62 protein-coding genes (2 of these 62 cut by a window edge) are annotated in these 56122 nt (G+C 67.2%); 14 read left to right on the top strand and 48 right to left on the bottom strand.

The genetic code is table 11. The features are described 5' to 3' along the window. Nucleotides 1-169: the 3' portion of a type VII secretion protein EccE gene (gene eccE / locus ROP_RS30880; protein WP_015889929.1), read on the top strand. 1481 nt of this gene lie to the left of the window's left edge; the window shows 169 of its 1650 coding nt (coding positions 1482-1650); its start codon lies off the left edge, out of view; its stop codon occupies nt 167-169. Here eccE and ROP_RS30875 read toward each other — a convergent pair. From ROP_RS30875 to infA, 9 genes are all read right to left on the bottom strand, one after another. Further along, nucleotides 166-732 (bottom strand): NADPH-dependent FMN reductase, encoded by a 567-nt coding sequence (locus ROP_RS30875; RefSeq protein ID WP_015889928.1) that lies wholly within the window; start codon nt 730-732, stop codon nt 166-168. The two genes, eccE and ROP_RS30875, sit on opposite strands and share 4 nt — an antisense overlap. Before the next feature lie 49 nt (nt 733-781). Continuing rightward, a complete protein-coding gene (truA, locus tag ROP_RS30870; protein ID WP_193384875.1) occupies nt 782-1675 on the bottom strand; it encodes a tRNA pseudouridine(38-40) synthase TruA in 894 nt (297 codons plus the stop codon). Between the two features lie 5 nt (nt 1676-1680). Beyond that, nucleotides 1681-2244 (bottom strand): 50S ribosomal protein L17, encoded by a 564-nt coding sequence (gene rplQ, locus ROP_RS30865; RefSeq protein ID WP_015889926.1) that lies wholly within the window; start codon nt 2242-2244, stop codon nt 1681-1683. Between the two features lie 27 nt (nt 2245-2271). Then, nucleotides 2272-3333: a DNA-directed RNA polymerase subunit alpha gene (locus ROP_RS30860; protein ID WP_005239684.1), complete on the bottom strand. Its 1062-nt coding sequence runs from the start codon at nt 3331-3333 to the stop codon at nt 2272-2274. Nucleotides 3334-3449: 116 nt separating this feature from the next. Next, nucleotides 3450-4055, bottom strand: coding sequence for a 30S ribosomal protein S4 (gene rpsD / locus ROP_RS30855; protein WP_005253863.1), 606 nt, complete (start codon nt 4053-4055; stop codon nt 3450-3452). Nucleotides 4056-4077: 22 nt separating this feature from the next. After that, entirely contained in the window at nt 4078-4491 is a 414-nt protein-coding gene (rpsK, locus tag ROP_RS30850; protein ID WP_005239680.1) for a 30S ribosomal protein S11, read from the bottom strand. After that, the gene (gene rpsM / locus ROP_RS30845; protein WP_005239677.1) at nt 4491-4865 is read right to left on the bottom strand and encodes a 30S ribosomal protein S13; all 375 of its coding nucleotides are present in this window, start codon (nt 4863-4865) and stop codon (nt 4491-4493) included. The genes rpsK and rpsM overlap by 1 nt, the downstream gene beginning before the upstream one ends. A 221-nt stretch (nt 4866-5086) precedes the next feature. Then, nucleotides 5087-5200, bottom strand: a complete 114-nt coding sequence (rpmJ, locus tag ROP_RS30840) for a 50S ribosomal protein L36 (RefSeq protein WP_003938068.1) — start codon at nt 5198-5200, stop codon at nt 5087-5089. An 87-nt stretch (nt 5201-5287) separates the two neighbouring features. Continuing rightward, nucleotides 5288-5509 carry a translation initiation factor IF-1 gene (gene infA, locus ROP_RS30835; RefSeq protein ID WP_003418601.1) on the bottom strand — a complete coding sequence of 74 codons (222 nt, stop codon included), beginning with the start codon at nt 5507-5509 and terminating at the stop codon, nt 5288-5290. 265 nt (nt 5510-5774) lie between these two features. On the opposite strand from infA, the gene dtd reads away from it, so the two are divergent. Beyond that, nucleotides 5775-6212: a D-aminoacyl-tRNA deacylase gene (dtd, locus tag ROP_RS30830; RefSeq protein ID WP_015889925.1), complete on the top strand. Its 438-nt coding sequence runs from the start codon at nt 5775-5777 to the stop codon at nt 6210-6212. A gap of 17 nt (nt 6213-6229) precedes the next feature. Here the strand turns inward: dtd and map are convergent, their stop codons facing one another. From map to rpsJ, 24 genes are all read right to left on the bottom strand, one after another. Beyond that, nucleotides 6230-7027, bottom strand: a complete 798-nt coding sequence (gene map, locus ROP_RS30825; RefSeq protein WP_015889924.1) for a type I methionyl aminopeptidase — start codon at nt 7025-7027, stop codon at nt 6230-6232. Further along, nucleotides 7027-7572, bottom strand: a complete 546-nt coding sequence (locus tag ROP_RS30820) for an adenylate kinase (RefSeq protein WP_015889923.1) — start codon at nt 7570-7572, stop codon at nt 7027-7029. The genes map and ROP_RS30820 overlap by 1 nt, the downstream gene beginning before the upstream one ends. Beyond that, nucleotides 7569-8882, bottom strand: a complete 1314-nt coding sequence (gene secY, locus ROP_RS30815) for a preprotein translocase subunit SecY (RefSeq protein WP_005239668.1) — start codon at nt 8880-8882, stop codon at nt 7569-7571. The genes ROP_RS30820 and secY overlap by 4 nt, the downstream gene beginning before the upstream one ends. A gap of 190 nt (nt 8883-9072) precedes the next feature. Beyond that, nucleotides 9073-9513: a 50S ribosomal protein L15 gene (rplO, locus tag ROP_RS30810; RefSeq protein ID WP_015889922.1), complete on the bottom strand. Its 441-nt coding sequence runs from the start codon at nt 9511-9513 to the stop codon at nt 9073-9075. 2 nt (nt 9514-9515) lie between these two features. After that, nucleotides 9516-9695, bottom strand: coding sequence for a 50S ribosomal protein L30 (gene rpmD, locus ROP_RS30805; protein ID WP_005253859.1), 180 nt, complete (start codon nt 9693-9695; stop codon nt 9516-9518). Continuing rightward, nucleotides 9695-10351 carry a 30S ribosomal protein S5 gene (gene rpsE / locus ROP_RS30800; RefSeq protein ID WP_005253858.1) on the bottom strand — a complete coding sequence of 219 codons (657 nt, stop codon included), beginning with the start codon at nt 10349-10351 and terminating at the stop codon, nt 9695-9697. Before rpsE ends, rpmD begins: the two co-directional genes overlap by 1 nt. Before the next feature lie 37 nt (nt 10352-10388). After that, on the bottom strand, nt 10389-10796 hold the full coding sequence (gene rplR, locus ROP_RS30795; RefSeq protein WP_015889921.1) for a 50S ribosomal protein L18: 408 nt from the start codon (nt 10794-10796) through the stop codon (nt 10389-10391). 1 nt (nt 10797) lies between these two features. Then, nucleotides 10798-11337 carry a 50S ribosomal protein L6 gene (gene rplF, locus ROP_RS30790; protein ID WP_015889920.1) on the bottom strand — a complete coding sequence of 180 codons (540 nt, stop codon included), beginning with the start codon at nt 11335-11337 and terminating at the stop codon, nt 10798-10800. Between the two features lie 14 nt (nt 11338-11351). Further along, the gene (gene rpsH / locus ROP_RS30785) at nt 11352-11750 is read right to left on the bottom strand and encodes a 30S ribosomal protein S8 (RefSeq protein WP_005239657.1); all 399 of its coding nucleotides are present in this window, start codon (nt 11748-11750) and stop codon (nt 11352-11354) included. A gap of 154 nt (nt 11751-11904) precedes the next feature. Beyond that, nucleotides 11905-12090 (bottom strand): type Z 30S ribosomal protein S14, encoded by a 186-nt coding sequence (locus tag ROP_RS30780; protein WP_005239644.1) that lies wholly within the window; start codon nt 12088-12090, stop codon nt 11905-11907. A 4-nt stretch (nt 12091-12094) separates the two neighbouring features. Beyond that, nucleotides 12095-12661, bottom strand: coding sequence for a 50S ribosomal protein L5 (rplE, locus tag ROP_RS30775; protein ID WP_005239642.1), 567 nt, complete (start codon nt 12659-12661; stop codon nt 12095-12097). Between the two features lies 1 nt (nt 12662). Beyond that, nucleotides 12663-12980 carry a 50S ribosomal protein L24 gene (gene rplX, locus ROP_RS30770; protein ID WP_005239640.1) on the bottom strand — a complete coding sequence of 106 codons (318 nt, stop codon included), beginning with the start codon at nt 12978-12980 and terminating at the stop codon, nt 12663-12665. Next, on the bottom strand, nt 12980-13348 hold the full coding sequence (rplN, locus tag ROP_RS30765) for a 50S ribosomal protein L14 (RefSeq protein ID WP_005239639.1): 369 nt from the start codon (nt 13346-13348) through the stop codon (nt 12980-12982). The genes rplX and rplN overlap by 1 nt, the downstream gene beginning before the upstream one ends. Nucleotides 13349-13517: 169 nt before the next feature. Continuing rightward, the gene (rpsQ, locus tag ROP_RS30760) at nt 13518-13799 is read right to left on the bottom strand and encodes a 30S ribosomal protein S17 (RefSeq protein ID WP_005239638.1); all 282 of its coding nucleotides are present in this window, start codon (nt 13797-13799) and stop codon (nt 13518-13520) included. Next, the gene (gene rpmC, locus ROP_RS30755) at nt 13796-14032 is read right to left on the bottom strand and encodes a 50S ribosomal protein L29 (protein WP_005239637.1); all 237 of its coding nucleotides are present in this window, start codon (nt 14030-14032) and stop codon (nt 13796-13798) included. Before rpmC ends, rpsQ begins: the two co-directional genes overlap by 4 nt. Beyond that, on the bottom strand, nt 14032-14448 hold the full coding sequence (gene rplP, locus ROP_RS30750) for a 50S ribosomal protein L16 (protein ID WP_005239636.1): 417 nt from the start codon (nt 14446-14448) through the stop codon (nt 14032-14034). The genes rpmC and rplP overlap by 1 nt, the downstream gene beginning before the upstream one ends. A 3-nt stretch (nt 14449-14451) precedes the next feature. Further along, nucleotides 14452-15258 carry a 30S ribosomal protein S3 gene (gene rpsC / locus ROP_RS30745; protein ID WP_005239635.1) on the bottom strand — a complete coding sequence of 269 codons (807 nt, stop codon included), beginning with the start codon at nt 15256-15258 and terminating at the stop codon, nt 14452-14454. Next, a complete protein-coding gene (gene rplV, locus ROP_RS30740; protein ID WP_005239634.1) occupies nt 15258-15662 on the bottom strand; it encodes a 50S ribosomal protein L22 in 405 nt (134 codons plus the stop codon). Before rplV ends, rpsC begins: the two co-directional genes overlap by 1 nt. Next, on the bottom strand, nt 15659-15940 hold the full coding sequence (gene rpsS, locus ROP_RS30735; protein ID WP_003940820.1) for a 30S ribosomal protein S19: 282 nt from the start codon (nt 15938-15940) through the stop codon (nt 15659-15661). The genes rplV and rpsS overlap by 4 nt, the downstream gene beginning before the upstream one ends. A 13-nt stretch (nt 15941-15953) precedes the next feature. After that, nucleotides 15954-16790 (bottom strand): 50S ribosomal protein L2, encoded by an 837-nt coding sequence (rplB, locus tag ROP_RS30730; RefSeq protein WP_015889918.1) that lies wholly within the window; start codon nt 16788-16790, stop codon nt 15954-15956. A gap of 39 nt (nt 16791-16829) precedes the next feature. Further along, on the bottom strand, nt 16830-17135 hold the full coding sequence (gene rplW, locus ROP_RS30725; RefSeq protein WP_005239632.1) for a 50S ribosomal protein L23: 306 nt from the start codon (nt 17133-17135) through the stop codon (nt 16830-16832). Further along, nucleotides 17132-17821: a 50S ribosomal protein L4 gene (gene rplD, locus ROP_RS30720; RefSeq protein WP_015889917.1), complete on the bottom strand. Its 690-nt coding sequence runs from the start codon at nt 17819-17821 to the stop codon at nt 17132-17134. Before rplD ends, rplW begins: the two co-directional genes overlap by 4 nt. Further along, nucleotides 17818-18474, bottom strand: coding sequence for a 50S ribosomal protein L3 (gene rplC, locus ROP_RS30715; RefSeq protein ID WP_009479366.1), 657 nt, complete (start codon nt 18472-18474; stop codon nt 17818-17820). The genes rplD and rplC overlap by 4 nt, the downstream gene beginning before the upstream one ends. 20 nt (nt 18475-18494) lie before the next feature. Beyond that, nucleotides 18495-18800: a 30S ribosomal protein S10 gene (gene rpsJ, locus ROP_RS30710; RefSeq protein WP_003938093.1), complete on the bottom strand. Its 306-nt coding sequence runs from the start codon at nt 18798-18800 to the stop codon at nt 18495-18497. A 465-nt stretch (nt 18801-19265) separates the two neighbouring features. Here rpsJ and ROP_RS30705 point away from each other — a divergent pair, with 465 nt between their 5' ends. From ROP_RS30705 to ROP_RS30690, 4 genes are all read left to right on the top strand, one after another. Further along, nucleotides 19266-19742 carry a hotdog fold domain-containing protein gene (locus ROP_RS30705; RefSeq protein WP_015889916.1) on the top strand — a complete coding sequence of 159 codons (477 nt, stop codon included), beginning with the start codon at nt 19266-19268 and terminating at the stop codon, nt 19740-19742. A gap of 286 nt (nt 19743-20028) precedes the next feature. Next, a complete protein-coding gene (locus ROP_RS30700; protein ID WP_015889915.1) occupies nt 20029-20997 on the top strand; it encodes an ATP-binding cassette domain-containing protein in 969 nt (322 codons plus the stop codon). Beyond that, nucleotides 20994-21809 (top strand): ABC transporter permease, encoded by an 816-nt coding sequence (locus ROP_RS30695; RefSeq protein WP_015889914.1) that lies wholly within the window; start codon nt 20994-20996, stop codon nt 21807-21809. The genes ROP_RS30700 and ROP_RS30695 overlap by 4 nt, the downstream gene beginning before the upstream one ends. Further along, nucleotides 21806-22654, top strand: a complete 849-nt coding sequence (locus tag ROP_RS30690; RefSeq protein ID WP_015889913.1) for an ABC transporter permease — start codon at nt 21806-21808, stop codon at nt 22652-22654. Before ROP_RS30695 ends, ROP_RS30690 begins: the two co-directional genes overlap by 4 nt. A 9-nt stretch (nt 22655-22663) precedes the next feature. Here the strand turns inward: ROP_RS30690 and ROP_RS30685 are convergent, their stop codons facing one another. The 10 genes from ROP_RS30685 to ROP_RS30640 form a co-directional block, all read right to left on the bottom strand. After that, entirely contained in the window at nt 22664-23851 is a 1188-nt protein-coding gene (locus ROP_RS30685; RefSeq protein WP_015889912.1) for an MlaD family protein, read from the bottom strand. Beyond that, nucleotides 23848-24897 carry an MCE family protein gene (locus ROP_RS30680; RefSeq protein WP_015889911.1) on the bottom strand — a complete coding sequence of 350 codons (1050 nt, stop codon included), beginning with the start codon at nt 24895-24897 and terminating at the stop codon, nt 23848-23850. The genes ROP_RS30685 and ROP_RS30680 overlap by 4 nt, the downstream gene beginning before the upstream one ends. Beyond that, complete coding sequence (locus ROP_RS30675; RefSeq protein ID WP_015889910.1) at nt 24894-25985, bottom strand: MCE family protein; 1092 nt, start codon at nt 25983-25985, stop codon at nt 24894-24896. Before ROP_RS30675 ends, ROP_RS30680 begins: the two co-directional genes overlap by 4 nt. Further along, nucleotides 25982-27022 carry an MCE family protein gene (locus ROP_RS30670; RefSeq protein WP_015889909.1) on the bottom strand — a complete coding sequence of 347 codons (1041 nt, stop codon included), beginning with the start codon at nt 27020-27022 and terminating at the stop codon, nt 25982-25984. Before ROP_RS30670 ends, ROP_RS30675 begins: the two co-directional genes overlap by 4 nt. Beyond that, entirely contained in the window at nt 27019-28038 is a 1020-nt protein-coding gene (locus tag ROP_RS30665) for an MCE family protein (RefSeq protein WP_015889908.1), read from the bottom strand. Before ROP_RS30665 ends, ROP_RS30670 begins: the two co-directional genes overlap by 4 nt. Further along, nucleotides 28035-29087, bottom strand: coding sequence for an MCE family protein (locus ROP_RS30660; RefSeq protein WP_015889907.1), 1053 nt, complete (start codon nt 29085-29087; stop codon nt 28035-28037). Before ROP_RS30660 ends, ROP_RS30665 begins: the two co-directional genes overlap by 4 nt. Further along, entirely contained in the window at nt 29087-29947 is an 861-nt protein-coding gene (locus ROP_RS30655) for an MlaE family ABC transporter permease (RefSeq protein ID WP_015889906.1), read from the bottom strand. The genes ROP_RS30660 and ROP_RS30655 overlap by 1 nt, the downstream gene beginning before the upstream one ends. Further along, nucleotides 29947-30756, bottom strand: coding sequence for an MlaE family ABC transporter permease (locus ROP_RS30650; RefSeq protein WP_015889905.1), 810 nt, complete (start codon nt 30754-30756; stop codon nt 29947-29949). Before ROP_RS30650 ends, ROP_RS30655 begins: the two co-directional genes overlap by 1 nt. Before the next feature lie 6 nt (nt 30757-30762). Then, nucleotides 30763-32355, bottom strand: coding sequence for a fatty-acid--CoA ligase FadD5 (fadD5, locus tag ROP_RS30645; RefSeq protein WP_015889904.1), 1593 nt, complete (start codon nt 32353-32355; stop codon nt 30763-30765). A 113-nt stretch (nt 32356-32468) separates the two neighbouring features. Beyond that, nucleotides 32469-33287 carry an enoyl-CoA hydratase gene (locus ROP_RS30640; protein ID WP_015889903.1) on the bottom strand — a complete coding sequence of 273 codons (819 nt, stop codon included), beginning with the start codon at nt 33285-33287 and terminating at the stop codon, nt 32469-32471. 278 nt (nt 33288-33565) lie between these two features. Between ROP_RS30640 and ROP_RS30635 the strand changes: the two genes are divergently transcribed. Continuing rightward, nucleotides 33566-34804 (top strand): TetR/AcrR family transcriptional regulator, encoded by a 1239-nt coding sequence (locus ROP_RS30635; protein ID WP_043825632.1) that lies wholly within the window; start codon nt 33566-33568, stop codon nt 34802-34804. A gap of 68 nt (nt 34805-34872) precedes the next feature. On the opposite strand, the gene ROP_RS30630 is transcribed toward ROP_RS30635, so the two are convergent. After that, the gene (locus ROP_RS30630) at nt 34873-35805 is read right to left on the bottom strand and encodes an oxygenase MpaB family protein (protein WP_015889901.1); all 933 of its coding nucleotides are present in this window, start codon (nt 35803-35805) and stop codon (nt 34873-34875) included. Between the two features lie 17 nt (nt 35806-35822). After that, nucleotides 35823-37355 carry an aldehyde dehydrogenase family protein gene (locus ROP_RS30625; protein WP_015889900.1) on the bottom strand — a complete coding sequence of 511 codons (1533 nt, stop codon included), beginning with the start codon at nt 37353-37355 and terminating at the stop codon, nt 35823-35825. Nucleotides 37356-37514: 159 nt separating this feature from the next. On the opposite strand from ROP_RS30625, the gene ROP_RS30620 reads away from it, so the two are divergent. Both ROP_RS30620 and ROP_RS30615 read left to right on the top strand, forming a co-directional pair. Then, a complete protein-coding gene (locus ROP_RS30620) occupies nt 37515-38657 on the top strand; it encodes an acyl-CoA dehydrogenase family protein (RefSeq protein WP_015889899.1) in 1143 nt (380 codons plus the stop codon). Nucleotides 38658-38704: 47 nt separating this feature from the next. After that, the gene (locus tag ROP_RS30615) at nt 38705-39400 is read left to right on the top strand and encodes a GntR family transcriptional regulator (protein WP_015889898.1); all 696 of its coding nucleotides are present in this window, start codon (nt 38705-38707) and stop codon (nt 39398-39400) included. Nucleotides 39401-39428: 28 nt separating this feature from the next. Here the strand turns inward: ROP_RS30615 and ROP_RS30610 are convergent, their stop codons facing one another. Then, nucleotides 39429-40364: an esterase/lipase family protein gene (locus ROP_RS30610; protein ID WP_015889897.1), complete on the bottom strand. Its 936-nt coding sequence runs from the start codon at nt 40362-40364 to the stop codon at nt 39429-39431. Between the two features lie 230 nt (nt 40365-40594). Here ROP_RS30610 and ROP_RS30605 point away from each other — a divergent pair, with 230 nt between their 5' ends. From ROP_RS30605 to ROP_RS30590, 4 genes are read left to right on the top strand one after another with little or no spacing between them, the layout of a single operon-like run. Further along, nucleotides 40595-41044, top strand: coding sequence for a chorismate mutase family protein (locus ROP_RS30605; RefSeq protein ID WP_015889896.1), 450 nt, complete (start codon nt 40595-40597; stop codon nt 41042-41044). Further along, complete coding sequence (gene pabB / locus ROP_RS30600; RefSeq protein ID WP_015889895.1) at nt 41044-43116, top strand: aminodeoxychorismate synthase component I; 2073 nt, start codon at nt 41044-41046, stop codon at nt 43114-43116. Before ROP_RS30605 ends, pabB begins: the two co-directional genes overlap by 1 nt. Continuing rightward, on the top strand, nt 43113-44033 hold the full coding sequence (locus ROP_RS30595; protein WP_015889894.1) for a prephenate dehydrogenase/arogenate dehydrogenase family protein: 921 nt from the start codon (nt 43113-43115) through the stop codon (nt 44031-44033). Before pabB ends, ROP_RS30595 begins: the two co-directional genes overlap by 4 nt. Then, the gene (locus ROP_RS30590) at nt 44030-44989 is read left to right on the top strand and encodes an AurF N-oxygenase family protein (protein WP_015889893.1); all 960 of its coding nucleotides are present in this window, start codon (nt 44030-44032) and stop codon (nt 44987-44989) included. Before ROP_RS30595 ends, ROP_RS30590 begins: the two co-directional genes overlap by 4 nt. A gap of 21 nt (nt 44990-45010) precedes the next feature. Here ROP_RS30590 and ROP_RS30585 read toward each other — a convergent pair whose 3' ends face one another. Then, nucleotides 45011-45496, bottom strand: a complete 486-nt coding sequence (locus tag ROP_RS30585) for a carboxymuconolactone decarboxylase family protein (RefSeq protein WP_015889892.1) — start codon at nt 45494-45496, stop codon at nt 45011-45013. 151 nt (nt 45497-45647) lie between these two features. Between ROP_RS30585 and ROP_RS30580 the strand changes: the two genes are divergently transcribed. Beyond that, on the top strand, nt 45648-46583 hold the full coding sequence (locus tag ROP_RS30580; RefSeq protein WP_015889891.1) for an RNA polymerase sigma-70 factor: 936 nt from the start codon (nt 45648-45650) through the stop codon (nt 46581-46583). 52 nt (nt 46584-46635) lie between these two features. Here the strand turns inward: ROP_RS30580 and ROP_RS30575 are convergent, their stop codons facing one another. After that, nucleotides 46636-56122, bottom strand: partial view of a non-ribosomal peptide synthase/polyketide synthase gene (locus tag ROP_RS30575; protein ID WP_015889890.1) — the final stretch only. 24257 nt of this gene lie beyond the right edge of the window; 9487 of the gene's 33744 nt are visible here — the last part of the coding sequence; its start codon lies off the right edge, out of view — the gene reads right to left on this strand; the stop codon is at nt 46636-46638.

The raw sequence follows: 56122 nt of genomic DNA, 5'->3' as shown, positions 1-56122 counted from the left end.
CGCCGAACCGGACCTGTCCATTGTCCAGCCGAATGCGCTGGGCGACCGGATTCTCCTGTCGACGGGCGGGACGAGCATCGAACTGATGCTCGTCACGATCTCGTCCGAGACGGCGTTCATCGGCCGCCCGCGTGCGGTGGAGGAGTATCCGCCCGTCTTCCAGTACTAGCCGGGATACGGCGACGTCTCGCGCTGCACCCGGACCGCGTCGGCCCACCACACCAGCTGGGCCAGCATGCGATCCGCCGAGTCGATGGCGGCGCCGTCGGTGGTCTGCCCGTGGTCGTCGAATCTCTTGCGCACGCGGTGGAAGCTCACGCTCTGCCGGACCGACACCATGTGCAGTTCGGCCACCACCTGACGTAGCTGTTCGGTGGCCCGGAGCCCGCCGGCCAGCCCGCCATAGGACACGAAACCGATGGGCTTCGAACGCCACTCGTGTTTGAGACTGTCGAACGCGGTCTTCAGCGCCGCAGGGTAACCGTGGTTGTACTCGGAAGTGACGGCCACGAATCCGTCGGCTCGGCCCACCCGCTCGCGGAATTCGTCCGTCACCGGGGATTCGCCGAGATCCTGCGGCAGCGGTGTGTCGGCGAGGTCGATGACCCCCACGTCCAGTCCCGGGTAGGCGCGCGCGCGTTCGGCGAACCAGCCGGCAACGACGGGAGCAATCCGGCCGACCCTGACCGACCCGATGATGATCTCGAGCCGGACGGGCTCGCCTGCGGTCATGAGCACGCTCCTTCATTCCGGGGTAATCCTGGAGGTCGACGATCAGACTTCAGTCTCCGCAGCAGCCGCCGGGTACGGTCCGAACATCCCGGGTGATCCGATTGCGTGCCGCCAGATCCGCGGCTTCGGGGTAGTCGACGCGCACGAGGCACAGTCCGTGTGCGGGGGCCACGAGAATCGAACTCGACCGCGACGTCTCCCGGAGCAGCCCCTCGATCCAGTCGAGATCGCGGCGGCCCTCCCCCACGGCGAGAACCGCACCGACGAGACTGCGCACCATCGACCAGCAGAACGCGTCGGCGCTGACGAACGCCGTGAACACGTCGCCGTCGCGTTCCCAATCGAAACGCTGCAGATCGCGGACCGTGGTGGCGCCTTCCCGGCGTTTGCAGAACGCCGCGAAGTCGTGCAACCCCAGCAGGGTCGCGGACGCCGAGCGCATGAGCTCGAGGTCGAGGATCTTCGGATACGACACCGTGTCCCGGGCTCGGAGCGGGTCGGCACCGTAGACCGCCGACGTCAGGCGGTACTCGTAGTGCCTCCGCATGGCGGAGAACCGTGCATCGAAGTGTTCGGGCGCGAAGGAGATCTGCTTGATCCGCACATCCTTCGGCAAAAATCGGGCGAGTCTGCGGACCAGCCGGGACGGCTCGTCCGGGAGGGCCTCGACCGGAACGTCGACATGCGCGACCTGACCGGTGGCGTGGACGCCGGCGTCGGTCCGCCCCGCCACCGTGAGCTGCAACGGCGAGCGCAGGACGGCGCCGAGCTTCTCCTCGATCTCCCCGCACACGGTGCGCAGGCCGTTCTGGCGGGCCCACCCGGAGAAGTCCGTTCCGTCGTACGCGACGTCCAGGCGCAAGCGACAGGTCTCATACGAAACGGGCCCGCCGTCCCTCTCGGGGACGACGGGCTCGTTCGATTCAGCGTGTGCCGAAACCAAGTGGACTAGTCCTTCTTGGCCTCTTCGGCCTCGGGAGCGTCGGCCGCGGTCTCGTCCTCGATGGCCTCGACGACGGCGTCAGCGTTCTCGACCTCGGCGTCGGTTGCCTCGGCCTCGACGGCCTCGACGACGTTCTCCTCGGCGGGAGCAGCAGCCGGCGCATCCTGCGATGCCTTCACGCGACGGGCGCGGTCGGCCTCGGAGGTGACGGTCTTCTCCTTGACGAGCTCGATGATCGCCATCGGCGCGTTGTCGCCCTTACGGGGGACCGTCTTGATGATGCGGGTGTAGCCGCCGTCACGATCGGCGTAGAACGGGCCGATCTCCGCGAACAGGGTGTGCACGACATCCTTGTTGCGAATGACCTTCAGAACCTCGCGACGGTGCGCCAGGGTTCCTGCCTTGGCGTGCGTGACGAGCTTCTCGGCGTAGGGGCGCAGGGCCTTGGCCTTGGACTCCGTGGTGGTGATGCGGCCGTGCTCGAAGAGCGCGGTAGCCAGATTGGCGAAGATCGCCTTCTGGTGCGAAGCCGACCCGCCGAAGCGGGCACCCTTCTTGGGCTTGGGCATGATGATCTCCTAGTAAAGGACCGTGAGCTACAGCTGTTCGGTCTCGGCGTAGTCCTCGGTGCCCTCGGCATCACCGAAGGAACCGGCGTCCGTGTCGCTCCACGTTCCGGTGGCGGCGTCGTAGCCGGCAACGGTGGTGGGATCGAAGGATGCGGGGCTGTCCTTGAGGGCCAGGCCGAGCGAATGCAGCTTGACCTTCACCTCGTCGATGGACTTCTGTCCGAAGTTGCGGATGTCGAGCAGATCGGACTCGGTACGGCCGACAAGCTCACCGACGGTGTGAACACCCTCGCGCTTGAGGCAGTTGTAGGAACGGACCGTCAGGTCCAGGTCCTCGATGGGCAGTCCGAACGAAGCAATGTGATCGGCCTCGGCGGGCGAGGGTCCGATCTCGATGCCTTCTGCTTCGACGTTCAGCTCACGGGCCAGGCCGAAGAGCTCAACCAGGGTCTTGCCCGCAGAAGCGAGCGCGTCCCGAGCGGTGATGGAGTTCTTGGTTTCCACATCGAGCACGAGCCGATCGAAGTCGGTGCGCTGCTCGACACGGGTGGCCTCCACCTTGTAGGTGACCTTGAGCACCGGCGAGTAGATCGAGTCGACCGGGATACGGCCGATCTCGGCGCCGGACGCCTTGTTCTGGACGGCGGGGACATAGCCGCGACCGCGCTCGACGACGAGCTCGATCTCCAGCTTTCCCTTGTCGTTCAGGGTGGCGATGTGCAGATCCGGGTTGTTCACGGTGACGCCGGCCGGGGGCACGATGTCGCCTGCGGTCACAGCGCCGGGGCCCTGCTTGCGGACGTACATGGTGACCGGCTCGTCCTCTTCGGAGCTCACGACGAGGCCCTTGAGGTTCAGGATGATGTCGGTGACATCTTCCTTCACACCGGGAACTGTGGTGAACTCGTGCAGAACGCCATCGATGCGGATGCTGGTGACAGCAGCGCCGGGAATCGACGAGAGCAGCGTGCGGCGGAGCGAATTGCCGAGGGTGTACCCGAAGCCTGGCTCGAGGGGCTCGATGACGAACTTCGAGCGGTTGTCAGCGATGACCTCTTCGGTCAGCGTGGGTCGCTGAGAAATGAGCATTGGATTTCCTCCTGTACGGGCGTCCGCTATTTGACGCCCACGATGGGAAAGGCACTTCGTGCCCGTGCGCCTTTCCGGTAGTCGGAACTACCGGAAAGGCGCACGAGTCGACAGGCCTACTTCGAGTAGTACTCGACGATGAGCTGTTCCTGCAGCGGAACGTCGATCTGCGCACGCTCGGGAAGCTGGTGAACCAGAACCCGGAGACGTCCACCGACAACCTGCAGCCAACCCGGGATCGGGCGATCGCCCTGGGTCTCGCGCGCAACCTGGAAGGGAAGCGTGGACAGCGACTTCTCCTTGACATCGATGATGTCGTACTGGGAGACGCGGTAGCTGGGGATGTCGACCTTCTTGTTGTTCACGAGAAGGTGACCGTGCGTGACCAGCTGACGGGCCTGGCGGCGGGTGCGAGCCAGTCCGGCGCGGTACACGACGTTGTCGAGACGCGACTCCAGGATGCGGAGCAGGTTCTCACCGGTCTTACCGGGGCGGTTGTTCGCCTCCTTGTAGTACAGGCGGAACTGCTTCTCCATGACGCCGTAGGTGAAGCGAGCCTTCTGCTTCTCCTGCAGCTGGAGCAGGTATTCGCTCTCCTTGATCCGCGCGCGGCCGTGCTGGCCCGGCGGGTAGGGACGACGCTCGAACGCCTGGTCGCCTCCAACGAGGTCGACGCGCAGACGACGCGACTTGCGGGTGATGGGTCCGGTATAACGTGCCATTTTCTTCTACCTATCCTTCCCGCTAGACCCGACGCCGCTTGGGCGGACGGCAGCCGTTGTGCGGCTGGGGGGTGACATCGGAGATGGTGCCGACCTCGAGGCCTGCGGCCTGAAGCGAGCGGATCGCGGTCTCACGGCCGGAGCCGGGGCCCTTGACGAAGACGTCGACCTTCTTGACACCGTGCTCCTGCGCCTTGCGGGCTGCGTTCTCTGCGGCCAGCTGGGCGGCGAACGGGGTCGACTTACGCGAACCCTTGAAGCCGACGTGTCCCGAGGACGCCCAGGAAATCACGTTTCCGGCGGGGTCCGTGATGGACACGATGGTGTTGTTGAACGTGCTCTTGATGTGAGCGGCGCCGTGCGGGACGTTCTTCTTGTCCCTGCGACGCGCCTTCTGGGTCTTCTTCGGACCGGTGCTACGTGACTTGGGGGGCATTACTTCGCCTTCTTCTTGCCTGCAATGGTGCGCTTCGGACCCTTACGGGTGCGGGCGTTGGTCTTGGTGCGCTGACCACGCACGGGCAGACCACGACGGTGGCGCAGGCCCTGGTAGCAGCCGATCTCGATCTTGCGTCGGATGTCGGCCTGAACCTCGCGGCGAAGGTCACCCTCGACCTTCAGCGACTCCTCGATGTACTCGCGGAGCTTGGCCAGATCCTCGTCCGAGAGATCCTTGCTCCGCAGATCCGGGCTGACGCCGGTGGCGTCCAGGATCTCCTTGGAGCGGGTACGGCCGATGCCGTAGATGTAAGTAAGTGCGATCTCCATCCGCTTTTCACGGGGAAGATCGACACCTGCGAGACGTGCCATGTCGGCATTTCCTATCGGTGTGCGGAGGTCTGCTCCCAGTCCATCCCCTGTGCCTCTTCAAACGTCGGCGGTCTCGCGACCGACAATGCTTCAACTAACTCAGTGGGGCCCCGGCCTCCGTGCCGGGGGTGAACCAGTACCTGCTCGAAAGCCGGAAGTACTGGCTGGTGCTGGGAGGTCATCTTTGCTTGTTGCCAAGCAGATCCTCGAAAAGCGGAGATCTAGCCCTGACGCTGCTTGTGGCGCAGGTTCTCGCAGATCACCATGACCCGGCCGTTACGACGGATCACCTTGCACTTTTCGCAGATCTTCTTGACGCTCGGCTGAACCTTCACGTCTTCTGATCTCCTGTTTTGTGGCAGCCCACTACGCAGAGCCGCAGCGGACGTACTTCTCCCCGACCTGGTCGGGCGGGGAAGCTTTTACTTGTACCGGTAAACGATGCGTCCGCGCGACAAGTCGTAGGGCGAGAGCTCTACGACAACGCGATCTTCCGGGAGGATGCGAATGTAGTGCTGACGCATCTTTCCGCTGATGTGGGCGAGAACCTTGTGGCCGTTCTCGAGCTCAATGCGGAACATCGCATTGGGCAGCGGCTCGACTACTCGTCCCTCGACCTCGATGGCCCCGTCTTTCTTAGCCATATCCTCCGCGATCCATGTGGTTTGGCGTGCTTATTGCATCTGTTTCCGTTACCGTGGCGCCCAATGGGATCTTCACCGGCCGAAACATGAACAATCCGGATCGAATCCGGCACTGGGCACGCAGACAACCGGCACGCATAGCGCACCGTTGATCCATGTTACGGGAAATTGCTCACCAGGCCAAATGCGGTCCCCGGGCGGACCCACTCGTCCACGAGAATTCCGCGTCCCGACCCACCCGGTCACGACTCGAAGGACGGTGTACGTGCGCGCCCTGGTTCAGCGAGTGACGTCCGCGTCGGTCCGGGTGGACGGCGACGAGGTGGGACGGATCACTCCCCCGGCCGGCGGCCACGGCCTGCTCGTCCTGGTCGGCGTCACCCACACGGACGACGAGGCGAAGGCGGCTCTGCTCGCGAGGAAGGTGTGGACCATGCGCATCCTGGAGAACGAGCAGTCCGCCGCCGACCTCGACGCACCGGTGCTCGTCGCCAGTCAGTTCACGCTGATGGCGGACACCCGCCGGGGCAGGCGCCCGTCCTGGTCCGCCGCGGCGCCGAGGCCCGTGGCGGAACCACTGGTGGACGAGTTCACCGGCGCCCTGCGCGAGCTGGGCGCAACCGTCGAGACGGGTGTGTTCGGCGAGCACATGGAGATCAGCCTCGTCAACGACGGCCCGGTGACGCTGCTGATCGACGTGTAGAACCCCGCAGGCGGTCGCTACTCCGGACGCAGGGTGAGGATGCGCGGTCCGTCGTCGGTGACGGCGACCGTGTGCTCCCAATGGGCGGCACGGGTGCCGTCCGCGGTCACGACGGTCCAATCATCTTCGAGGACAACGGTATCCGTGGTGCCGAGGGTCAGCATCGGTTCGATCGCGAGAACGGATCCGACCACCAGCTGGGGCCCCTTGCCCGGGGCTCCCTCGTTGGCGAGGAACGGCTCCATGTGCATTTCCCGGCCGATGCCGTGACCGCCGTAGCCGTCGACGATGCCGTACTTGCGGTCGTGCGCGACCTCGGCGGCGCGGGTGCCGAGTTCGATCGCATGCGAGATGTCGGTGAGCCGGTTGCCGGGCAGCATCGCCGCGATCCCCGCCTCCATCGACAGCCGGGTGGCCTCACTGAGCTGCTCGTCCGCTTCGATGATGTCGCCGACGCCGAAGGTCCACGCAGAGTCGCCGTGCCAACCGTCCAGAATGGCGCCGCAGTCGATGGAGACGAGGTCTCCCTCGGCGAGAATGTCTTCTGCCGAGGGAATCCCGTGCACCACGCGATCGTTCACGGACGAACAGATCGACCCGCTGAACCCGTGGTAGCCCTTGAACGACGGCACGGCGCCGGCGCCGCGGATGACCGACTCGGCCACCTCGTCGAGTTCGAGCGTGCTCACACCCGGCTTCGCCGCTTCGCGGACCGCCACCAGAGCAGCACCGACGATGGCACCGGCGGCCGCCATCGCGTCCAGCTCGCCCGCGGTCCGGAACGGAACGACCTTGCGCTTACGCCCGAAGCCCATTACTTGCCCAGCGCTGCCAGTGCGCGAGCGTTGACCTCGTCGACCTCACCGAGGGCGTCGACGGTCACCAGCTGCTCCTTGTAGTGATCGAGCAGCGGCGCGGTCTCCTCGCGGTACACCCGGAGCCGGTTGCGGATGACGTCTTCCTTGTCGTCGGCGCGGCCACGGGCCAGCATCCGCTCGACGACGACGTCTTCGTCGACGATGAACGACAGCACTGCGTCGAGCTTGGTGTTCAGCTCGGCCAGGATCGCCTCGAGCGCCTGGGCCTGGTCGACGGTCCGGGGGAAGCCGTCCAGCAGGAAGCCGTTGGCCGCGTCCGGCTCGCCGACGCGGGCCTTCACCATGTTGTTGGTGATCTCGCTGGGAACCAGGTCCCCGGCGTCCAGGTACTTCTTCGCCTCGAGGCCGAGAGGGGTGGCCTGGCCGATGTTCGCGCGGAACAGGTCGCCCGTCGAGATGTGCGGGACGCCGAGCTTCTCGGACAGAATCGCGGCCTGGGTGCCCTTGCCTGCACCGGGAGGACCAAGGAGGACAAGTCTCACTTGAGGAACCCTTCGTAGTTACGTTGCATCAATTGACTTTCGATCTGCTTGACCGTGTCCAGGGCGACGCTGACGAGAATCAGCACGGCCGCACCACCGAAGATGCTGCTGGAGGTCTGGCTTCCGGACAGGAAGAAGTGGGGCAGCACCGCGATCAGACCCAGGTAGATCGAGCCGGGAACGGTGATGCGGTTGAGCACGTAATTCAGGTAGTCCGCGGTGGGGCGACCCGGGCGGATACCGGGGATGAAGCCGCCGAACTTCTTCATCTCGTCGGCGCGCTCTTCCGGATTGAACGTGATCGCGACGTAGAAGAACACGAAGAACACGATCAGCGCGAAGTAGATCACGATGTACACCGGGTTGTTCGGATTCACCAGGTACTCGTTGATGATCCGCTGCCACCAGCTGGGATCGGCCGAGGACGTGGCACCGGTGAGCTGCGCGATGAGGTTCGGCAGGTACAGCAGCGAGGACGCGAAGATGACCGGGATGATGCCGGCCTGGTTGACCTTGAGCGGCAGGTACGTCGACGAACCGCCGTACATCTTGCGGCCGACCATGCGCTTGGCGTACTGCACCGGGATGCGCCGCTGCCCCTGCTCGACGAAGACGACGCCGGCGATGATGGCGAGCGCCGCGACACAGATGATCGCGAAGATCAGTCCCCCGCGGCTGTCCAGGATGGCCTTGCCCTCGGAGGGCAGGCGGGACGCGATACCCGAGAAGATCAGCAGCGACATGCCGTTGCCGACTCCGCGCTCGGTGATGACCTCGCCGAACCACATGACGAGGGCAGCGCCCGCGGTCATGACCAGCACGATGATCACGAGGCCGAAGATGCTCTTGTCGGCGATGATCTCTTCCTGGCATCCCTGCAGCAGCTGGCCGCGCGACGCGAGCGCCACGATGCCGGTGGCCTGCAGGATCGCGAGTGCGATCGACAGATAGCGCGTGTACTGCGTCATCTTCGCCTGGCCGGACTGGCCTTCCTTCCGGAGTTCCTCGAACTTCGGAATGACGACCGTCAACAGCTGGACGATGATGCTGGCCGTGATGTACGGCATGATGCCGATCGCGAAGATCGACAGCTGCAGCAGTGCACCGCCGGAGAACAGGTTGATCAGCGAGTAGATGCCCGCGGAGTCGCCGCCCGACAGCTGATCGACGCAGGCTCGCACGTTGCCGTAGTCGACGCCCGGCGACGGGATCACCGCGCCGATGCGATACAGCGCAACGAGACCGAGCGCGATGAGGATCTTCCGCCTCAGGTCCGGGGTCCTGAGGGCCGAGACGAAGGCGGAAAGCAAAGATCCTCCTGGCACGACGGTGGGGAGACGAAGTCGTGAGCGACTTGTCCGTGAATGAACTCTAGAACTCTAACAGTGGCAACTGAACGCACAGCTGGGAGACCTGCGGCACTGCCGCCCGTACAGCCGCAAATGGCCGCAGTACAGCGCGAGGCTGTACTGCGGCCATCTACTGGCTAGCGGTGATAGCTCACAGCTCGGTGGCGGTACCACCGGCAGCAGCGATCTTCTCCTTGGCGGAGCCGGTGAACTTGTCGACCGTCACCTGGACGGCGACAGTCAGGTCGCCGTCGCCGAGAACCTTGACGAGCTGGTTCTTGCGAACGGCACCCTTGGCAACGAGGTCCTCGACCGTGACCTGTCCACCCTCGGGGAACAGACGGGCGATGTCGCCGACGTTGACGACCTGGTACTCGGTGCGGAACGGGTTGGTGAAACCCTTGAGCTTGGGCAGACGCATGTGCAGCGGCATCTGTCCACCCTCGAAGGCGGCGGGCACGTTCTTGCGGGCCTTGGTGCCCTTCGTGCCGCGGCCTGCGGTCTTACCCTTGGAACCTTCACCACGACCGACGCGAGTCTTCTCGGTCTTGGCTCCCGGCGCGGGGCGCAGGTGATGCAGTTTGATGGTCATGGTTAGACCTCCTCAACTGTGACGAGGTGGCGCACCACGTTGATCAGACCGCGGTTCTGGGCATTGTCCTCGCGGACAACCGTCTGACGGATGCCCTTCAAGCCGAGGGTGCGCAGCGAGTTCCGCTGGTTCTGCTTGGTACCGATGGTGCTCTTGATCTGAGTGACCTTGAGTTCGGCCATTACTTCACGCTCCCAGCCTGTGCGCGCGCACGCAGCATGCCGGCGGGGGCAACGTCCTCGAGGGCGAGACCGCGGCGAGCGGCAACTTCCTCGGGGCGCTGCAGGCCCTTGAGCGCAGCAACGGTCGCATGCACAACATTGATGGCGTTGTCGCTACCGAGCGACTTCGACAGAATGTCGTGGATGCCGGCGCATTCCAGCACGGCACGCACCGCGCCACCGGCGATGACACCGGTACCGGGGCTTGCCGGACGCAGCATGACGACGCCCGCTGCGGCCTCACCCTGAACCGGGTGCGTGATGGTGCTGCCGATCATCGGCACGCGGAAGAAGCTCTTGCGAGCCTCCTCGACGCCCTTCTGGATGGCCGCAGGAACTTCCTTGGCCTTGCCGTAGCCGACGCCGACCAGTCCGTTGCCGTCGCCCACGATCACCAGAGCGGTGAAGCTGAAGCGACGACCACCCTTGACGACCTTCGACACGCGGTTGATCGTGACGACGCGCTCGATGTGGTTCGACTTCTCGGCCGACTGTCCGCCGCGACGATCGTCGCGACCGCCACCACGACGGTCGCCGCCGCCGCGGTTGTCCCCCGTGTTGGGGCCATTCTGTCCGGCGGGTCCGCTTCCGCCGTCACGCCTCTGACGTCCCGGCATCAGGCTGTCCTTCCGTTCATGTACTCGGTCTTGGTCATCAGAACTTCAACCCGCCTTCGCGAGCCGCGTCCGCAAGGGCCGCGATGCGACCGTGGTAGCCGTGTCCACCGTGGTCGAACACGACGGTCTCGACACCGGCTGCCTTCGCGCGCTCGGCGATCAGCTGACCGACCTTCGCACTGAGGGCCTTCTTGTCGCCGTCCGCTGCACGCACGTCCGCCTCGGTGGTCGACGCCGCTGCCAGAGTGTGGCCGGCAAGGTCGTCCACGAGCTGGACGTGGATGTGGCGCGAGGACCGGTTGACGACCAGGCGGGGACGCTCGGGCGTGCCGGAGACCTTCTTGCGGAGACGGAAGTGACGACGCACCTTCGACAGGCGACGCTTCGTGGACGCATCCTTGCCGAGCGGAATCCGCTTGGCTTTCTGGTTTGCAGTCTGGCTCATATCACTTACCCGTCTTTCCGACCTTGCGGCGGATCTGCTCACCCTCGTAACGCACGCCCTTGCCCTTGTACGGGTCCGGACGGCGGAGACGACGGATGTTGGCCGAGATCTGCCCGACCTTCTGCTTGTCGATGCCCGACACCGAGAACTTGGTGGGCGACTCGACCGCGAAGGTGATGCCTTCCGGAGCCTCGATCGGGACCGGGTGGCTGTAGCCGAGTGCGAACTCGAGGTCCTTGCCCTTGAGAGCGACGCGGTAACCGACGCCGTGAATCTCCATCTTGGTGGTGTAACCGTCGGTGACACCGGTGATGAGGTTCTGAACCAGGGTGCGGGACAGACCGTGCAGCGCGCGGCTGCGACGCTCGTCGTCCGGACGGGTCACGCTGAGCGTGCCGTCGTCGTTCTTCGCAATGACGATCGGCTCGGAGATCGTCAGGGCCAGCGTGCCCTTGGGACCCTTGACCGTGACGTCCTGGCCGTCGATCGAGACGTCGACGCCGCCGGGGACGGTGACGGGAATCTTTCCAATACGCGACATTGTGGTGGCCTCCCTTACCAGACGTAGGCGAGGACTTCCCCGCCCACTCCTTGATTGGCCGCCTGGCGATCGGTGAGCAGGCCGGTGGACGTGGAAATGATCGCCACGCCGAGGCCGCCCAGAACCTTGGGCAGGTTGGTGGACTTCGCGTACACACGCAGACCGGGCTTGGAGACGCGACGCACGCCGGCAAGGCTGCGCTCACGGCTCGGGCCGTACTTCAGGTCGACGATGAGGGTCTTGCCCACCTCGGCGTCTTCGGTGCGGTAGTCGGCGATGTAACCCTCGCGCTTGAGGATCTCGGCGATGTTCGCCTTGATCTTCGAGTGGGGCAACTTCACCTCATCGTGGTACGCCGTGTTGGCGTTGCGCAGACGCGTCAAGAAGTCTGCGATGGGGTCGGTCATGGTCATGAGGTTGACCTCTACCTTTCTCACAACGGTTCCCTCTGCCGTTTCCGGCGCAGGCCTATCGCGAAGTAGGTCTTACGTTTCCCGGTCCGAGGTTACGAACCGGAAGTCTGTGGGGGGGTGACGCCGTCGCCGGGGAGGCGACGGCGTCACCGGCTCACCAGGAGCTCTTGTGAACGCCGGGGAGCTCGCCCGCGTGCGCCATCTCACGGACGCAGATTCGGCACAGGCCGAACTTGCGGAACACCGAGTGCGGACGGCCGCAGCGCTGGCAGCGGGTGTAGGCGCGCACCGCGAACTTGGGCTTCTTGTTGGCCTTGTTGACCAATGCCTTCTTAGCCATTAGCTCAGTTCTCCTTGAACGGGAAGCCGAGGTGCTTCAGCAGGGCACGGCCTTCTTCGTTGTTGGTCGCGGTGGTCACCACGGTGATGTCCATGCCGCGCGGGCGGTCGATCTTGTCCACGTCGATCTCGTGGAACATCGACTGCTCGTTCAGGCCGAACGTGTAGTTGCCGTTGCCGTCGAACTGGTTGCCCGACAGGCCTCGGAAGTCCCTGATGCGGGGAAGCGCGACGGACACGAGACGGTCCAGGAACTCCCACATGCGGTCGCCACGCAGCGTGACGCGGGCACCGATCGGCATTCCCTCGCGGAGCTTGAACTGCGCGATGGACTTGCGGGCCTTGCGGATCTCGGGCTTCTGACCGGTGATCAGAGCGAGATCGTTGACGGCACCGTTGATCAGCTTGGCGTCGCGCGCGGCGTCACCGACACCCATGTTGACGACGACCTTGACGACGCCGGGGATCTGCATCACGTTGGCGTAGTCGAACTCGGTGTTCAGCGCAGCCTTGATCTCCTCGCGGTAGCGAGTCTTCAGGCGCGGCTGGATCTTGTTCTCAGTGGAGGTCATGTCAGATGTCCTTCCCGTTCTTCCGGGAAATCCGAACGCGCTTGCCGGACTCTTCGTCGGTCCGGTAGCCCACGCGAGTGGGGTTGCCGTCCGAGTCGACGACCGCGACGTTGGAAACGTGGATCGGGGCTTCCTGCGTGACGATGCCGCCGGAGGAAGCTCCGCGCTCGTTCGCGGAAACCGCGGTGTGCTTCTTGATGCGGTTCACGCCTTCGACGAGGACCTTGTTGGTCGCGGGGTAGGCCTGGATGACCTTGCCTTTCGCGCCCTTGTCCTTGCCGGCGATGACCAGCACGGTGTCACCCTTGTGCACCTTCATCACAGCACCTCCGGGGCGAGCGAGACGATCTTCATGAACTTCTTCTCACGCAGCTCACGGCCGACGGGGCCGAAGATGCGGGTGCCACGGGGATCGTTGTCCGGCTTGATGAGGACGGCGGCGTTCTCGTCGAACTTGATGTACGAACCGTCCGGACGGCGACGTTCCTTGGTGGTGCGGACGATGACGGCCTTGACGACCTCGCCCTTCTTGATGTTTCCACCCGGGATGGCGTCCTTGACGGTGGCGACGATGATGTCGCCGATCCCGGCGTAACGGCGAGACGAACCACCGAGAACGCGGATGCAGAGAATCTCCTTGGCACCCGTGTTGTCGGCGACGCGCAGCCGCGACTCCTGCTGAATCACTTACTTCTCCTTGACCTGGACTGTTGCACGGCAGATTTCCGACCCGACGTGCGCGGTCTGCACCCGTGCCCTGCGAGAGGGGCCGCCCCGGTGGGCGGCACAACGGTGGGGTTGCCGTGCGTCGGCCGCAAGGCAACCCCACCATCGTACCGGATACATTATTCGGTTCTTACTTGGCCTTCTCGAGGACCTCGACGAGACGCCAGTGCTTGGTCGCGGACAGCGGACGGGTCTCCATCAGCTGCACGCGGTCACCGATGCCTGCGACGCCGTTCTCGTCGTGCGCCTTCACCTTGCTGGTGCGCCGGATGATCTTGCCGTAGAGCGGGTGCTTGACCCGGTCCTCGAGCTCGACCACGATCGTCTTCTCCATCTTGTCGGAGACGACGTATCCGGTGCGGACCTTGCGGCTGCCGCGCTCTTCAGTACTCACTGCTTTTTCCTCACTCATGCCGCGTCACCTGCGTCCGGACCGACGGCCAGCCCGAGCTCACGCTCACGCAGAACGGTGTAGATACGCGCGATCTCGTGACGAACGGTACGAAGTCGACGGTTGTTGTCCATCTGACCCGTGGCCATCTGGAAACGAAGGTTGAACAGCTCTTCCTTCGACTCACGAAGCCGGGTGACCAGCTCTTCTTCGGTGAGCTCGCGGAGCTCTGCGGCTGGGGTTCCAGTAGCCATCAGAACTGCTCCTCCCTAGTCACGATCCGGCACTTGCACGGGAGCTTGTGCATCGCGCGGCGCAGGGCCTCACGAGCGATCTCCTCATTGGGGTAGCTCATCTCGAACATCACGCGACCGGGCTTGACGTTCGCGATCCACCACTCGGGCGAACCCTTACCGGAACCCATGCGGGTCTCGGCCGGCTTCTTGGTGAGGGGGCGATCCGGGAAGATGTTGATCCAGATCTTGCCGCCACGCTTGATGTGCCGGGTCATGGCGATACGAGCGGACTCGATCTGCCGGTTGGTGATGTAGGCGGGCTCGAGAGCCTGGATGCCGTAGTCACCGAAGGTCACCTGGGTTCCACCCTTGGCGGCACCCGAACGGCTCGGATGGTGCTGCTTGCGGTGCTTGACCCGCCGTGGGATCAACATGCGTCAGCCCTCCTTCTGTTCAGTCGTAGCGGGTGCATCGGCGGTGGCGGTCGCTGCGCGGCCGGCCTCGGTGCTGGTCGCGGTGGTGCCGGTGGCACCGGAACGACGGGGGCGGCTCGGACGCTCACGACGCGGGCGGTCGCCTGCGGGAGCAGCCACGTTGGCGGCGAGCTCACGCTTGCCACCGACGATGTCGCCCTTGTAGATCCAGACCTTCACGCCGATGCGGCCGAAGGTGGTCTTGGCCTCGTAGAGGCCGTAGTCGATGTCCGCGCGAAGCGTGTGCAGCGGCACGCGGCCTTCGCGGTAGAACTCCGACCGGGACATCTCGGCGCCGCCGAGACGACCGGAGCACTGAACCCGGATTCCCTTGACGTTGGGCTGACGCATGGCCGACTGGATGGCCTTGCGCATCGCGCGACGGAAGGCGACGCGGTTCGAGAGCTGCTCGGCAACACCCTGTGCGACGAGCTGAGCCTCGGCCTCGGCGTTCTTGACCTCGAGGATGTTCAGCTGGACCTGCTTGCCGGTCAGCTTCTCGAGCTCGGAACGGATGCGATCGGCTTCGGCGCCGCGGCGGCCGATGACGATGCCCGGGCGGGCGGTGTGGATGTCGACGCGAACACGGTCACGCGTGCGCTCGATCTCGACCTTCGCGATGCCCGCGCGCTCCATGCCGGTGGCGAGGAGCTTACGGATCGCGACGTCTTCCTTGACGTACTCCGCGTACTGCTTGTCTGCGTACCAGCGAGACTTCCAGTCGGTGGTGATGCCGAGGCGGAAGCCGTGCGGGTTGATTTTCTGGCCCACTACTGAGCACTTCCCTTCCGGCGATTACGGGTCGATGTTCCGGTCTTCGGCAGGCTCTCCACGATCACGGTGATGTGACTGGTGCGCTTGCGGATACGGAACGCACGTCCCTGTGCACGCGGCTGGAACCGCTTGAGGGTCGCGCCCTCGTCCACGAACGCCGTGGCGACGACAAGCGTGCTCGGGTCGAGGTCGAGGTTGTTCTCGGCGTTGGCGGCGGCGGAGGCGATCACCTTGGCGACCGGCTCGCTCGCTGCCTGCGGCGCGAACTTCAGGATGTTCAGGGCGTCTTCAACCGAACGCCCGCGGACCAGGTCCACAACGCGACGCGCCTTCATCGGCGTGACGCGCACGTGGCGCGCTACTGCCTTGGCGGTCGGGTTGGCGGTTTCGGTGTTGCTCATCGCCTCTTCGCCTTCCGATCATCCTTGATGTGACCCTTGAACGTGCGGGTCGGTGCAAACTCTCCGAGCTTGTGTCCGACCATCGAGTCGGAAACGAACACGGGGACGTGCTTGCGGCCGTCGTGAACCGCAAACGTGTGGCCGATGAAGTCCGGGATGATCGTGGAACGACGGGACCAGGTCTTGATGACCTGCTTGGTCCCCTTCTCGTTCTGCACGTCCACCTTCGCGAGGAGGTGGTCATCGACGAACGGGCCCTTCTTGAGGCTGCGTGGCATCCTTCACTCCCTCCTAGCGCTTGTTCTTGCCGGTACGGCGACGACGGACAATGAGCTTGTCGCTCGCCTTGTTCTTGCGGGTGCGGCCCTCGGGCTTGCCCCACGGGCTGACCGGGTGGCGACCACCGGACGTCTTACCCTCACCACCACCGTGCGGGTGGTCGACCGGGTTCATCACGACACCACGGACGGTCGGGCGCTTGCCCTTCCAGCGCATGCGGCCGGCCTTGCCCCAGTTGATGTTCGACTGTTCGGCGTTGCCGACCTCACCGATCGAGGCGCGGCAGCGAACGTCGACGCGACGGATTTCGCCGGACGGCATACGCAGGGTGGCGTAGGTGCCTTCCTTACCGAGCAGCTGGATGCTGGATCCGGCCGAGCGAGCCATCTTGGCGCCGCCACCCGGGCGGAGTTCCACCGCGTGGATGGTGGTACCCGTCGGGATGTTGCGCAGGGGCAGGTTGTTGCCGGGCTTGATGTCGGCGCCTGCACCGGACTCGACCGGTGCACCCTGGAACAGGCCCTTGGGGGCGATGATGTAGCGCTTCTCGCCGTCCGCGTAGTGCAGCAGGGCGATACGCGCGGTGCGGTTGGGGTCGTACTCGATGTGAGCGACCTTGGCCGGCACGCCGTCCTTGTCGTTGCGACGGAAATCGATCAGCCGGTAGGCGCGCTTGTGTCCGCCACCCTTGTGCCGGGTGGTGATACGACCGTGTGCGTTACGTCCACCGCGTCCGTGCAGCGGGCGAACCAGCGACTTCTCGGGGGTCGACCGAGTGATCTCGGCGAAGTCCGAGACGCTCGAGCCACGACGGCCCGGGGTTGTCGGCTTGTACTTACGGATTGCCATGAGTCTTCTCGTCCTCTATGTCTCGTCAAGTCCCGGCGCTTACGCGACCGGTCCTCCGAAGATCTCGATGGGCTTGCTGTCGGCCGAGAGGGTCACGAGCGCGCGCTTGGTGTCCTTGCGCTTGCCGTAACCGAAGCGGGTCCGCTTGCGCTTGCCCTGACGGTTGGCGGTGTTGACGCTGGTCACGGTGACGCCGAAGATCTTCTCGACGGCAATCTTGATCTGCGTCTTGTTCGAGTCCGGGTGCACCAGGAAGGTGTAGGTGCCTTCCTCGATCAGTCCGTAGGACTTCTCGGAGATGACCGGGGCGAGCAGGATGTCGCGGGGATCGGCGATGGTGCTCACTTGCCCTCCTCCTTGTTCTCTTCCTGGGCGGTCTCGGCGGGCCCGTGGATGAACGCGTTGAGCGCCTCGACGCTGAACACGACGTCATCGCTGTTGAGCACGTCGTAGGTGTTGAGCTGGTCGGGTGCGATGGGGTGCACGCCTTCCAGGTTCTGCACGCTCTTCCAGGCCGCGATGTCCGCGCGTCCGACGACGAGCAGGACCTTCTTGCGATCCGAGATCTCGCCGAGGAAGGTGCGGGCGGACTTCGTGGACGGAGTCTGACCGGCGACCAGTTCGGTGATCACGTGGATGCGCTCGTTACGGGCCCGGTCGGACAGGGCTCCGCGCAGGGCGGCGGCCTTCATCTTCTTGGGGGTCCGCTGGCTGTAGTCGCGCGGCTGCGGGCCGTGGACGGTGCCACCGCCTGCGAACTGCGGCGCACGGGTCGAGCCCTGACGAGCGCGGCCGGTGCCCTTCTGGCGGTACGGCTTCTTGCCACCGCCGCGAACCTCGCCGCGGGTCTTGGTGGCGTGGGTGCCCTGACGTGCAGCGGCGAGCTGCGCGACGACAACCTGGTGGAGAAGCGCGATGTTGGCAGGCGCGTCGAAGATCTCCGCGGGGAGTTCGACGGTGCCGTTGGTCTTGCCGCCGGCGACCTTGACGTCCAGCGTCAGCTTGGTCGTCGATGTCTCGGTGCTGGTCATGCTCGTGCACCACCCTTCACTGCACTCTTGACGATCACAAGGCCACCCTTGCGGCCGGGGATCGCACCCTTGATCAGCAGCAGGCCGTTCTCGGCGTCCACCTTGTGGACGGAGAGGTTCTGCGTCGTGATGCGGTCGCTACCCATGCGGCCGGACATGCGCATGCCCTTGAACACGCGGCCCGGAGTGGCGCAACCACCGATGGAACCGGGGCGGCGGTGAACGGCCTGCGCACCGTGCGATGCACCCTGGCCGGCGAAGCCGTGGCGCTTCATGGTTCCGGCGAAGCCCTTACCCTTGCTGGTTCCCGTGACGTCGACGTAGGCGCCGTCCTCGAAGACCTCGGCGGTAAGTTCCTGGCCGACCTCGTACTCCGAGGTGTCGGCAACGCGGAGCTCCACAACGTGGCGGCGCGGGGTGACGCCGGCCTTGGCGAACTGGCCGGAAGTCGGCTTGTTCACCTTGCGCGGGTCGATGGCGCCGAACGCGAGCTGCACGGCGCTGTAGCCGTCACGCTCTTCGGTACGAATCTGGGTCACGACGTTCGGCCCGGCCTTCACGACGGTGACCGGAACGACCCGGTTGTTCTCGTCGAAGACCTGGGTCATGCCGAGCTTGGTGCCCAGGATTCCCTTGATCTTGGTATCAGTCATTGTTTTTGTCTCCGCCGCGCTCACTGAATGTTGACGTCGACGCTGGCCGGAAGGTCGATGCGCATGAGCGCGTCAACCGTCTTGGGCGTCGGGTCGAGGATGTCGATAAGCCGCTTGTGAGTACGCATCTCGAAGTGCTCGCGCGAGTCCTTGTACTTGTGCGGCGAGCGGATGACGCAGTACACGTTCTTTTCGGTCGGCAACGGCACGGGTCCAACGACGCGGGCCCCGGTACGGGTCACCGTCTCGACGATCTTGCGCGCTGACGCGTCGATCGCCTCATGGTCGTAGGCCTTGAGCCTGATGCGGATCTTCTGTCCCGCCACGCTTAGTGTCCTTTTCTTGCCGCGTTTCGTAGTCCCACCCGAGTCGGGCCGAACTACCTCGTCTGCACAGTCCCTTACCTGGGCCGCAACTGTCCGAACGCTAGGCGACCGGGACACACCCGATCCGCTGCCGCTGTTCATCTGTCATGGTTCTCCGGTACACGCGGTCGGGCGTGTCGCCCTCCCACTCATTCTCCGACCCGCAACTTTTCAGCTTTTCGGGCCGGGAACGCGTACCGGATGCACTCGTTTCGAGTGCCAGTAGGTACTGCTTCCGTCTTGCATGTGGCCGCGAGCAGGTCATTCGATCTACACCGCGACGTTTCACCCCACCTGTTTCGGGCCGCAAACGATCGCGTCCCAGACAAGGCAACCCGACCAGTATGCCGTACCGGGCAGGAGAGATCAAACCGGGCTCGATCACTCTCGCCCGTCCCTGAACTTACTTTCAAGTAATATCGGGGCATGACACCCTCGAGCCCTACTTACGCCGCCTGGCAGAAGCTGCCCGACAATGCGCTCGGACACGCTCTGTTCTCCGTCGGCATGTGCGTCCGCGTCCCCTACTTCGGCTCGGTGCTCCCCCGCGTCGTCGAGATGCGACCGGGCCGTTGTGAAGTACGGGCACCGAAATGGTGGGGCGTCCGCAACCATCTGGGCACGTTCCATGCGATCGCCGCGTGCAACCTCGCCGAGGCCGCCATGGGCATGCTCTCCGAGGCGACCGTGCCGTCGACCCACCGGTGGATTCCGAAGTCGATGACCGTCGACTACCTCGCCAAGGCGAACGGGCCGCTCCGCGCCGTCGCGGAACTTTCGGAACTGCCGGACTTCGACGCGATCGCCGCGGGCACCGACGTGGTCGTGCCCGTGCGCATCCTCGACCGCCGGGGAGCCGAGGTGGTGCACGCCGACATCACGACGTGGGTCACCCCGCGATAGCGGAAGGTCACGGCCGGGAGCTCATGTCGAAGCTCACATTCGTCCACGGCGCGTCGGCCGCCGGACCGAATTGCGGTGTGCCACTTCTTCGGAACCGGAACCCCGGCGTACATCACGAGATCCGCCGGAACGTGACGCTCCCCGCCGTGGTCGCCGGGGTCGAAGTGGTACAGGTGTCCGGTAATGATCGCGTCGCCGTCCGCTCCCGTTACAGAAGTTTTCCGGGGGCGCGAGGGTGTTCGCCGGTCTGCCTTGATCGCCCTCCGCGCGTGACATACTCGAGGACATGCCTGCACCTGACACCGCCGTTCTTGTCGAGGGAATCGAGAAATCCTTCGGTGACGTAGCAGCGTTGCGGGGTGTCAGCTTCGAGGTGCCCCGCGGCACGGTCCTGGGCATCCTCGGCCCCAACGGCGCGGGGAAGACCACCACCGTCAACGTGCTGTCGACCCTGCTGCGCCCCGATGCGGGCCGCGCATTCGTCGCCGGACACGACGTGGTCGAGGAGGCCGCCGACGTCCGTCGCAGCATCATGATGACGGGCCAGTACGCCGCGCTGGACGAGTCCTTGACCGGGCGCGAGAATCTCGTGCTGTTCGGCCGGCTGATGGGCCTGCCCAAGGCGTCCGCGAAATCGCGCGCGGAGGACCTGCTGACACAGTTCGATCTGCTCGACGCGGGTGACCGGAAGGTGTCCGGGTATTCCGGCGGTATGCGCCGGCGCGTAGACATCGCCTGTGGCCTCGTGATCCGACCCGAGGTCGTGTTCCTCGACGAGCCGACCACCGGCCTCGACCCCCGCAGCCGCCAGGGCGTGTGGTCTCTCGTGTCCGCGCTCAAGGAGCAGGGCATCACGATCCTGCTGACGACGCAGTACCTCGAGGAGGCCGACCTCCTCAGCGACAACATCGTCGTGATCGACAAGGGCACCGTGATCGCCGAGGGCACGGCGGACGAGTTGAAGGCCCGGACCGGCGGAAGCTACTGCGAGGTCGTCCCGGTGAGCCTCGACGACCTGCCGCGCGTCCGGGAGATCCTCACCAGCCTGTGCCCGCCCGGCCGGGCCATCGAGGAAGGCACCGACCGGTTGTCGATTCCCGCCGAACACGGCGCCCAGACGCTCGCCGAGGTTCTGCGCCGACTCGACCTCGCCGGGGTCACACTCGCCGACATCGCCCTGCGGCGCCCGTCCCTCGACGACGTGTTCCTCTCACTCACCGGCCACGTCCGCGTCGACGAGAGCCTGCCGTCGTGACGGCGCCCGCCCAGCTCGGATTCGAGCGCACCCTCGAAGGCAAGCACCGGCGGCCGCATCCGTCGAGCATCCAGCAGTGGATTGCGCTGTCCCAGCGGAATCTGCACACGATGTGGGTGTTCGGGCAGTTCTTCATCGCGGTGTTCGCTCCCCTGATCTTCACGCTCGGCTTCTATCTGCCGCTGCGTCTGGTGATGAAGTTCCAGGGCATCGACTACGCACAGTTCGTCATGCCGATCATCGTCCTGCAGGCCATGGCGTTCACCGCGATCTCGGCGGCACACCGCGCGGCCACCGAGGCCTCGAACGGCATGAATTCCCGGTTCCAGACGATGCCGGTCAGGGCGGCGGTCCCGCTGACGGCGCGCATGACCGCGTGCCTGGTGCACTCGACTATCTCACTCGTCGCCGCGATCGGCTACGGATACGCGATCGGCTTCCGGTTCTCCGGCGGGCTCGGGCTGACCGCGGCGTTCTGCGGGCTGGCGATGCTGATCGGGTTCACGCTGACGACGGGCGCCGACGCGCTCGGCACCCTCACCCGCAGCCCCGAGGTCACCAGTCAGGCGCTGACGCTCCCCCAGCTGATCCTCGGCATGTTCTCCTCCGGTTTCGTTCCGGTGACGCAGTTCCCCGAGTGGGCGCAGGGATTCGTGCGTAATCAGCCCATCTCGCAGTTCTCCTCGTCCATGCGTGCCATGACGGATGGCACGATCACGTTCCACCAACTGACACCCACCCTGCTGTGGTGCGGCGGGCTGGCGCTGGTCTTCATTCCGTTGTCGATCTGGTCGAATGTGAGGCGCGGATGACCACCGAGTTCCGATCCGACACGCCGGCGACGGTGACGTTTCCCGAGGTGATCGAACCCCACGCGGAGAACTCCCTCGCCGCGCTGTTCTCGCACAGCCTGTTGCAGACCGGGCGCCTTCTGCTCCGCTGGGCCCGGGACCCCTACACGATGCTGCAGGCGATCGTGTACCCGTCGTTGATGCTGCTGATGTTCTGGGCGGTGCTCGGGATCTCGATCACCAAGGCCACCGGCGTGAACAGTGTCTTCGGGACCGTTCCGATGATCACGCTCGTCGGCGCGATGTTCGGTTCCATCGCAGGTGGTCTGTCGCTGAAGAAGGAATGGGCGGACGGGCTCCTGAGTCGCTTCTGGGTGCTGCCCGTGCACCGCGCGTCGGGCCTGCTCAGCCGCCTCATGGCCGAATCCGTGCGGATCGTGCTCACCACCGTGCTGATCATCGCAGTCGGCTTCGCCATCGGATTCCGGTTCAACCAGGGCATTCTCGCCGGCATCGCCCTGATGTTGCTGCCGCTGCTGTTCGGGGTGAGTTTCGCGACGATGGTGACGGCCCTCGCGGTCAACGCGGCGAAGGCTCCGCTCGTCGAGCTCCTGTCGCTGCTGTGCACTCTGCTGTTGTTCTTCAACTCCGGATTCGTGCCCACCGGCGCCTATCCCACCTGGCTTCAGCCGTTCGTGGAGAACCAGCCGATGTCCTGCGCGATCGACGCGATGAAGGGACTGTCGATGGGTGGTCCGGTCGCGGAACCTCTGCTGAAGACGATCGCGTGGTCGGTCGGCGGCCTGCTGATCTTCACCTACCCCGCGGTGCGCGGTTACCGCCGGGCCGCGGGCAATCCGGCGTAGCAACCGTTCTCAGCGCGGGGTGTGCCCCGTCAGCGGGGGTTCGATGACCAGCGGATCGTCCGCGGCGGGCGGGCCGTAGACACCGCCGTTCCTGGTTGCGTTCTCCTGACCGAGGTCGTCTGGTCGAGGGACGTTCACGGCGCCGCGCTGCTCGAGGTATTGCTGCGACTGGCAGGTCCAGTCCAGGGCGGGCGTGCTCGGTTCCGCGTCGGTCACCAGACGGCGTGGGGCGTCGTACACACACATCGGTCCCTGCGTTCCGACGAGGAGCAGGTCGGCGAGGCCGCCCTTCTCGATCGACGCGATCTTCGGCAGTGCGCCGGGCATGATGGTCAGGCCGTGCTCCAGGGAGGGAGTCCGGTCACCGATGATCCCGGTGGGGAGAACCAGATTCGCCATCAGGGCGCCCAGGGAGTCGCGGTTTCCCGACAGCAGCGCGTCGAGGCTCGCCATCGTCTGCGGCGAGCGTCCGAGCAGGTCGACGAGCGCGGAGTCGTGGGCACGCAACTGTTCGAGCACGCTGCGAGCGGTCCTCGCCGATTCGGGGAGCGCCGCGGTGAGGTCGTCCACCGTGTCCAGGAGCGGCAGGCCCTCGTTCACGATGGTCGACAGTGCGTCGGTGCGGGTTTCGAGGGTCCGGGCGATCTCGGCGGAGCCGTCGAGCATGTTCTGCAGGTCGGGTCCCGTGCCCCCGAAGGCGGTGCCGAACGTGTCCGCGAGCGAGGACAGTGCGGTGACGTCCATCGAGTTCACCAGGTCGGTCGTCTGGACGAGCGTTGCGTCGAGCGATCGCGGAATTCCCTCCGGCGGGACCTCGATGAGGTCCCCGTCCACGAGGTACGGCGGATCCGCGCTGCCGGGCATGATGTCGAGCGCCTGGATGCCGATGGCGTTCTCGGTGGTGATCTTCGCGGTCGACCCGGCGGGCACCTGTGTGCCGGGATGCAGTTCGATGCCCAGGACGATGCCCGTCCCCGCCTCGTTCACGTCGACGGAGCTGATCTTTCCCACACCGACTCCGCGGTAGTTGACGGATGCTCCCTGCGCGAGACCGGCGGCGTGGTCGAGCCGGGCGGTCAGATGAATGGGGTTTCCGAACGTGTCCGGGCCGGTGACGTACCGCAGCCCGAACAGGATCGCGGCGACCGAGATGACGAGGAACAGCACCAGCTGCGCCACGACGTGGCGTGTCATCATCGGACGCCTCCGCCGAGAACCTCGGGAAGCGTGCGGGCTTCGGGCACCTCGAGCGGAGCCGAGCCGGTGAGCAACTTCGCGATGACGGCGGTGACGTCGAACGTTCCGTCGAAAGTCGTGTAGTCACCGGGTGTGGCCGCGGCGAATCCGCCGAGGAACGTCGCCACCGAGTTCAGGGTGGGGGCGAGTTCCGACTCGAAGCCGTCGAGGGCGGCGAGCACGGTCCCGGCGTCGTCGATCTCGGTCGACAGTGCCGATCCGGCGCTGCCGAGGACGTGTTCCGCCTCACGGCTGAGCCGGGACGCCTCCCCCATCAGCGCGGTGATCTGATCTCGTTGCGACACCAGGAGATCCACCACCGGGGCCAGGTCGGTCATCGCCCGGTCGAGGACCGGTTGACCGGCGGCGAGTTCCGCGGCGAAGGCGTTGGACGCCACCATTGCCCGGTCGAGTTCGTCCCGGTGGTCGTCGACGACGCCCAGCGTGTCGTTCAGCATGTCCACCAGTTCCCGGATCTTGCCGGAGCGGCCGGTGAAGGCGACCGTCAATTCGTTCATGATGGCGTGTATCTGGTCGATGCCGCTGCCGTTGAGCACCGTGGCCAGGGCCGCCAGCCCGCTCTCGATGTCGGGGCCGCGCGACGTCTGCTCGAGCGGGAGCACGTCGCCCTCGCTCATCGGTGCGCCCGCCGCATCCGCGACGTCGAGTCGGATGAAGGGATTGCCGAGGGCCGTGGGCAATTCGATGCGCGCCGTCGCGTCCCGCGGAATCGGGACGTCGTCGCGGATCCGCATCTCGACCTCTGCGGTGAAGTCCCGGGTCGACACGTCCGCGACGCGGCCCACCACCTCCTGACCCACCCGGACCTCGGCGCCGGGCACGACGCGATCGACCCCGTCGAACTGTGCGGTGATCTCGTAGGACGGACCGTCCGGTGAGCGGCCGACCGACAGTTCCTGCAGGCTCAGCGAACAACCGGCGGCGGGCAGGGTCGCGCCGACGATCAGCGCCGCCGTCAGCGACGTCGTTCTCGTGCGGATCGTCATCGTCCTCCGACCATGAGTTCGCGCAGCCCGAACGGGTCGGACATGCTGGGCGGAAATTGAATCGGGTTCGTGATTCCCGCACCCCGGCAGAGGATCGGATCCACCACCGCGCAGAGCGGGGACGTCGGCTCGGCCTGCGCGAGGTTGGTGGAGATGTTCAACCGGATGCGGGCACGCTGGTCGGGAGTGACCGCGCGCTGGATGTTGTCGATCAGCAACGGCACCAGGTCCATGATCTCGGCGAGGTCGGTGTCGTGTCTCTGCAGCACCTCGCTCACCCCTGCCAGATCGTCGATGCCGGCGGCGATGTCGCCGCCCCGGGCGGACACGAGGTGGTCGATCTGATTCAGCAAGGCGGACAGCTGGCTCACCGTGTCGCCGATCGCGAACTGCTGCCCGGCGAATTCGTCTCCGATCGCGGTGAGTGAACCGGCGAGGGAGTCGACCTGCGCCTGACGCGCCGAGATCGTGTCGACCAGTATTGCGAGGTTGTCGACGAGCGCTCCGACATCGGCGCTGTTGCCCGCGATCACCGAACTCGCCTGCGACAGCGTGCGGATGGCGTCGTTCATCGCGGGACCGAGCCCGTCCGTGGACGCCGCCGCGGCCGAGATCGCGGCGCCGGCGTCGCCGCCGTCGGGGCCGAGAGTCTTGACGACGGTGTCGACGCTGTCCATCAGCTGGTCCCAGGTGATGGGCGAATGACTGCGTTCGGGAGGAATGGTCTGCCCGCTCTCCAGCACCGGACCGCCGGTGTACGCGGGACCGAGTTCGACGAAACGCTCCCCGATCGCGGAGGACACCAGCACGTACGCGTGCGCGTCGGCGGGCAGCACGACGTCGGACGCGATCGACATCGTGACCATCACCGTCGCGCCCCGCGGTTCGACGGACTCGACGGTGCCGACGGGCACGCCGAGCACGGTCACCTCGGTGCCGGGGAACACGCCGTTGACGTAGGCGAATTCGGAGTGGACCACGGTGGAGGACGTGCGGAAGATCAGCAGCCACCCGGCCACGACGAGCGCCACCACGAGCGCGAGCACGCCGCCGATCCCGACGATCCGGCGTGCGGTGCCCGCGTTCACGAGCACCCCGTGATCAGTCCGACAACGCAGAGCAGATTGTCGGCGATCACGGCCGACGGCGCCGACACGTCGGCCCAGTCGCCGTTTCCGGTCGCGTTGACGAGCGCCCTCGCGGCCGGTGCGCCCGTGGTGAGCAGTGCGTCGAGGTTGGCGAGGTTCGCGTCGAGTCGATCCGTCACCTGCCGGGCGTTCGCGAGCAGTGAGTCGAGTTCGGCGGTGTTCTCGCCCAGGAACTGGGACGCCTGCGCGATCAGGGCCTGCAGATCGTCGACCATCCGGCGGATGGCCTCACGCCGGGTGGCGAGCGTGGTCATCACGACGTCGGCGTTGCCGAGCAGGGTGGTGAGCTGATCCTGCTGACCGACCAGCACGTCGGTGAGGGTTCGCGAGCTGTCGAGCAGCTGGGTGACCTGATCCGCGTTCTTCGCCAGGATCGCCGACGCCGCACTGACCCCCGACAGCGCCTCCCGATTGAGGGTCGCGTCCTGTGGCACCGTGTCCGTCACGACGGTGAGCATCTTCTGCAGTCCGCCGAGGTCGAGCTCGTCCGCCGTCTCGATCGCGGACGAGCCGATGTCGTCGAGCGAGTACGGAACGCTGGTGCGGCTCAGGGGAATCACCCCGTCGCCGCCCAGGTCGCCCGGCCCCGACGGTGAGACGTCCAGGTACCGCTTGCCGAGGATGGTCGACAGCTTGACGCCCGCGGACGTCGTCGACCCGAGGTGACGCGCGCCGTCGAGCCGGAAGTGCACGACCACGTGATCGCCCGCCAGGTCCACCGCGGTCACCCGGCCTGCGGGCACCCCGGCGACATACACGTAGTCGGAATCGGTCAGGCCCGCGGCGTTCGCGAGTTCGGCGGTGTAGCCGTCGGTTCGGACACTGAAGCTCACCCGCGGAATCACGAGAACCAGCGCCAGCGCCAGCGTCGCGGCGAGAATTCCCACGATTCCGACGATCAGCGGGTTGACGGGCCGTACCCGCTGGTTTCCGGCCAGCGAGTCCCACACGTCGCGCACCCTGTCGGTGACACTCATCGGCAGTACCTCGAATGCAGGTCGGGACCGAGCGCGCCTTCGCGACCGTCGACGTTGACGATGAAGGTGCACAGGTAGATGTTGAGCCAGGAACCGTAGGAGCCCGAACGGTCGACGGAGGAGAAGAATTGCGGCATGGCCACCATCAGGTGATCGAATTCCGGATCGGCACCCACCATCGCCCCCGTCAGCGATTCGAGCCGGTTCACCGTGCGTCCGAGTTCCGGGACCCGCCCGTCCACGATCTGCAGCGCCGAGCGGCTCACCGCCGCACTCTGATCGAGGGTGTCCATGAGAACCTCGTTGTTCTCGGCGAGCATTCCGGTGAACTGGGTGAGGCTGTCGACGAGGTGGGACAGTTCCGGACCGCGGGCCGCCGCCGTTCCCACCACGACCTCGAGGTGTGTGATGAGATCACCGATCAGCTGATCGTGATTCGCCAGGTTGCCGGTGACGTCCGCCACCCTGCGCAGCAGCGTTTCCATGCTCGTCTTCCGGCCGTCGAACACGGCGACGACCTCGGTGGCGAGTTCGTTGACCTGCTTCGGGTCGATCGCGTCGAACAGCGGCTTGAATCCGTTGAAGAGACTGGTGAGATCGAGTGCGGGCGATGTCCGGTCGAGCGGAATCGTGTCGCCCTCCGCGAGCGTGCCCGCGTCCCCCGACGGGCCCGCCGCGAGATCGAGATACCGGATCCCGAGCAGGTCGCCGTATCGGATCGCGACGGTCGTGTCGGCGGGCAGTGCCTGATCGCGCTGCACCTCGAAGTTCACGAGGGCGGTGGCGCTTCCGGCGTCACCGTCGACGATGTCGACCGAAGCCACCCGTCCCACCCGCACACCGGCGATGGTGACGTCGCTGCCGGGAGTCACCCCCTGGGCGTCGGTGAACAACGCCTTGTACCCGACGGTCGGTCCCTCGACCGGCACCCGCAGTGTGTTCACCACGAGGACCGCGGAGAGAATCCCGAAGACGGCGAAGACCGCCAGTTTGATTGCCGAGTTCCGGACGCTCACCCTCCGCCACCGCCCCCGCAGTTCGGTCCGTTCAGGCCGAGGTACCGCGGGCAGTCGGACGCGGTGTAGGGCCGCGGGTTCGACAGGTCGGCGGCGACCCGCACCGCGAACTTGCCGGTGGAGAAGACGGCGGCGCCGGCGTCACCGAACGGGCCCGCCTCGTCGAGAGTCGCCCGCAGCAGGTCGGACTTGCTGGCCATGGTGCCCAGGGTCGGCGAGACATTGAGCGCCACCGCGATCATGTTGTCCGCATTCTGCTCCAGGACGTCGCCGGTGTTCCTCGACACGACCAGGGAGGCGGCGAGGAAACCGGTGAAGCTGTCGGTGTTCTCGACGAGGGTGTTCGACAGCGACACGGCCGCGTCCATGGTCGCGAGGACGTCGGGTGCGGCCGTGGCCAGCTGTTCGCTGATCCGTGCGATCTGCGGCGCGCGCTCCGCGATGGAGTCGACGAGAGGCCCGGTCGACTGCGCCACCGTGTGGAGGCTGTCGATGGTGTGCCCCAATTGCTCACCGCGCCCGCGTAATGCGTCGGCGACGGCGCTGAGCGCGGCCTGCATCTGTTCGGGTCTCACCCGGGACACCAGGTCGTAGACCTTCGAGTACAGGTCGTACATCTGGACGGTCTCGGCCGACGTGTCGGGTTGCAGCCGGGCACCGGCTTCGAGCCGCGCACCGCCGGTTCCCGCGGTGGACACCAACTCGACGGTCTGGTCGCCGAACAACGTGCGGGGCACCACCCGCACCCGGACGGACGCCGGGATGTGCTGCATCTGTTCGGGGCGGAGACCGATGTCCATGCCCGTCTCGTCCTGTCCGGGGTCGACGCTCGACACGGTGCCGACGGTCGCGCCCCTGTACGACACCGTGGTGTGCGCCTTCACCACACCGGCGTTCGCCGGAAGCGTCGCCGTGACCACGGGGTCGGTGACGATCGCACCGGTGCCGAACCCGACCAGCAGCGCCGATCCGAGCGCTAGGACCGCCGCTCCGATCACACCCCGCACCGCGAGGGCTACGTTGCCCGGACCTCCCGGGCGGCCGCGCATCACGGCAACCCCAGAGCGGGGGCGGACGGGACGAGGCCCCACAGCGCGAGGGTCAGCAGCAGGTCGACGATGCCGATGGCGAGAATGCTGGTGCGCAGCGCGCGCCCGGCCGCCCGGCCGACGCCCTCGGGCCCGCCGTACGCGTGGTACCCGTACGAGCAGTGCACCAGGGCGATGATCGTCGCGAACACGACCGCCTTCACGAACGAGTACGCGACGTCGGTGGGCGTGAGCATGAGATGGAAGTAGTAGTCGTAGGTTCCGGCCGACTGCCCACTGAACGTGACGATCACCAGGCGCGAGGCCAGATAGGACGACAGCAGCCCCACGACGTACAGCGGCACCACGCAGATCAGGCACGAGACCAGCCGGGTGCTCGCGAGGAACGGCAGCGACGGGATCGCCATCGCGTCCAGCGCGCTGATCTCCTCCGAGATCCGCATGGCGCCGAGCTGTGCGGTGAACCCGGTCCCGACCTTCGCGGCGAGCGCAATGCTGGCGATCACGGGCGCGAGTTCGCGGGTGTTGAGGATCGCGGACAGAAGCCCGGACAACGACCCCATCCCGAGCAGGTCCAGTCCGCGCAGCCCCTCGATACCCACCTGCGTCGCCGCGACCGCGGACATCGCGAAGACGACTCCGATCGCTCCGCCGCCTGCGAGCAGCGTCGCACCACCGAAACTGATGTCGCCGATCTGCCGCATGATGTGCCGCCAGTACTTCACGACCGCGAGCGGAACTCCGGCGATCACGCTGCCGTAGAACGTGAATTCCCGGCCCAGCCCCGTCATCAGCCCGAGGGGCTGACGGACCCTGGCCCGCACCCAGTGCGCTGCGGGCCATCGGGTACTCACGACCATCAGTAACCACCTACCGGGACGACGAGAACGGAATAGAGCTGACTGAGCACGGTGTTGACGATGAACACGAGGATGAAGGCCAGCACCACGGCCTCGTTGACGGCGTCGGCGACGCCGCTGGGCCCGCCCTTCGCGTGCAGGCCCTTGAAACTGGCGACGAGCGCCGACGTCACCGCGAACGCCATCGACTTGACGAGGGCGACCACGAAGTCCGACAGCCGCGTGTACTGGGACAGTGCCGCGAGAAAGCTTCCCGCCGAACTGTTCTGGACGACCACCTGGAACAGGAAGCACGCCGACACGCCGACGGCGGTGACCATGGCGCACAGTGCGACGCCGACGATCACGGCCGCGAGCACTCGCGGAACCACGAGCCGCTCGATCACGTCGAGTCCGAGGACTTCCATGGCCTCGACCTCTTCGCGGATCGTGCGCGAGCCGAGGTCCGCGCAGATCGCGGACCCGCCGACCCCGGCCAGCATCAGCGCACAGACCAGCGCGGACGCCTGCCCGACGATCACGAACCCGACGACCGCCCCCGTGTACCCCTCGGCGCCGAGCTGACCGGCGAGACTGCCGATCGTCACGGCGATGAGGACTCCGATGGGGATCATCAGCAGCAGGGCCGGCGCCGACGTGACCGAGGCGATCCGCCAGGCCTGGTCCAGCAGTTCCCGCCAGGCCAGTTTGCGCCGCACCACCACTCGTACGGCGGCCACCGCGGTCGCGATCGAGAACCCGATCAGGGCACCGACTTCGTTGGCGAAATGGCTGACGGGCCCTCTGGCGGGTGGCAGTTGGAATGTCACGCTGGGTCAGACGACCGCGACGTCGGGTGCGCCGTGGGCTTTTCGAAGCTCACCCTTGACCACCTTGCCGCTGGCGTTCCGCGGGAGGGCGTCGACGACGACGATGTCTTTCGGATGCTTGTAACGGGCCAGCTTGTCGTCGAGCCACGCGGCGAGTTCGTCGACCGTCAGATCATCTCCGTCGTCGTCGAGCGCCACGATCGCGACGGGCACCTCGGTCCACTTCGGGTGCGGCCGGCCGACCACGGCGGCCTCCCGGATCCTCGGATGCCCGAACAGGACGTTCTCCACCTCGGCGCAGTAGATGTTCTCGCCGCCGGAGATGATCATGTCCTTCTTGCGATCCACCACGTAGACGAAGCCTTCCTCGTCCTGCCGCACCAGGTCGCCCGAGTGGAACCACCCGCCGGCGAACGCGTCCGCCGTCGCGGCCGGGTTCTGCCAGTAGCCCTGCATCATGGTCGGGCCGCGGTACACGATCTCGCCGACCGTGCCGGGTGCGACGTCGTTCATCTCGTCGTCGACGATCCGCGTCTGGATGGTCGGGACGGGCTTGCCCACCGAGCCCAGCTTGCGGATCGCGTCGTCGCCGTCGAGCACGCACGTGATCGGGGACATCTCGGTCTGCCCGAACACGGCCACGACGAGAGCCTTCGGGAAAGTCGCCGCCATGGCGCGCAGGACGGTGTCCGATGCGGGTGCGGCGCCCCAGCTGATGACGCGGAGGGCCAGGTCGCGGCCCGCGGCGGTGGGATCGGCGCAGACGGCCTGCCACTGCACCGGAACGAGGAAGACCGTGGTGATGCGCTCGCGCTCCCACACGTCGAGCATCTCGGTGGGGTCGAACGCCTTGAGGGGGTGGATCACTGTCGTGGCGCCGAGCATCAGCATCGGGGCCACCGAACCGAGGGCGGCGACGTGGAACACGGGGGATGCGAGGAACCCGACGTCGTCGCCCCTGTCGTAGCGCATCGCCCGAATGCAGGTGATGGACTGCCCGACCATGTTCGAGTGCGACAGCACCGCACCCTTGGGTGTGCCGGTCGTGCCGGAGGTGTAGAGGATGAGCGACGGCGTGTCCTCCGGCAGGTCGACGGGTGCGAAGGCGGGACCGTCTTCCGCGACGAGGTCCTCGTAGCCGAGGACGTCGGCCTCGGTCTCCGCTCCCATGACGATCGCGAGGCCGAGATCGGGAACATCCTGTCGCACAGCGGAGACGAGGGGCGCGAGCGCGGGCTCGGTGAAGACGGCACGTGCGCCCGAGTCCCGAGCGATGAAGGCGACCTCGGGCGGTGTGAGCCGGAAGTTGACCGGAACCGCGATCGCGCCCAGCGCGTTGATCGCGAGCACCGCCTCGAAGAACTCGGTGCGGTTGAGCGTGAGCAGCAGGACGCGGTCGCCGAAGTTCACCCCGCGCCGCGACAGCGCCGCCGCGAGAGCCTGCGAGCGCTCGTGCAGTTCGCGCCACGACGTGCTCTGCCCGAGATGGCGGAACGCGGGATGGTCGGGCTTCGTCTGCGCATGGGTGGCAACCCAGTTGTTCCAGTGGTTGCGGCGGGATTGCAGTGGCTGCGTGAGCGGCTCGCTACGTGATGACATGTGGTGGTCCCTTCGCTGTACTCGCGTTCGCCCCTCGGGCCCCGCGCGGAGGCTGTGACGAGTATTACAGATGTCGACGTCGATCGGAACAGTCTTGTTAACCGCAATTCGCATCAGCTCCGGAAGTTCGGAGCACGTTTCGTGAGCATGGCCGTGACCCCTTCGGCGAAGTCCGGAGACCGGAGCAATTCGGTCTGGCCGGCCTTCTCGCGCCCCAGCGCCCGGTCCAATTCCGTCAGCGTGGCCTCCGTGAGTGCCCGCTTGGTCAGTGCGACGGCCCGCCTCGGGCCGCGCGCCAGCCTCGCGGCGACGGCATCGACGTGGGCCGCGAGGTCGTCGGCCGCGAGCACACCGGCGATCAGCCCCTCCCCCGCCGCCCGATCGGCGGGCAGCCGTTCGCCGAGCAACGCCATCCGAGTGGCCCGCGCCCTGCCGATCGAGGCTGCGATCAACGCACTGGACCCGCCGTCGGGCATGAGGCCGACGTCGACGAACGCGAAGAGCAGATACGCGTCGTCGGCGGCGTACGTCAGGTCCGCCGCCAGGGCAATGGAGGCCCCGACACCGACGGCCGCGCCGCGCACCTGCGCGATCACCGGGACCGGAAGGTCGACGATCGCGCGGATCACGCGATTGGCCGAATCCATCACCACCTCCGGCGGCGCCTCCCGGTCGGCCGCAGTGGCCGCCGCCGCGAGATCCGCGCCGGTGCAGAATGCCGCGCCCGCACCCGAGAGGACGACGACACGGACGGCCGGATCCGCCGCGGCGCCGGTGAGCACGTCGCCGAGTGCGGCCATGTGAGCCAGATCGAGCGCATTCATCCGGTCGGGCCGGTCGATCGTGATCCGGAGGATCCCGCCGTCCACCACCACTCGCAGACCGCCTGCTGCGACGGCGGGGATGGTCGACAGTTGCCGTGGTGAACTCATGAAGCCAGCTACCTCCGAGGGAATCGACCGGCGAGGCCGAGGAAGGGCGCGGCGATGGAGAGACACCATCAGCCGAACGCGAATTTCTGTTAACTTAAGGGCCCAGTTCGATGCGTGTCAATACCTCTCGGAACACATTTCGCACTGTCTTGCTGGCAGTTCATCGAGACGCCGGGCGAACACCCCACCTCGAGAGGGCCAGCCGGGGGTCGTCGGCGCGGGAGTCTCGGTTAAGATGACTGACAGAGAAGCCGGCAGACGACTGCCCACTACTGGAGGTGACCGTGGCCCGGACCAGCACGGCGGCCGGTGCCGCCACCGACCGGCCGATCCGCCGCCGCCCCAAGAATCGCAAGGCCCAGATCGCGAACGTCGCAGCCGAAGCATTCAGCGAGCGGGGCTACCATGCGGTCGGTGTCGACGAAATCGCCGCCACCATCGGCATTTCCGGCCCCGCCCTGTACCGGCACTATCCCAACAAGTACGCCCTGCTCGTCCACGCGGCGACGACGACGGCCGACCTGCTCCAGGCAACGGCGGACGGCGCACTCGGCGGCGTCGCCGAACTCGAACCCGGCGACCGCCTCGAACACCTGATCGCCGCGCTCGTCGCCAACAGCATCGAGAACCGCAAGGTCGCCGGGCTCTACCGCTGGGAGGGCCGGTACCTCGAGGCCGAGGACCGTAAGCGGATTCGTGCCGTCTTCGTCCACGTCACCCAGTGTGTGGCCGCGCCGCTGCGCGAGATTCGCCCCGAACTCACCGCCGTCGACGCGACGACGCTGGGGGCGTCGACGCTGAGCGTGCTGGGCAGCATCAGCGCACACCGGACCACCCTCGCCACCCGCAGACTCGACACACTCCTGAAGTCGGCGTGCGGGTCGATCCTGAACGCGACGCTTCCGCCCGCCGTCCCGAACGCGGGCGGGGGCGCCGGCACCGGTCCGGTCCGGGGACTGGCCGTGACGTCCAAGCGCGAACTGCTGATCAACGAGGCCGTCAAGATCTTCGACCGGCACGGCTACCACGATTCGAGCATCGAGGAGATCGGCGCCGCCGCCGGCATCAACGCCTCGAGCGTGTACCGCCACTTCCCCAGCAAGGCAGACCTTCTGGCGGCGGTGTTCTACCGAGCGTCCGACCGGCTGGCCGTGGCCACGTCGGCGGCGCTGGCCACCGCCACCGACCCCGAGGACGCCCTCCGCAAGCTCGCCGAGTCGTACCTGGAACTGTCGTTCGGGAACCCGGAAGTGCTGTCGGTCTACTTCGCGGAGATCGGGAACCTCCCGAAGAACGAGCGGACGAATCTCCGTAACGTGCAGCGCCTGCACGTCGAGGAATGGGTCCACCTGGTGACCGCCGTGCGGCCCGAACTCTCGGCGCCGGAGGCGCGGTTCCTGGTGCACGCGGCGCTGGGACTGGTTCTCGACATCGGCCGACTCGTCCACTTCGACACCCGCGAGGAGTCGCGCGCCCGTCTCCACACCCTGATGACGGCCGTACTTTTGGGACATTGAGCCCGCGGGCTCCTGGAATACTGAGGTCGCGCCGTGCCCCCGGACGGTTCGCCCGGGGGCAGGAAACATCAGGCGGCGCGGCGACGACCCCTGCGCTGACGATCGTTGTCCGCTCCCAGGTCCCGGGGGCGGTAGCCCACCGGGTATCCGGGGTAAGTGCGGTTGCGCGGATCGCGTGCGGCCTTCGACTCGCGGCGTGGCGGCAGGAGGCGCACGAACCGGGCCCGGACCCGCAGCGCACGGCGGGACGCGTTCTGCAACCAGTGCGGGGCGGCGGGAAATCCGAACGCCGCCAGCATCATCGGGTCGAGTAGGGCGTAGACGCCCTGCGCGACGAGCGGCCGCAGTGGCGCCGGAAACCACGAACAGAACAGCGTGAGCGTGTAGGTGCCGACCCGGTGGTTGTCCTCGGTGTACCGGAAGTGCTTCCGCTCGTACTCGGCCTTGAACCGATAGAAGTCCTCGAACGACTCGGGGATGTTCCTGATTCCCATGCGAATTCCCACCTGACGGTAGAAGTGGAAGCACGCGAGCCGCTCGTTCGGGGTGAGCCGCCGCCACCCGAAGCGGTCGATCCAGTCGATCGGCTCGTAGATGAAGGTGGTCAGCACGTACAGCATGTCGTCGTTGTCGATGTCGTACTTGCCGTGCATGCGGTTCACGACACGCAGCGACTCGATGCCGCGTTCGGAATCGTAGCCGTGTTCGACGAGTTCGGCCATCAGCAGCGCGGTGTCGTCGTATCGCTTCTGCGGCCGCTTCTCGAACTCACCGGTGCGCTGCAGCAGTTCCGAAATCGTGGGGACGCAATACGTTCGGAACAACGCAAACTCGAGCGACCGCTGGTAGTCCCACGGATATTCGTAGCCTGCCGTGATGCGGTGGATCTCCTCGTGGTCCCGGACCGGGTCGAGTTCCTCGATCCGGCGCTGCCAGCCGTGCCTGCCCCGCGGAACCCCACCCGGCGCGCCGGTGCGGGTGCGCGTGGTCTTCGTCAGCATGTGGTGCCCTCCCGTGATCAGCGTCCGTGTCGGTTCTTCAGCATCCAGGCGGAAATCTTCATGTCCCGCGACTTGCGCTGCATGGTCAGCAGATTCAGTGGCGCCGCGAACTTCTGCCGGGCGATGGACTTGACCCGGCTGAACTCCCGCAGCCCGTCCGCTCCGTGTATGCGGCCGAAGCCCGAGTCCCCGACACCGCCGAACGGCAACGCCGCGACACCGGCGAATCCGAGCACCGAGCCGATCGTCACGACGCCGGCCCTGAGCTTCTCGGCAGCCTGCATCGCCTTGGTCGCGTCCTTGGTGAAGATGGACGCGCCGAGACCGAACGTGGTGCCGTTGGCCCGCGTGACCGCCTCGTCGAGGCTCGCGACCTTGTTGACGACCACGGTGGGGCCGAACGTCTCCTCGCGGATCGCGGTGCTGTCCTCGGGAACGCCGGTCAGCACGATGGGTCCGACGTACCCGTCCGCGATGGAGTCGAGTCCGCCGACCACCGCGGATCCGCCCTTGTCGAGCGCGTCCTGGACGTGGCTGCGGACCACGTCGGACTGGCTTGTCATCGTCATGGGGCCGTACGCCGCGTTCCGCGGACCCGGGCGCAGGACCTTCGACTTCTCCGCGACCAGCCGGACGAACTCGTCGTAGACGGAGTCGACGACGTAGATGCGCTCGACGCCCGCGCACGTCTGTCCGGCGTTGCCCATCGCCCCGAACACGGCGAAACCGGCCGCCTCGTCCAGGTTCGCGTCGGCGTCGACGAGCATCGCGTCCTTGCCGCCCGCCTCGACGACCAGCGGGGTGAGCGTGTCGGCGCAGGCGGCCATGACGCGTTTGCCGGTGGCGGCGGACCCGGTGAAGGCGATCTTGTCGACGCCGGCGGAGACGAGCGCGGAACCCGTCGATCCGTCTCCGGTGACCACCTGCAGGACAGGCTGATTGGGAATGAGCGCCGCCCACTTGCCGGCGAGCCACACCGCGACCCCGGGGGTCAGTTCACTGGGCTTGAAGACGACGGTGTTGCCCGCGGCGAGCGCGTAGGAGATGGAGCCCATCGGCGTGTAGACCGGATAGTTCCACGGCCCGATCACGCCGACCACACCCATCGGCTCGTACCCGACACTGCTGGCCTGGTTCGCACTGACCAGACCGGAGGGCACCTTGCGCCGCTTCAGGACCTTGCCCGCGTTCTTCGCGGCCCAGTCGAGATGCTCGATCGCGAGCATCACCTCGAGAAGCGCGTCGTCGTACGGCTTGCCGGTCTCGGCGGCGACGAGGGCGGCGAGTTGCTCGCCGTCCCGTGCGATCGACTTCTTCCAGTCGAGGAGCCACTGCTTGCGGCCGTCGAAGCCGAGAGCGTTCCACCACTGCGCGGCCGATCGGGCCGCGTCGACGGCGGCGCGCACCTCCCGCTCCCCCTGGATCGGGTACTCGGCCAGCACCGTGCCGTCGCGCGGGTCCACGGACGCGAACGTCTTCGGCGCCGGCTCCGTCGGGGCCACGGGCTGCGCGCCTGCCGTCGGCTCGGTCGTCTCCGCCTGCTGGGGCATGGTCGATATCCTCCCTCGAGATCACATCAAATATATGTGATGTGATGTAATGTAGTGGACATCACAGTATGCGGCCGACCCCATCGCGGCAAGCCCCACACAGTCACCCCCGGCCGGCCCGTTCGCCGGCCGGAATCACCCACGAGGAGTTCCCCGGACATGAGCGTCGAATTCACCAGTGAACAGAAGGACTTCGCGGCGGCGATCGCCGATTTCTGCAAGCGCGAGAGCGGCACCCGCGAGCAACGCGACAGGCTGACGAATCACGGCGAGCACAACCACAATCAGGACCTCTACGAGAAGATGGCGAAGCTGGGCTGGCTGGGCATCACCATCCCCGAGGAGTACGACGGCTCCGCAGCGAGCCACGTCGACATGTGCATCCTGCTCGAGGAAGCCGCCAAGGGCATGGCACCCATCGGCGGGATCGGGCCCACCCTGATCACGGGCGGCGCCTACGCGAAGTTCGGAACCGACGCGCAGAAGGATGTCGTGCTGCGCGGCATCGTGGCAGGCCGGTCGCAGTCCATCTCGATGTCCGAGCCGGAGGCCGGTTCCGACGTCGGCAACCTCAGCACCCGCGCCGAGAAGACCGCCGACGGCTGGGTGATCAACGGCCAGAAGACGTGGTGCTCCAACGCGCACTTCTGCGACAACATCCTGCTCGTGGCCCGCACCGGGCGCGGCGACGGCAAACACGAAGGCCTCACGATGTTCCACGTTCCCGCGGATACCACCGGACTGAAGATCAGCGGCATCGACACGATGGGCGGCAAGGAGGTCAACGACCTCTACTTCACCGACTGCGTCCTACCCGAGGACGCGGTGGTGGGCGAGGTCGGCAACGGCTGGCGCCAGCTGATGACCGGACTGAACTTCGAACGCCTCATCCTCGCCGCCATGATGCTCGGCACGGCGCAGCGCGCGTTCGCCGACACCCTCGATTTCGTCACCCAGCGCAAGCAGTTCGGGCGACCCGTCGGATCGTTCCAGGCGCTGCGACACCGCATCGCCGATCTCGCGACGGAGATCGAATGCTGCAAACTGCTCGTGTACAGCGTCGCCAAGGACGTCGACGCGAACCCCGGCAAGATGCTGGCCCGTGAAGCGTCGATGGCCAAGCTGAAGGTCACGGAGACGGCGAAGAAGGTCGCGCTCGAGGGAATGCAGATGATGGGCGGGTACGGCTACGCCACCGAGTTCGACATGGAGAAGCACGTCCGCTCCACCATCGTCTCGAGCATCTACGGCGGTACCAACGAGATTCAGCGGGACATCATCGGCAAGACCTACGGCTTGTAAACATCCACTGCGGTTTATGCTGGTTTGCCGCATCGAAGGAGTTCTCCATGGCATCGCCCTCCGTGTCACGATCCCCCGCGGGCCGCACGCTCCGCCGCCGACCCCAGTTGTCGGACGACGTCGCCGTGCACGTCCGCAACCTGATCATGTCCGGGGGCGTTCGCCCGGGTGACTTCATCCGGCTCGACGAGACGGCGGCGGACCTCGGGGTCAGCGTCACACCCGTTCGTGAGGCGCTCCTGACCCTGCGCGGCGAGGGGCTCGTCGAACTGGTTCCCCACCGCGGATACGTGGTCGCCCCGCTCAGCCGGGACGACATCCACGACCTCTTCTGGCTGCAGGGTCAGATCGCCGAGGAACTCGCGGTCCGCGCGACGAGGTCCGTCACCCCGGAGGCCGTGGAGGAGCTGACCGCGATCAACGAGAAGCTGCGGCGGGCCGTCGAGGACGGCGAGGCCGACCGCATCGAGGATCTCGAGTTCTCGTTCCACCGCGTGATCAATCATCTCGCCGACGCGAGCAAGCTGTCGTGGTTCCTGCTCAGCGCCACCCGGTACACGCCGGTGCAGTTCTACTCGTCCGATCCGGCCTGGGGCGAGTCGGCGGTCGAGAGCCACCGCCGGCTCATCGCCGCGCTCGCCGACGGGAAGGCCGACGTGGTCGGCGCCGAGAACAAGGCCCACTTCATCGACGGCGCCCAGCGACTGGTCGCGCATCTGGACGAGGTCGGCATCTGGGATTGACCGGCGCCGGCCGATCCCCCGCGCCGGGTCAGCACGGCGCGGAGTTGCGGTCTCCGTAGGCGGGGTCCAGCGCCCGCTGAATGATGTACACAGCCCGCGGATCGGTGGTCAGCTGATCGTGTTCCGCGGTGTTGGTGTCGCAGCCGTCCTGAAGCCAGATGTTGTGCACGGTCGCCCACGGGCCGGCCGTCAGGAACGTGTTCTCCGGCGGGGTCGACACGGTGTCGCTGCGACTGGCGACCACCGTGTAGTCGATGCCCGGGTCGGTGTCGCCTGCCGCGTTCAGGAGCCGCAGGAAGGGCGAGCCCACCATCTGCTGGATGTACGACGGCCCGACCGCGACACCGGCGAGCGTCGTGACCGGCACACCCAGTGCCTGCGCGATCGCGCCGAGCGACTGGACGTCCCCGAAGCTGGTGCCGTGGTTGGTAGCGCCGAGCGTGACGAGCGAGTGCACCTTGTTCAGCGCGGGGTTCGCCCGGTCGGCGCCGCCTTCGAATCGCAGGTACTGGCGGGACACCGTGCCGCCGAGCGAATGCCCGATCATGTCGACCTGCGGAGCACCGGTGGCCGTGCGGACCAGCTCGACGAACCCGGCGAGCTGCCGAGCGGACTCCTCGATGTCGGCGCCGCCGAACATGCGCATCATGTTGCCCTTGGTCAGACCGGCGGCCTGGCCGTAGTTGAGGGCGAAGACGCAGTACCCTTCCGCGCTCAGCGCCGGAGCGAGGTCCTTCCACGTCCCCACCATGCCGGTCCAGGTGCCGTGCACCAGCACGACGGGACGAGGATGCGCCGCGGACGGCTTACAGCTCCAGTCGTTCGCTCCCGGCAGCGCGGACGGATCGACCACGGGCGCGGGTTCCGCTTCCACGGGATCCGCTGCCGCCGGTGCCGCACTGCACAGCATCACGATGCCTGCCAGCACGCACAACAGAGCCCTAGTGGCCGACGATATACGCATATTCCTCGTATCCTGAGTTTGCGGAAATAGACTTCAGGTTACGTTAGCCAACCGTCCACCAAAGTCTCAACCTGAGATCGAGACTCCGGGGGTGATGACCCACCTGGTTCGTTTTCGGCCGATCGACCACGGCCCTCCCGGCCATCCGGAAGGCTCATGGAAACGAACCACCAACGACACACGATAGTCGGGATGAGAAAGCTACTGCCGATCGAGTGAGTGGGGCGACTATGTACTTCTCCGTAGAACAGCGGAACGGCGACGATTCCGGAGAGCATTCTGACGCCTCGGCGCAGCACGCACTCGAGGGTCTGCGCGCGGAACTCGACGCCGTCGACGCGACCCTGCTCGAGACGGTCCGGCAGCGTTTGGAAGTGTGCCTGCGGATCGGCGAACTGAAGCGCCGCGAGCACATCGCCATGATGCAGCCGGGTCGGATCCACATCGTCCACGAACGGGCACGCCGGTACGCCGACAGCCATTCCCTCTCCCCGGAGTTCTTCGATTCGCTCTACGACCTCCTCATCGCCGAGACGTGCCGGCTCGAGGACCTCGTGATCAACGCGGAGGCCGGCGACGAGGGCCCTCGCCACAACGGCAACCACAACGGCAGCCACAGCCACGCCGGCAACCACCAGGTTCGCCACAGTTCCGTGCCGTCTGCGAATGTCGAGTCGTGATGAGTACCCGGACGCTGCTGGTCGACAACTACGACTCCTTCACCTACAACCTGTTCACCCTGCTGGCCGAGGTGAACGGCGAACCGCCCACGGTCGTGCACAACGATGTGGAGTGGGGTTCGATCCCCTGGTCCGACTTCGACAACATCGTCATCTCCCCCGGCCCCGGCCGGCCGGACCGGAAACGCGACTTCGGGATCAGCGCACGCATCATCAGGGAGACCGAACTCCCCGTGCTCGGCGTCTGCCTCGGCCACCAGGGGTTGTGCCAGCTGTTCGGGGGCAAGGTGGTGCTCGCGCCCGAACCGATGCACGGCCGCGTGTCCCTCGTCGACCACGACGGATCCGAACTCTTCACCGGCATTCCGTCACCGTTCCCGACGGTCCGCTACCACTCGCTGATCGTCGAGGATCTCCCCGACGACCTCGAGGCCACCGCCTGGACGGCCGACGGACTCCTGATGGGTGTGCGGCACCGCACTCGCCCGCTGTGGGGCGTCCAGTTCCACCCCGAATCGATCAGCACCGCCTTCGGCCACGAACTGCTCGCGAACTTCCGCGACCTCACGCAGACGCATTCCGGGACACCCACACACGGCTCCCTACTCAGAATCCCGATCCCCCACGCGCCGTACGTGGTCCAGCAGGTGCGCGTCGACCACGAAGTCGACCCCCGCACCACGTTCGAGGATCTGTTCGCGTCCGGTCCCAACGCGTTCTGGCTCGACGGGACGTCGGCGTCCGAACCGACCTCGCGTTTCACGATCATGGGCAACTGTTCCGGTCCTCGCGCCGAGTACATCACGTACGACGTCAGCGAGGCGATCGTCCGGATCACGCGCGAGGGATTGCCGGTCGAACAGGTGCACGCACCATTCTTCGACTACCTCGAACGGCAACTGCAGGCACGGTCCGTACCCGGGCTGCCGGGTGTGCCGTTCGGCCTCGGCTACGTGGGCTACCTCGGCTACGAGCTGAAGGCCGAAACCGGCGGAGCGGCTGCACACAAGTCGCCCACCCCGGACGCCGCACTGGTGTTCGCGGACCGCGCCGTGGTCATCGACCATTCGAACGAGCGCACCTACGCGCTGTGCCTGAGCGATCACCCGGACGATCCGGAATTGCGGCGCTGGCTCGACGAGATGGAGGCAGCGCTGCACCGGCTGGCCGAGCCGGACCAGCCGCCGACCGCGGTGCCGCCGATCCGGAAGCCGGAATCCGCCGAACTGGCTCTGCGCCACGACCACGACAAGTACCTCGACCACATCGCGTCCTCGCTCGGCGAGATCCGGACCGGCGAGTCCTACGAGGTGTGCCTCACCAACATGGCGACCGTCGACCAGTCGATCGATCCCCTGCACACGTTCGAACTGCTGCGCTCCATCAGCCCCACCCCGTACAGCGCGTACCTCCAGTTCGCCGGGCTGTCCGTTCTCAGTGCCTCCCCCGAACGGTTCCTGAGGATCGGCGCGGACCGGGTGGTGGAGTCCAAACCCATCAAGGGGACCCGTCCGCGCGGCGCCACCCCGGCCAAGGATGCGGCGCTGCGGCAGGACCTGCTCGACAGCGAGAAGGATCGCGCCGAGAACCTGATGATCGTCGATCTGACGCGGAACGATCTGGCCCGGGTGTGCGTTCCCGGCTCGGTACACGTTCCGAAGCTGTTCGATGTCGAAACGTACGCCGCCGTGCATCAACTCGTGTCGACCGTGCGCGGAACCCTCAGCGCCGACGCCTCCGTCGTCGAGTGCGTCCGTGCCGCCTTCCCCGGTGGATCGATGACGGGCGCCCCGAAGATCCGGACCATGGAGATCATCGACCGGCTCGAGGCCGGACCGCGCGGCGTGTACTCCGGTTCGATCGGCTACTTCTCCCTGACGGGGACGGCCGACCTGTCCATCGTCATCCGCACGATCGTCGCCACCGACAGCGAGGTGACGTTCGGCATCGGCGGTGCGATCACTGCGCTGTCGGACCCGGAGGAGGAGTTCGACGAGGCAATGGTCAAGGCGGCCACCATGGTGCGAGCGCTGTCGGTGACGGCAGACCGGCCGAACGAGATCGGGCAGTGAACGTCCCGGCCGCATCCACCCGGACCGTCGCGCTGATCGGCGGTTCGGGCGATGTCGGCCGGATGCTCGCCACCCGCCTCCGCTCCGGCGGAAACGCGGTGCGCACCATCGACATCCGGTTCACCGACCGGTCCGACGCCGATCAGATGAAGGGCGACGTCACCGACCCGTCGCCGGAGCTGCGGGCGGTGGTGCGGGCCGCCGATGTGGTGATCCTGGCGATACCGGAAAGCGTCGCGCTGGAGTCGATTCCGTTCGTCGTCGCCGAACTGCGCGACCACGCCCTGCTGGTCGACACGCTGTCCGTGAAGTCCCGATTCGATGCGGCCCTGAGGGAGAGCGCACTGCGGGGCGGCGCGGTGGGCATCAACCCGATGTTCGCGCCGTCCCTCGGACCGGAAGGCCGGCCCGTCGCGGCCGTGACCTACCGGGACGGCGGCGGGGTCGAGTGGTTCCTCTCGACGCTGTCCGGCTGGGGCTCCTCTGTGGTTCGCCTGGACGCCGGACACCACGACCGGCTCACGGCAGCGACCCAGGCACTGACACACGCGGGCGTCCTCGCCTTCGGTCTCGCCCTCGCGGAACTCGGTGTCGACGGCGCCGAACTCACCGCAGTGGGCACCCCTCCGCATCTCGTCTCGCTCGCACTCCTCGCGCGGGTCGGCGGCGGCGTCCCCGAGGTCTACCGGGACATCCAGGCCGGCAATCCCTACGCCGGCGACGCCCGCCGCGCGCTCGCCGCCGCGCTCGCCACTCTCACTAACACCGTCGAGCAGGGCTCGGAGGACGATTTCGCCGCGCTCATGTCCCGCGCGACCTCGCCCCTCGGCGACCGGAGCGAACCCCTCGCCCGGCTGTGCGCCGACCTGTTCACCGATCTCGTTCACCGGCAGCCGCGGAACGGAGATACGTCATGACGACCCAGAACATTCCCTCGCTCCCGGAGTACGACCCGTCCGATCCGGTGGAGAGTGCCGTCGTGACGCGGCTCGCCCGCAACTGGGGACAGCGGGCGACCGTGAAGAAGCCGGAACCGGACCTCGACGCACTGTTCGACCTCGGCAAGCAGGACTACCCGAACGAGTTGCTGCCGTTCGCCGATCACGACCGGTTCCTCCACATGGGCGAGGAGCAACGGAACCAGCTGCGAGCGTGGGCCTGGATCGCGTTCAACAAGAACGTGATGGACATCGAGCAGTACGTGGTCAACCCCGGGTTCGACCTCGTCGCGCACGACGCCCTGGACACCGGGCTCGGGGACACGTTCGCCGTGGCCGTCCACCAGGCGATGGTGGACGAGCAGTACCACACGCTCATGCATCTGAACGCGAGCGCGGTCACGCGCCGCCGGCGGGGATGGGCGATGCCCGACAATGCCCTGCCCGACGTCCTGACGTTGCGCCGCCAACGCGCAGCGACGGCCGAGGCCGCCGACCCGAGGCAGAGGGCGATCACGACGTTCGCCTTCATGACGGTGGCGGAGATCTCGATCAGCTCCTACCTCGACCTGATCTCGGAGAACGACGCCGTCCAGCCGGTCAACCGGGCGACGGTCCGGCTGCACAATCGCGACGAGTACTGTCACGCCTCGATCGCCGACGACATCGCGGGTGTCGTCTACGACACCCTGAACCCCGGCGACCGCCGGCTCTTCCTCGACGGGCTCGTCGACGCGATGACCGCATTCAGCAGCAACGACTACTCGACGTGGCACACCATTGTCGACATCCTGGGCCTCGATGGCGGTCGGGCGATGATCGACGACGCCGAACACGACACCCGCCGATCCGCGCTGGTTCAGGATTTCGGTGGCATCCACAAACTGTGCAAGCACCTCGGGGTCGCGGGCGAGATGTCCTACGAGTGGGCCTGACTCCGCACCCGCCCCTGCCGATCAGCTCGTCATGCTGGCGAACATGCCGGGCTCGTAGGTACCCGCCGGGTTGCGCACGATCACATTGATCCGGTTGGCGGCGTTGATCAGGGCAACCAGGCAGACCAGGGCGGCGATCTGGTCCTCGTCGTAGTGTTTGCACACCTGGTCCCAGGTGTCGTCGGACACGCCGTGGTGAGCGTCGGCGAGCCGGGTCCCCTCCTCGGCGAGAGCGAGCGCGGCGCGCTCCGCCTCGGTGAACACGGTGGCCTCGCGCCAGGCGGCGACGAGGTTGAGGCGAACCGGGGTCTCGCCGGCGGCCGCGGCATCCTTGGTATGCATATCGGTGCAGAAGCCGCAACCGTTGATCTGGCTGGCCCGGATTTCGACCAGCGTCCGGGTTGCCTTCGGCAGCGGCGACTGGTCGATCGCCAGGGCGGCGCCTGCGAACCGCTTGCCGAACTTCATGGCGATCTCGTTGGCGAACAGATTGAATCGGGCGTCCATGACTTCGTCCTCACTCGTGGTGGCGTGTGCTGCACTGAACGAACATGAGATGCCGGCCACCCGGTTTCTGTGACAGCCGCTCCGGTTGTCACAAATCGGCGGGTGGCGGTGTCTGGTGTGTGACACCGTCGAGAACGAACAGGAGCCACCCATGGCCGGCACGTCCCAGACCACTCCGGGCGATCACAGCGGAAGCACGGATGCCCGTTCCGATCCCGCCACCGACGCCTTCGTCACCCACCGCAATCTCCTGTTCACCGTCGCCTACGAGATGCTCGGTTCGGCCGCCGATGCGGAGGACATCCTGCAGGAGACGTGGCTGCGGTGGGCGGGCGTCGATCTGGGCACGGTGCGAAATCAGCGGGCGTACCTGGTCCGGATCACCACCCGCCAGGCCCTGGTCCGGCTGCGCACGCTCGGCAGGCGCAGGGAGTCCTACGTCGGACCCTGGCTGCCCGAGCCGTTGCTGACCGCGCCCGATGTGGCCGAGGACGTCGAGTTGGCCGACAGCGTCTCGATGGCGATGATGCTGGTACTGGAGACGCTCGCACCGACCGAGCGGGCGGTGTTCGTGCTGCGTGAGGTGTTCGATCTGGAGTACGGGGAGATCGCGGCCGCCGTCGACAAGAGCACCGACGCCGTCCGCCAGATCGCGCACCGCGCCCGGGCCCACGTCGCGGCGCGCCGACCGCGGGGCGTCGTCACTCCGGCCGAGTCCCGCGATGCGCTCGACGCGTTCAAACGGGCGCTCGAGACAGGCGACCTGCAGAGTCTGCTCGATCAGCTCGCACCGGACGTCGTCCTCCTCGGCGACGGCGGCGGAGTCAAGCAGGCCGTGCCGCGACCCATCGTCGGGGCCGACAAGGTGGGCCGCTTGCTGGCGGCCGGCCTGCCCCGGATCGGCGGCGAGGTGTCGGTCGAATCCGTGCAGATGAACGGCTCCCCCGCGCTGATCGTCCGGCTTGACGGGGAGATCGACGACGTCGTGGCGGTACGGATCGACGACGGCATGATCACCGGGCTCTACATCGTGCGCAACCCCGAGAAACTGTCGCGGGTCGAGCGGGAAACCTCGGTGAGCCGCTGAGGCCGACCGTGGTGGGAAGGCGCGGAGCCTCCCCACCACGGTCGCTCGGAGGTCAGCGCCCCGACCGCTCCTCCGCTTGCGCCACGAGCGCGGTGAGCGCCGCCACCCAGAACTCCCCGAACCGGTCCACGTCCGGCGCCGAGAGGATGCCGGGAGGGAACGACATGAACGCCGACAGCTGCAGGCCCTCAGTGGTTTCCGAGATCACCGACTGGATGTCGAGAACGGCCTGGGCGGGCATCGCGCTCTTTTCGAACCCGCCCGTGACGGGTGACTCGAAGTCGGGCAGCCAGTCGAGTCCGCGGACCGCCTCGGGAACCTCGGCGGCGCTGACGCGTCCGATGTAGTTGAACACGATCTGCGGTTCCGACCACTTCCTCATCACCGCCGGCGTGTCGGGGTTGAGGTACCGCAGCAGCCCGTACCCGATTCCCCGGTCCGGGATCGCGCTGAGCTGATCCCGCACCGCGCGCACCGCGTCCGCCGCGCCCGCGCCGCCGCTCATCGCATCCGCGATGTCGATCCCGGTCAGATCGAGACGGGCCGGGTACATAGTGGTGAACCAGCCGACGGTCCGTGACAGATCCGCACCCGGCACCGCGGACTCTTCACGTCCGTGACCCTCGAGCGTGACCACCGTCGACGACGCCTCGACTCCGCGGTCACGACGCCACGACGCCACCGCGAGCGCGAGGGCCGCCGCGAGGACGTCGCCGATCTCACCGTCGAGGGCACCCGGGGTGCCGTCGAGCAGCGCCTCGGTGACCGGTGCGGGCACGTCCACCCGTGCCCGTTCCAGCGTGCTGACCAGGTCGGCGCTCAGGTCCAGCTCACGCGAGCCGAGCAGCGGGTCCGGTCCGGTCAGCATCCGTTCCCACACCGCGAGTTCGGCCACCCGCTCCGGTGTCGCTGCCGCCTCGAGCAGACCGTCGGTCCATCGCCGCAGCGAGGTTCCGACCGGCTCGAGTGACGGCGTCGTGCCCGCGGCGATCTGGGCGCCCGCGGTCGCGAAGTCCGGCACCAGGATCCGCCACGACACGGAGTCGATGACGAGGTGGTGCGGCACGACGAGGAGCCGTCCCCGCCGATCCGCCTCGGCCGGGTCGAACCACACGAACTGGAGCATCGACCCGGTGCGCGGATCGAGGCGATCCAGCGCTGCGTCGAAGGCCGCACCCGCCACCGCGTCGAACTCCGGCGAACCGGGCTCCGCGCCGGCCGCGATCTCCACCCGCTGCACGGTGGCGTCGAGATCGACGCTGCCCGCGGGTGCGATCTCGAGTGCGTCCTCGGCACCGCCCGTGACCAGCGTCGACCGCAGCACGTCGTGCTGGTCGACCACCGCGCTGATCGTCGCGAGCACCTGCTCGCGGTCGATCCCGGCGGGCAGGGTCAGCAACAAGGGCATGACGAATCGATCGAAGTCGCCACCGCGCTCGACCATCTTGCGGGCGACCGGGGTGAGCGGCACGGTTCCGACGCCGCCACCGTCGTACTCGGCCAGTGCCGCCGCGGCGGACTCGCCCGAATCGGCCACTGCTGCCAGTTCGGCAACGGTTCGCCGCTCGAACACATCTCGCGCGGTGAAGTGGATACCGGCCGCACGCGCCCGCGCCACCAACTGGATGGACACGATGCTGTCGCCGCCGAGTTCGAAGAACGAGTCGTCGATTCCGATGCTCTCCCGGCCGAGCAGCTCCCCGAACACGGACGCGAGCGCCCGTTCGGTGTCGGTGCGCGGCGGGCGGAACTCGGCCGCCGACGCGAAGTCCGGCACCGGAAGCGCGCGCCGGTCGAGCTTGCCGCTGGTGCCCAGCGGAAGTTCGGCGAGAACCATCACGGAATCCGGGATCATGTACTCGGGCAACGATTCCGCGACGAACGCGTTCAGCGCCGCCTGGTCGATGGCGGAGTCGGGCCTCGGCACGACGTAGGCGACGAGCCGTGCCCCCACCTCGCTGTTGTGCACGATCACGGCTGCCTGCGCCACGTCCCCGTGCCGGACGAAGGCCTCCTCGACCTCGCCGAGCTCGATACGCAGTCCGCGCACCTTCACCTGGAAGTCGGTGCGGCCCACGAACTCGAGGACACCGCCCTCGTTCCACCGGACGAGGTCACCGGTGCGGTACATCCGCACACCCGGATCGCCGAACGGGTTCGCGACGAATCGTTCCGCGCTCAGCGCGGCACTGTTGACGTAGCCGCGAGCGAGTTGCGCGCCGTCGAGGTACAGCTCGCCGGGCACGCCGATCGGCGCCGGGTTCAGGTGGGCGTCGAGCACGTAGGCCCGCGTGTTCCAGGCCGGCGAACCGATCGGTGCGATCGTCGCCGTCCCCGACAACTCCACCACGTGGGCCGTCGAGTTGATGGTCACCTCGGTCGGGCCGTACAGGTTCACCAGCTCCGCCGAGCCGAGACCCGCGACCCTCTCGGCAGCCGACTGCGGCAACGGCTCACCACCCGCGAACACGAGCCGCAGCGAACCGCACCCGTCGGCGGTCACGGCGTCGAGGAACATGGTGAGCACGGACGGGACGAACTGGATCACCGTCACCGATTCCGTGTCGACCGTCGCGGCCATGTACTCGGGATCGCGATGACCGTCCGGTGAGGCGATCACGAGGGTGCCGCCGACCACCAGCGGCAGGAACAGCTCCCACACGGAGGCGTCGAACGTGAACGGCGTCTTCTGCAGCACCACGTCCTGCGCGTCGATGCCGTAGACGTCGCGCATCCACGCCAGCTGGTTGGCCAGCGCGGAGTGCGGAATCGCCACACCCTTCGGACGTCCCGTCGAACCCGACGTGTACAGCGCGTACGCCAGGTTGTGCGGGCGCAGCTCGCCGAGCCGCTCGGTGTCCTCGACCGGACCGTCGCCGTACCCGGACAGGTCGAAGTCCTCGACCAGGTACACCGGCACGTCCACGTCCAGGTTCGCGATGTCGTCGGCCGAACTCAGCACGCAGGTCGGCGTGGCGCTGTCCACCACGTACGACGTCCGGTCGGCGGGGTGCTCGGGGTCGATCGGCACGTACGCGCCGCCCGCCGCGTGGACGGCGTAGAGGCTGGTCAGCATGTCGAGTGAGCGCCGCATCGCGATACCCACCACGGTGTCCGGTCCCACACCCATCGCGATCAGGTGCCGCGCCAGGCGGTTGACCCGTGCGTCGAACTCGGCGTAGGTGAGTCGCACGTGGTCCGCCACCACGGCGGTCCTGTCGGGTGTGCGCGCAACCTGGGCACCGAACATCGACACCACGGATTCTTCCGCGACATCGCGGCTGGAATCGTTCCATCCGGACAGCACGAGGTCGCGCTCGTCCGGCGCGAGCAGGTCCAGATCGCCCACCAGAGTGGAGCTTCCGGCCGCGATGGTCTGCAGGATCCGGTTCAGCCGGGACCCGAGACGTTCGACGGTCTCGGCGCCGAACACGTCCGGAAGGTACTTCAGGACCAACTGCAGTTCGCTGTCCGACTGCGCCAGCAGGCTCAGCGGGTAGTGCGAGGCGTCGCTGATCTGCACGCCGGCGACCCGGAGGCCGTCGATGTCGCTGTCCTCGGTGAGCCCGGCCCGGTCCACGGGGTACGACTCGAACACCGTCAACGTGTCGAACAGCCCGCCGATTCCTGCGATCTGCTGGATCTCGGGGAGACCGATGTGGTGGTGGTCGAACAGAGCGGACTGTTCCGCCTGCAGTCGTTCGAGCAACCCGAGGATCGACTCGCGGGGGTCGACACGCACCCGGATCGGGATGGTGTTGATGAACAGACCCACCATCGACTCGATGCCCGCGACCTCCGGGGGGCGACCCGACACGGTGGCGCCGAAGACGACGTCGTCGGACGCGGTCATCCGGGCCAGCAGCAGACCCCACGCCGCCTGGACGATGGTGTTCATCGTCAGGCCGCGATCCCGCGCGATGCGCGCCAGGTTCTCGCTCACCACCTCGCCGAGATGCAGTGCGAACTCGGCGGGCTCGGGTCGGCCCTCGCCGCCCGGGGCCGGGGCCAGGACGGTCGGCCCGTCCAGCCCGGCCAGAGCGTGCGCCCAGGCGCTGCGCGAGGCGTTGGCGTCGCGTTCGGACAGCCACGTGAGGAAGTCACGGTATCCACGGACACGCGGCAGCACCGAGCCGTCCCCGCGGGTCGCGTACAGCACCAGCAGATCCTTCATCAGCAGCGGCATCGACCATCCGTCGAGCAGGATGTGGTGGTTGCTGATGGAGAACCGGTAGCTGCTCTCCCCCGTGCGGATCAGCAGGAACCGCATGAGAGGCGGACGCCCCATGTCGAACCGCGCCGAACGGTGTTCGCTCAGAACGGAACTGATCCGCTCCTCGCGGTCGGCCTCGGACAGCGCCGACAGGTCGAGCTCTTCCCACGGCAGTTCGACGCGATCGACGACCACCTGGACCGCGGTCCCCGAATCGTCGGGGACGAACGCGGTGCGCAGGTTCGCGTGCCGGGCGATCAACGCCTCCGCCGCGCCGCGGAGGCGGCCGGTGTCGACGACGCCCCGGAAGTCGAGCACCACCTGAGCGGTGTAGACGTCCACCGCGTCCTCGGCGAGAACGGAATGGAAGAACATTCCGGACTGCAGCGGAGCGAGCGGCCACACGTCGGTGGCGGCGGGGTAACGCCGTTCGAGCGTCTCGAGGTCGTCCTGCGTCACGGTCACGAGGGGGACGTCGGACGGCGTGAGACCGCCGCTGTCCGGCCCGGACGCGTGCTCGGCGAGCGCGGTCGCCGCGGCGTGCCACAGCTCCGCGAACTCCCACACGTCCGCCTCGTCGAGAATCTCGGTGGCGAACGCGATCTTGGCCTCGATCTGGGGGCCGGAGGCCGTCTCGGACGTCACCGCGTTGATGCTGAGCACCGCAGGCGCCACCATCTCGTCGTCCATGGCGCCGCCGAACTCACCCGAGTCGCTGTCCGGAATCCAGCCGAGGTCCCGGATCTCGGCGGGCAGATCCACCGAACCCGCCCGGCCGAGGTAGTTGAACCCGATCTGCGGAGTCGGCAGCGACGCCAGAGCCGGAGCCGTCTCGTCGTTGAGGTAGCGCAGCAGGCCGTAGCCGATGCCCTTGTCGGGCACGGCCAGCAACTGTTCCTTGACTGCCTTCAACGCAGAGCCTGCCGAGGCGCCGCCGTCGAACGCGTCGGCGAGATCGGCCCGCGAGACGTCCAGTCGCACCGGGTACAGGCTCGTGAACCAGCCCACCGTGCGGGCGAGGTCGGCACCGGGAACGGTCGACTCTTCCCGGCCGTGTCCCTCCAGGTTGATCAGCACCGAACGATCCGTCGTCCCGCCGCGGAGTTCGCGCCAGCGCGACACCGCGAGAGCGAGCGCCGCGAGCAGGCCGTCGTTGACGCCGCCGTTCACGGACTGCGGGATCGTGGTCAGCAGCGCCTGCGTCACCTGCGTCGAGAACGTCATGCTCAGTCGGTCGGTGCGGGCGATCACGTCGCGTTCCGGATCGAACGCGCGCCGTCCGATCAGCGGATCTGTTCCCGCGAGCATCCCGCGCCAGAAGTCGAGTTCCGCCACGCGGTGCGGGGACTTCGCCTCCTCCGCGAGTCCGTGCGCCCACGCCCGGACGGAGGATCCGACCGGTTCGAGCTGCGCAGGCGCTCCCGCCATGATCTGCGAACCCGCGGTCGCGAAGTCCGGCAACAGCACTCGCCAGGACACCCCGTCGACGACGAGGTGGTGCGCGAGCACGAGCAGGCGCCCGCTCTGGCCCGGCAACGACTCCGCGGGAGCGAACCACACGAACTGCGTCATCCGGCCCGCCGCCGGATCGAGCCGGTCCGCGGCACGATCGAGAGCCGCACGGGCCAGCCGCTCGAACTCGTCGGTGCCCGGCTTGTCGGTGAACTCGATCTGCTCGATCAGCTCGTCCGCGTCGAACGCGCGTCGAACGGACAGCGATTCGAACGACCAGTCGTCCCCGACCCGTGTGAGCCGGGAGCGGAGGATATCGTGGCGCGCCAGGATCGCGTCCACCGTGTCCGCCAGCTGATCTCGCGTGACGGCGGGCGGAGTGGTCAGCAGAACGGCCTGCGAGAACTTCTCGAAGGTCCCGGCCGTCTCCACCAGCCAGTGCGCGATCGGGGTGAGCGGCATCGTTCCGACGCCGCCGCCCGGCAACTCCTCGAGCTTCACCGAGTCGACCTCGGTGGCCCAGGCGGCCACGTCGGCCAGCGCCGCCACGGTCTTGCGTTCGAAGACGTCTCGCGCGGTGAACAGCACTCCGGCGTTCTTCGCCCGGGTCGTCAGCTGGATGGACACGATGCTGTCGCCGCCCAGAGCGAAGAACGAGTCGTCGACGCCCACCCGGTCGACGCCGAGAACCTGCGCGAAGACGTCGGCGATGGCCTTCTCCATCGGCGTCGACGGCGCGGTGTACTCACTGGCGACGGACACGAACTGCGGCTCGGGTAGCGCCTTGCGGTCGAGCTTGCCCGCGGGTGTCAGCGGAACCGAGTCGATGGCCATGATCGACGACGGCACCATGTACCCGGGCAGGGTCTCGGAGACGAATGCCGACAGCTCGGCGACGTCGATCGACGCGCCCGCTGCGGGCATCACGTACGACACGAGCACGGTCTGCCCGGTCTGCTCACGGTGATGGCCGAGTGTGACCGCGAAGTCGACGCTCGGGTGCCTGCCGAGTTCGGCGTCGATCTCACCGAGTTCGATGCGGAATCCGCGGACCTTCACCTGGAAGTCGGAACGGCCGACGTAGTCGAGGACGAGGTCGCCCGTCTCGTCGTCGTGCACCCAGCGGACGACGTCGCCGGTGCGGTAGAGCCGCTCACCGGGACCGCCGAACGGGTTGGCGACGAACCGCTCCGCCGTCAGGGCGAACCGGTTGTGGTAGCCGCGGGCCACGCTCGGACCCGCGACGTACAGCTCACCCGCGACACCCACCGGGACAGGCGTGAGCCGGGAGTCGAGAACGACCACGTCGACGCCCCGGGTGGGACCGCCGATGGTGACGGGCCGATCCGCCCGCATCGGGTTGCTCGACGTGCTCCAGATCGTCGCCTCGGACGGGCCGTACAGGTTGAACATGCGCCGGCCCGGTGCCCACTTCTGCATGAGCTCCGGCGGGCAGGCCTCGCCGGCCACCGACAGCACCTCGACGCGTTCCAACCCGGCTGGGTCCACCGTGGTGAGCGCGGCGGGTGTGATGAACGCGTGCGTGACCTTCTGCTTCTTCAGCAACCGCGCCAGTTCGTCGCCGCCGTAGACGACACCGGACGCGATGACCATCGTCGACGCGGCGGCCACGGCATGCAGCAACTCGAAGACCGATGCATCGAAGCTGGGCGAGGCGAAGTGCAGCACCCGCGACTGCGGGGTGAGCCGGAGGCGCTCGACCTGCTCGGTCGTGACGTTCGCCAGGCCCGTGTGGGTGACGACGACGCCCTTGGGCAGACCCGTCGATCCCGACGTGTAGATCACGTACGCCGCGTCGTCGACCCGGGTCGGACGGATGCGATCCGCGTCGGTGACGGCGTCGTTCGACACGGACGCGCACGCGTCGTCCATCTCGTCGCCACCGAGCACGAGCCAGCGCACGGTGTCCGGGAGTTCGCCGACGTGGGCGCCGGTGGTAAGACCGATTTCCACGCGGGAGTCCGTGACCATGTGCATGATCCGGTCGAACGGGTAGCTCGGATCGACCGGGACGAACGCCGCCCCGGTCTTCGCGACCGCCCAGATGGACAGGATCGATTCGACGGAGCGGGTCAGCGCGAGCGCCACGAAGTCGTCGGCCCCGATACCCCTGCCGATGAGAACGCGGGCGAGACGGTTCGAGCGCTCGTCGAGTTCGCGGTAGGTGACCTGCTCGTCGCCGCACACCACTGCGACGGCGTCCGGGTTCACCGCCGCAGCAGCGCCGAGGATGCGGGGCAGCATCTCCGGGGCGGCGGTGTCCGCGCCGCGCACCGGTGCGAGCACGGCGTGCTCGTTCTCGCTGAGGACGTCGATGTCGCCGATCAGCACGGACGCGTCGGTGGTGATCGCCTCGAGGATGCGCTGGAATCGGAACGCGAACGACGCGATGGTGCGCTCGTCGAACAGATCCGTCGCGTAGGTGAACACGCCGCGCATCGGTGCGTCCCCGTCCACGCCTGCCGCGTCGGCGAGCGTGAGCTGCAGATCGAACTTCGCGGCGTTGATGCCGCCGTCGAGCCCCTCGACCGTCAGTCCCGGCAGTTCGAGGTGCGCCTGCTCGATGTTCTGGAACGCGAGAGCCACCTGGAACAGCGGCGAGAACGCGGTCGAGCGTTCCGGTTGCAGGATCTCGACGAGCCGCTCGAACGGCACGTCGGTGTGGGTGAACGCGCCGAGGTCGTGCTGACGCACCTGTGCGAGGAGGTCGGCGAACGTGGATTCGACGTCGACGTGCGCGCGCAACACCAGCGTGTTGACGAACATGCCGACCAGGTCGTCGAGTGCGGCCTCGCCGCGGCCCTCGATCGCGGTGCCCACCGCGATGTCGTCCGTGGCGCTCAGCCGCGCGAGCAGCACCGACAGCGCCGCGTGCGCAACCATGAACAGCGACGCGTTGTGTTCGCGGGCCAGCGCCCCGAGCCGGTCGCGGAGTTCCGCGTCGATCTCGAAGTCGAAATTGGCGCCGCGCATCGACTGTGCGGGCGGTCGCGGCCGGTCCGTCGGCAACGGCAGCACGTCCGGCAGACCGCTCAGCGTGGTCCGCCAGTAGTCGATCTGCTTGGTGGCCAGCGAATCCGGGGCGTTCTCGTCACCGAGCAGCTCGTGCTGCCACAGCGAGAAGTCCGCGTACTGGACGTCGAGCGGAGCCCAGGCGGGTTCCGAGCCTGCGGCGCGGGCGCTGTAGGCGATCACCACGTCGCGTGCCAGCGGCGCCGTCGAGGCACCGTCGGACGAGATGTGGTGGACGACAATGACCAGCACGTGCTGTTCGGCGTCGATGCGCAGGAGGCGGGCGCGGACCGGAACGGCCTGCGCGACGTCGAATCCGGCGGTGACGAGGGAGATCACGCGTTCGCGCAGCGCAGACTCGTCGGCCACGTCCTCGACGTCCAGTGCACGGACGCTCCGGGCAGGCAGCACGACCTGGCCCGGTCCGTCACCGGTGTCCGGGTAGGTCGTGCGCAGCGTCTCGTGCCGCTCGACGACGTCGCCGAGCGCCTGCCCCAGCGCGGCGACGTCGAGACGACCGGTCAGCCGGATCGCCAGCGGGATGTTGTAGGCCGCCGACGCGGTGTCGAACTGGTTGATGAACCACATGCGGGACTGCGCCGGGGACAGCGGAATCCGGGTGGGACGCGGCTGCGGCACGAGTGCCGGCCGGTTCGCGCCCGCCGAATCGGACTGCTCGGCGCGGGCCGACAACGCGATCACCGTCGGCGCCTCGAACAGCTCGCGCACCCCGATCGACGTGTCGAGGGCCGCGTTGATCCGGGCGACCACGCGGGTCGCGACGAGGGAGTTGCCGCCGAGGTCGAAGAAGCTCGTGTCGGCGCTGACCCGCTCGTGACCG

It is taken from the genome of Rhodococcus opacus B4 (genome assembly GCF_000010805.1).
In the GTDB taxonomy this organism is placed as follows: Bacteria; Actinomycetota; Actinomycetes; order Mycobacteriales; family Mycobacteriaceae; genus Rhodococcus_F; species Rhodococcus_F opacus_C.
The sequence above is the reverse complement of the archived record's forward strand: the minus strand, read 5'-3'. Positions and strand labels throughout refer to the sequence as shown.

Bases quoted from the DNA above. Each gene is read 5' to 3' on its own strand.
- ROP_RS30705 (WP_015889916.1), top strand. From the start codon at position 19,266: ATGACACCCTCGAGCCCTACTTACGCCGCCTGGCAGAAGCTGCCCGAC.
- rplO (WP_015889922.1), bottom strand. From the start codon at position 9,513: ATGACCATCAAACTGCATCACCTGCGCCCCGCGCCGGGAGCCAAGACC.
- ROP_RS30605 (WP_015889896.1), top strand. From the start codon at position 40,595: ATGTACTTCTCCGTAGAACAGCGGAACGGCGACGATTCCGGAGAGCAT.
- ROP_RS30615 (WP_015889898.1), top strand. From the start codon at position 38,705: ATGGCATCGCCCTCCGTGTCACGATCCCCCGCGGGCCGCACGCTCCGC.
- fadD5 (WP_015889904.1), bottom strand. From the start codon at position 32,355: ATGTCATCACGTAGCGAGCCGCTCACGCAGCCACTGCAATCCCGCCGC.
- rpsM (WP_005239677.1), bottom strand. From the start codon at position 4,865: ATGGCACGTCTCGCAGGTGTCGATCTTCCCCGTGAAAAGCGGATGGAG.
- pabB (WP_015889895.1), top strand. From the start codon at position 41,044: ATGAGTACCCGGACGCTGCTGGTCGACAACTACGACTCCTTCACCTAC.
- rplB (WP_015889918.1), bottom strand. From the start codon at position 16,790: ATGGCAATCCGTAAGTACAAGCCGACAACCCCGGGCCGTCGTGGCTCG.
- rplE (WP_005239642.1), bottom strand. From the start codon at position 12,661: ATGACCTCCACTGAGAACAAGATCCAGCCGCGCCTGAAGACTCGCTAC.
- rpsQ (WP_005239638.1), bottom strand. From the start codon at position 13,799: ATGAGTGAGGAAAAAGCAGTGAGTACTGAAGAGCGCGGCAGCCGCAAG.
- ROP_RS30685 (WP_015889912.1), bottom strand. From the start codon at position 23,851: ATGATGACACGCCACGTCGTGGCGCAGCTGGTGCTGTTCCTCGTCATC.
- ROP_RS30640 (WP_015889903.1), bottom strand. From the start codon at position 33,287: ATGAGTTCACCACGGCAACTGTCGACCATCCCCGCCGTCGCAGCAGGC.
- ROP_RS30670 (WP_015889909.1), bottom strand. From the start codon at position 27,022: ATGAGTGTCACCGACAGGGTGCGCGACGTGTGGGACTCGCTGGCCGGA.
- rpsE (WP_005253858.1), bottom strand. From the start codon at position 10,351: ATGCCGGGACGTCAGAGGCGTGACGGCGGAAGCGGACCCGCCGGACAG.
- infA (WP_003418601.1), bottom strand. From the start codon at position 5,509: ATGGCTAAGAAAGACGGGGCCATCGAGGTCGAGGGACGAGTAGTCGAG.
- rplP (WP_005239636.1), bottom strand. From the start codon at position 14,448: ATGTTGATCCCACGGCGGGTCAAGCACCGCAAGCAGCACCATCCGAGC.
- rpmC (WP_005239637.1), bottom strand. From the start codon at position 14,032: ATGGCTACTGGAACCCCAGCCGCAGAGCTCCGCGAGCTCACCGAAGAA.
- rplD (WP_015889917.1), bottom strand. From the start codon at position 17,821: ATGACCAGCACCGAGACATCGACGACCAAGCTGACGCTGGACGTCAAG.
- ROP_RS30620 (WP_015889899.1), top strand. From the start codon at position 37,515: ATGAGCGTCGAATTCACCAGTGAACAGAAGGACTTCGCGGCGGCGATC.
- rplV (WP_005239634.1), bottom strand. From the start codon at position 15,662: ATGAGCAACACCGAAACCGCCAACCCGACCGCCAAGGCAGTAGCGCGC.
- ROP_RS30860 (WP_005239684.1), bottom strand. From the start codon at position 3,333: ATGCTCATTTCTCAGCGACCCACGCTGACCGAAGAGGTCATCGCTGAC.
- ROP_RS30610 (WP_015889897.1), bottom strand. From the start codon at position 40,364: ATGCGTATATCGTCGGCCACTAGGGCTCTGTTGTGCGTGCTGGCAGGC.
- rplF (WP_015889920.1), bottom strand. From the start codon at position 11,337: ATGTCGCGTATTGGAAAGATTCCCGTCACCGTCCCCGGCGGCGTCGAC.
- ROP_RS30700 (WP_015889915.1), top strand. From the start codon at position 20,029: ATGCCTGCACCTGACACCGCCGTTCTTGTCGAGGGAATCGAGAAATCC.
- rplC (WP_009479366.1), bottom strand. From the start codon at position 18,474: ATGACTGATACCAAGATCAAGGGAATCCTGGGCACCAAGCTCGGCATG.
- ROP_RS30580 (WP_015889891.1), top strand. From the start codon at position 45,648: ATGGCCGGCACGTCCCAGACCACTCCGGGCGATCACAGCGGAAGCACG.
- ROP_RS30630 (WP_015889901.1), bottom strand. From the start codon at position 35,805: ATGCTGACGAAGACCACGCGCACCCGCACCGGCGCGCCGGGTGGGGTT.
- rplX (WP_005239640.1), bottom strand. From the start codon at position 12,980: ATGAAGGTGCACAAGGGTGACACCGTGCTGGTCATCGCCGGCAAGGAC.
- rplQ (WP_015889926.1), bottom strand. From the start codon at position 2,244: ATGCCCAAGCCCAAGAAGGGTGCCCGCTTCGGCGGGTCGGCTTCGCAC.
- rplR (WP_015889921.1), bottom strand. From the start codon at position 10,796: ATGAGCCAGACTGCAAACCAGAAAGCCAAGCGGATTCCGCTCGGCAAG.
- ROP_RS30625 (WP_015889900.1), bottom strand. From the start codon at position 37,355: ATGCCCCAGCAGGCGGAGACGACCGAGCCGACGGCAGGCGCGCAGCCC.
- ROP_RS30585 (WP_015889892.1), bottom strand. From the start codon at position 45,496: ATGGACGCCCGATTCAATCTGTTCGCCAACGAGATCGCCATGAAGTTC.
- ROP_RS30680 (WP_015889911.1), bottom strand. From the start codon at position 24,897: ATGACGATCCGCACGAGAACGACGTCGCTGACGGCGGCGCTGATCGTC.
- map (WP_015889924.1), bottom strand. From the start codon at position 7,027: ATGGGCTTCGGGCGTAAGCGCAAGGTCGTTCCGTTCCGGACCGCGGGC.
- rpmD (WP_005253859.1), bottom strand. From the start codon at position 9,695: ATGGCCGAACTCAAGGTCACTCAGATCAAGAGCACCATCGGTACCAAG.
- ROP_RS30780 (WP_005239644.1), bottom strand. From the start codon at position 12,090: ATGGCTAAGAAGGCATTGGTCAACAAGGCCAACAAGAAGCCCAAGTTC.
- ROP_RS30660 (WP_015889907.1), bottom strand. From the start codon at position 29,087: ATGCGCGGCCGCCCGGGAGGTCCGGGCAACGTAGCCCTCGCGGTGCGG.
- rpsS (WP_003940820.1), bottom strand. From the start codon at position 15,940: ATGCCACGCAGCCTCAAGAAGGGCCCGTTCGTCGATGACCACCTCCTC.
- ROP_RS30590 (WP_015889893.1), top strand. From the start codon at position 44,030: ATGACGACCCAGAACATTCCCTCGCTCCCGGAGTACGACCCGTCCGAT.
- ROP_RS30690 (WP_015889913.1), top strand. From the start codon at position 21,806: ATGACCACCGAGTTCCGATCCGACACGCCGGCGACGGTGACGTTTCCC.
- rpsD (WP_005253863.1), bottom strand. From the start codon at position 4,055: ATGGCACGTTATACCGGACCCATCACCCGCAAGTCGCGTCGTCTGCGC.
- rpsK (WP_005239680.1), bottom strand. From the start codon at position 4,491: ATGCCCCCCAAGTCACGTAGCACCGGTCCGAAGAAGACCCAGAAGGCG.
- ROP_RS30875 (WP_015889928.1), bottom strand. From the start codon at position 732: ATGACCGCAGGCGAGCCCGTCCGGCTCGAGATCATCATCGGGTCGGTC.
- ROP_RS30655 (WP_015889906.1), bottom strand. From the start codon at position 29,947: ATGGTCGTGAGTACCCGATGGCCCGCAGCGCACTGGGTGCGGGCCAGG.
- rpsH (WP_005239657.1), bottom strand. From the start codon at position 11,750: ATGACCATGACCGACCCCATCGCAGACTTCTTGACGCGTCTGCGCAAC.